The following is a 57671-nucleotide window of genomic DNA, read 5'->3' as shown; positions in this document are numbered from 1 at the left end:
TTACTTTAAGTAAGCTTACTCGTGCTTTAAGCAATGCTCTATGGCTTTACCCATGGTTGACATTATGCAGTACAAATGAGCACCCCTAGTGACAGCAATGTTAACCATTAGATTGTGTCGATGTTTTTATAGTCAAGCAATTGCGTAACCTTGTAGCAATATCACACCTTTAGCAGCCCCATTGGCTAATTAACACCTTAATTTAGTTTAATAATACTAATGCCTGCCCACTTTTACTTTAATAACAACGACCCCTATGAAATCTTATTCATTAAAGCACAAAATACTTATACCTGTACTAATCGCATTATCGATGGTGATAACGCTGCTATCTTGGCTTAGTTACTCCAATCAAAAAACCATGCTTATGCAGACTAATCTTGAGCAAGTTCAGCGCTTAAGTGCTCAGCAAGCCCAAAGGATCAGTGAGTGGTTAGACAGCAGAAAAGATATCGTCAATGCGATGGGCGACAAAGCCAACAGCAACACACTTGATGCTTTGCTTCAGGCGAAGCAATCTGGTCGTTTTGAATCAACCTACTTCGGTAAAGCTTCAGGCGAAATGATAGATTCAGATCAAAGTATTGATTTCAGCGATTACGACCCACGTCAACGCCCTTGGTATCAGCAAGCTAACTCAGAACAACAATTAATAATAACCACGCCTTACCTTGATGCTTTTTATAATACTTTGGTTGTAACCCTTGCCACACCAACGATCAATGGTGTGGTAGCTGGGGATCTATCCATTAATGACTTGGTTAATGATGTCAAGCAAATGAAACTACCTTCGAACGGTTTTGCCATCATGATCCACCGAGACGGTACGGTTATCGCCTATAAAGACTCAAGTAAAACCATGGGCCATATCCGCGCCATTGATAACGACCTTGATTACAGCCTTTTGCAGCAAAATCGTCGCGCAAATGAACTCATGTCGATTCACTTCGCTCCTGAAGACAAAGATAAACTTATCTGGCTAGAAGCAATCCCTAATACTGACTGGGAACTTATCCTCGTACTTGACCAAGCAACCTTGGAAGCGCCACTTAAATCATTACTCCTGACCCAGCTCGGTATTGCTGCCATTATTTTACTGGTAAGCATGGTGTCTATTTCTTTGATGATGAGTCGCTTACTTGCGCCTTTATCAAAAGTGTCACAAGCATTAGCCCACATAGCTCAAGGCAATGGCGACTTAACCCAGCGTATTGAAATTGAGAGTAAAGATGAAGTCGGAACACTGGCTGAAAATTTCAACTTATTTGTACATAGTCAGCATCAGCTGATTACTCAAATCCGTCAGGTAGCTCATGAACTTGACCAAAAAGCGGATCAAAGCTTGGGCAATTCACATGAAGCAGCAAAAGAGCTACAAGTGCAGCAACAAGAAGTCACTATGGTTGCCACTGCCGTAACCCAAATGGCCAGTGCCACCAACGAAATTGCTTCAAATGCGGAAAATACTGCAGCTGCAGCGCAGCAATCAAGCACAAGTAGTTTACAAGGGCAAAGTTTGGTTGATAACACTCGCCAGTCAATCAATTTGCTGGCAGATGAAGTCACTCAAGCCACTGATGTGATTGGCGATTTAAGCCGTCATGCTCATTCAATTTCAAGTATTTTGTCGACGATTCAAGGCATTGCTGAACAAACAAACTTACTGGCATTAAATGCCGCCATTGAAGCTGCCCGTGCAGGCGAACAAGGCCGAGGCTTTGCAGTGGTGGCTGATGAGGTCAGAGTACTATCTCGACGCACCCAAGATTCAACCCAAGAGATACATCAAACTATTGAAACCTTGCAAAAAACCACTTCAAGAGCAGTAAGCTTGATGCAAACCAGTCAATCCTTAGCCGCTAACAGTGTTACCGATGTTAATGAGGCCACTAACGCGATTGGTGAGATCACCCAAGCAGTAGCGTTAATTTCAGACATGGCCAGTCAGATTGCCACTGCTGCTGAAGAGCAAACCCAAGTCACCAATGAAATCACCCAAAATACGGTAGCGATTAAAGACGTCACCGATGAAATTAGCCTTGCTGCTGCAGAAAGCTTACAGCAAGCGCAAGATTTGAAGCTGCAAGCAAAGTCGTTAAATAATTTGGTGGCAACATTCATCCTGTAACAAGCCATTTGAGGATTAACACCAATACCTATAATGCTTGGTTATAGGTATTGGTCGGCGCCAATATTGGAGGCATTGATAAGTGTTACTGACTAGGCATATGCTCCACCAGCAAGTCGATAAAGCGGCGAACTTTTGGGGATAAATGCTTACGGCTGGGATAAACCGCATATATGTCGATTTGAGGTTGAATGTAATCTTCAAACAGTATGCTGAGCTGTTGCTTTTCAAGCGCTGCTGTTAAGTAAAATGAGGGTAAGCGGCAAATACCGTGATGATCGAGCACCATCGCCAGTTCCATATCGGCATTATTACAACCAATCACTTGCGCCACAGTTACCGTTTCTGAGCGACCATCAGCATGTTCAAACAGCCAGCGATCTGGCTGCTTTAAATTGCTATAGCAAATACATTGGTGCTCAGTTAACTCGCAGGGTACTTGCGGGGTTCCGTGTGTGGCAAGGTATTGCGGTGTTGCCACAACATGCGCATGAAATTGACCAATACGTTTACAGATTAAACTCGAATCAGTTAATTGCCCAGTGGCTCGAATCGCTAAATCATAGCCCTCTTGTACTAAGTCCACATGGCGATCGCTAAAATCAATGTCTAGCTTTACCTCGGGATACATGCGCATATACAAAGACAAAATGGGTTGTAAATATTGCAAGCCAAAGGTCACTGGGCAGCTAATCTTTAGAGTGCCGTTGGGGGTCATTAAGCTGCTATCGATCATATTAATTGCCGCTTGGGCATCGGCGACCATTTGCTGACATTGCTGATAAAACAGCTTGCCCTCGGCGGTTAAACTCAGCGAACGCGTGCTGCGATGCAATAATCGAGTATTAAGCCGCTGCTCTAATTTTGTGACAGTTTTACTGACATAAGAAGTGGAATGGCCGGTTTTTTCTGCCGCTAACGAAAAGCTCCCAAGCTCGATCACTTGGGTAAAAATCACCACACCATCAAATAGCTTTGTACCTTGATCCATCACGCTCGGCCATTGTTACTGCATTTGAGCCACTATAACGGCGTAATTCATTCCAATAAAGATTAAAATAGCTTAAAAAACCACTATTACGAGTCATTTGGAAACAATAAATATCCAACAACTAACTTAATCAATCCGCAAAAAAGCCGTACAGTAGCTTCATAAGTTAATAGCAAACACACTTTAGTCATCCATCGCTTTGGTTTTAGGTGTTTACAATATCAGCGATTTAAATAAGGCAATAACATGAAAATATTAGCATTTGCAGCAAGCAGCAGTCGTCATTCAATCAACAAAACATTGGCAAATTATGCCGCTAACTTAGCCGCTAACTTAGTCGATGGCGCGGAAGTAGAATTGTTAGATATTAACGATTATGAAATAGCATTATTTAGCGAAGATAGAGAAAAAGAGTTAGGCAAGCCTGCATTGGCACAAGCCTTTTTTGATAAAATCACCCAGGCAGATGCTTTAGTGATTTCATTTGCAGAGCATAATGGCTCTTACACTGCGGCCTACAAAAACCTGTTTGACTGGACATCACGTATTGATCAAAAACTGTTTCAAAATAAACCAACGGTCTTATTAGCCACTTCACCAGGCCCTGGCGGCGCTAACACGGTATTAACCGCCGCAACCACATCTGCGCCCTACTTTGCCGCTGATGTAAAAGGCACTTTGTCGGTACCCAGCTTTTATCAAAATTTTGATGTAGAAACAGGTACATTAACGAACCCAGAACTTGCCGAAAAACTCACTCAAGCCGTCAGCCAGCTCGCGAGTTAACTCTAATTCAAGATACTCGATAGCGCTGTATTATTGCCACAGCGTTATCTTGCTGATTTTTCTCATTGCTTTGAGTATCTAATTCAATTTCAGAATCAAGCACCCCACCATTGGCGATGATCATTTTTGCCGAGGCAAGATTGTGCTTATAACAATGAATATGCAGCTCATTGATGCCTTTACCCTTTGCCAATGCGATAGTTTGCGCCAGCAATTCAACCCCTAAGCCTTTACCTCGAAAACGCGGTCGAATACCGAGTCCAATATGGCCGCCACAATAACGAATATTATCATTGAGAGTTAAGCGTAAATTGGCGACACCTAAGAGCTCATCACCTTCCACTAACCAATAAGTTTCACAGGCCACATAACCTGCAGGTAAATTCTGCCCGCGGGCAAAGTCACTGATTTTTTCGAGCATTGCGCCAAAATCACTGTGGTCAAAATCAAGCGGAAACGGGTAGCGCTCTTCATCCCCTAGCTCGGTAATATAATCAATATAGCTTTGCTGGTAGTAGCCACTTGGCTTTACGAGTTGCAACAGGCTTCTCCTTGGATGATCTGACTGACACCAACAGCGCCTTATGGCTCTGTTGGTGTCGCCTTACTCGATTTTACTTACGACCCAGAATACGCAAAATTCTAAGGAACAAGTTAATGATATCCATATACAGGGCTGCAGCACTATCAATAGCATTATCTACTGTTTTCGGAATTTGATTGGCACGGCCCCAGTCATAGCCTATGTAGCCACAAAAAATCAGCACCACAATCCAATCTAATATGCCGTGATGAATACCAAACACGTATATTTCAATCAGCTCAACGACAATTACTAACAATAAAGCAATAGTTAGCGCACCAGCGATTTTGCTAAAAAACGCCGGAAATAACGTTCCTAGACACATCATGCCGATAGTCACTAGCCCTGTAATCCGAATGGCTTCTGATACTAATGCGGCATCATATTGGCTCACCACTAAATTAATAATGAAGCCAAATGGCACCACCACAAAGTTGTAGCCAGCAAAACTAACAATGGGTTTATCAGATGAGGAAAATAGATAAACACCCAAAAAGCATGACGCAAAATACCCGATAAAAAACACCCACGAATTAATATCTACAATTGCTTGCGGTGAAATATTTGTCACCATCCACCAATTAACGCCAAAGCCCCAGCAGAGTGTTAAGCCAATAACAAGATTATAAAAAGTGGGACTGATCAGGGTGTCGTCTGTATTGCGACGGTCAAAAACATTACTTTCCACAACAATATCCTTTCGTTGTTAATAGACGTTATTGAGCCATTAATGGCTCAATAACTGACAGCAGATTTACTTAATTAATCGCAAAGTATATGGCACGCGAAAGTTATCACCTTTTGATGTGGCAATCGCGCCCATAATGCAAAAGACCAAATGACAAACGCCCAATACCAAGGTAAATAACACCCCAATTAAAATGAAAGTAAGAATGAACGAAATGAAATAACCAATGGTGGCAGTAATTGACCAGTTCAGCGCCTCTTTAGACTGCTCTCTAAGGTATGCATCATCTTCTTTGACTAGATACAACACCAACGAGGGGATAAACCCAAAAAAGATGGTACCAATCCAGCACAACAGCGCCATATTTTTACTATCTTGTGAAATTTCATTTATCACTACGTCGGTATTTTCGCTCATTATTCATTCCTTTATAGACACCCAATGAACCCACTAAAACTGGGTGCAAGACTTTAGCGGTATTTAGTATTTAGTTCGTAGCAAATAGAAAAAGTAATAAACACTATCCAGCAGATCTGAAAGGATATGATTGATATCCATATCAGGGCTTAAAATAGTTGTCCTTTACTATCTATATTGATACTTAATGCCCAATAACAGCTTGATTAAAGCATCACAGTGGCACTCAAGGTTTAAAATATAACCACGATTGATATTAGCAAGTCAAATTAACCTTTTAAAACAGAACGATATAAACCATATTATCGCTTTATGAGTTAATAATTTCAGCCTAGGTCATCGATACTGGGTAATTGATACTGGGCATTTAATACTACTGGGCATTGGATAACAGCATCATAGTTTGGCTTTTTACTATAAAAAGCTGGCGAAAAAGATAAATATATTTCATTGATGCAAAAGGGAATACCGCCTAAAACGCTTGCTTTGCTCCTCCGCACAAAATAAACAAGATGTGATGTTAAAGTCTGCATAATTCAATTAATGTATCATCACTTATACCAAGTTATTTACCCCACTAAAAATAAAAAAGGTAAACAATAACAACGTGACCAATAATCAAATCAATAATAATAAAATCCACAATAATAACGTCGCAAAATCAGCGGCTTTAATGGGCACGCCAACAGCACAACTATCCGCATTACGGCTCATTTATTGGCTATTAAAAATAGGCTTGATCTTATTTACGACTCAGTTATTTGGCTTAACCGCCCCACCAATGGAACTCAACTTTATTCTTGCTGTTGAAGCTGTCTATGTCGCTATTGGCTTTCGCGTTCGTTACGCCATTAACCAAAACCAATTATTGTTTGCCACCTTATTGCTAGATACCCTATTTTGGATTATATGGCTGTATTGTACTGGTGGCTCAGCTAATGCCTTTATTTCATTGCTTTTATTGCCTATCGCCATCGCTGCTGTCATGTTGCCACAATGGGCCCCTTGGTGTTTGGCGCTTATTTCTACCGCCGCCTACAGTGCGATGATTTTTACTCAACCCGATCACAGCATGCACCATGGTATGGACATGAGTTCCCACTACTTAGGCATGTGGTTTAACTTTGTTATTTCAGCATTAGTACTCACCACCACGGTGGCGTTTATTGCTAAAAAAATTCGCCAAAAAAACGCCCAATTACATTACTTGCGCGAAGCGCAAATGCGCCAAGAAAAGCTATTGGCGCTGGGCACAGTATCAGCACAAATGGCTCACCAATTGGCTACGCCACTGGCCACTTTAAGGCTATTATTAGAAGAGCTTGGCGAAGATAATCAAGCGGGTCACTTACAGCTTGAAATGAATAAGGCGCTGAATCGCTGCGAGAAAAGCCTAACAGATTTAAGGCAGGCCACCGAGTCTATTCGATCGGAAAAAATGCACTCGCAAACCGTGAATAATTTAACCAGTAGCCTGCAAGAGCAAGTTAATTTACTCATGCCTGAAATTCAGCTGTCTTTAACCCTGGCTGACAACGCTGACCGAGTAGAAATTCTCACCGATATGAGTCTATTACCGGCATTATTGGCATTAATTGAAAATGCCGCCAGAGCCAGTCAGGAAAATATTCAAACCCAAAAAGTAGCGATAAAAATCACCTTAGATAAACAAGTTGGGCTAAGCATTGGCATTTACGATTTTGGTGAAGGTATGTCTGAAAGTTTGCTGGAAAAACTTGGCCATAAAATGATTGAAAGCCCCAAAGGCTTAGGGATTGCAGTGTTATTAAGCCATGCCAGTTTTGAGCGCTTAGGCGGCAAACTAACCCTACAACCCAACCCAGAGCAAGGCATGATTGCCACTGTAACCTTACCCATAGAAAAATAGGCTTATTAGGTATGAATAACTTACTCATTATTGAAGATGATAGCGCCTTAGCCGCCGTGCTCGCCAGCCGCTTAAGCCGTCATGGGTTTAACTGCGTGCAATGTAACAGTGCGGAGCAAAGCTTATTAAAAGCCCGCCAGCATGCACCGAGTCATATTTTATTAGACATGAAATTGGCCGATAAGAATGGTTTAGCGTTAATCACCCCGCTGCGCCAATACCTGCCTAACGCATTAATCGTATTACTAACGGGCTACGCCAGTATTGCCACTGCAGTTGAAGCCATCAGATTAGGTGCCGACAATTACTTAGCCAAACCCGTTGATACCCAAACCTTATTAAACGCCCTCAATGTTAGCCCCAATGAGCAAAATGAGCCGTTATTGTCTGAGCAGCCGATTTCGCCCAAGCTACTAGAGTGGGAGCATATTCAACAGGTTCTGACCGCCAATAATGGCAACATTTCTGCCACGGCAAGGCTATTGGGGATGCACAGAAGAACGCTGCAACGTAAATTACTGAAAAAGCCCATTACTGACACGCGATAAAGGCCCTAGTGGCTGCTATATACATTTTTCAGCCCCTAAAACTGTCACCATGGGATTTGACTTCAGTTTACTTAATTAATCGCAGGCTAAGGGCACGCGGAAACTGTCGCCTTTGGAGGTGGCTAAAGCGCCTATGGTACAAAAGACCAAATGACTGATAGCCAATACTAAAGTAAGCATGACTCCCATTAAGCTAAAGAAAAGCATAAACCCAATGCTATAACCAACGACACCAGTGAGAAACCAATTCAACGCCTCTTTTGATTGTGCTTGGATATAGTCATCATCTTGTTTCACAAACAACAATACCAGCGCCGGAATGAAGCCGAAAAACAAGGTGCCAACCCAACATAGTCGCGCCATATTTTTCGCATCTTGGGTAATTTCATTGATGACTAATTCCGTGTCTTGGCTCATGGATAATTCCTTTATACACATTCAATGAGCACTGTGAAGCTGGCTACATGATTGGTGTATGAGTTTAATGGTATTTAAAAAATTAAAAAAAGTGCATGAAAACAGCAATGAAGGTCTGACAGGATGTCATCGATATCCATACCTGGCTTAGAATAGTTATCCTTCACTATTTGTACTTTCACCTGTACCTGTATTTATAATTATTTTTGCGGCCTAATGACAGCTTGCGACAAAGTAGCTAATAAACTCTGTTTAAAATATAAGCAGCGCCACTGACAATAAGTCAAACTAGCAAATTTAACCCAACATAATAAAATAAACGCCCTAAATATAAGCGCTTAATTTATCTTTAAAGCTAATTGTCTCGCCAATTTTGCCCTCTGTTTTGCCTCGGATATAAACAAGATTACCATTAAACTTTTACCGCCAATTGCCGATATGTTTGTATGCGGCGGTCTTTTAACAATAAGGCAAATAACGCCAATCATTTAACACTGGGATTAGCGTCAATTTATTTTAAAGCTATTCCTTTTATATCAGTTACTTACCAAGACTAAGGCTTACGCCGAGGATTTCAAATGAAACAAATTAGTTTTCGCAAAGTCGATGCCGTACTAATTAAGCTGAGCCTAAATGGTAAATTTTGGGTTATTTGTACCCTAGTCACCTTTTTTACCGCAGCTATAGCACTGACAAATTACCTTAATAGCAATAGCCAAATAAGCCAGTCATCACAGCAATTTGCCCAAACAACCATTGATGCTTACGCAAACAGTGCCAAGGCTCAAAACTTATCAGACGATGCACTTGCTGACTTTGCCCGACAAATAAATGCGTCTGTGGGTTATATGAGCGCCGCCAAACGTAGCGGCGATAACATTACCGTCAGTGCTGCGGTTGGCAATCAAGCACTTGTAACCACTATTAATGTCACCCAAATTGAAATGGCAGCAAAATCAGCTACTAAAAACATAATGATGATAGCCTTATTGAGCTTATTGCCCTTATATCTGGTTTGCTATTGGATCTCGACCTCCCTTGGTGGCGGCCTGTGGGATATGTATATTGCCATTAAGCGCCTTGCAGACGGTGATTTAAGCCAGCGACTGAATTTTTTTGGTAGCGATGATTTCAGTGTTATTGCCCGTGAAATTGATCGCAGCGCCGATAATATGAGTGAAATGGTGTCAGCCATTGCAGTTAATGCTGAAACACTAGCTGGTGCTGCGGTTGAGTTTAATCAACAGGCGCAACAAAGTGAGCAGTTAACCCAGTACCAACATGATTTTTTAGATACGGTATCAGTTGCTATGGCGCAAATGACCGCAGCCATTGAGGAAGTATCCCACAATGCCTCGAATACCTCTGAGCAGACTCAGCTCAACTCAGCCCAAGCTAATAACAGCCAGGTGCAAATTACTGAAGCCGTTACCCGTATTAGCACCTTAACAGGCAGAATTTCAGAAGCCTCAAGCTCTGTCGCTGAGTTATCTACCGCCGCCGCTAATATCGGCGCTGTGGTCACCACCATTAACAGCATTTCAGAACAAACCAACCTGTTAGCCCTAAATGCTGCTATTGAAGCGGCTCGCGCCGGTGAGCAAGGTCGAGGCTTTGCCGTGGTTGCTGATGAAGTGCGCACCTTAGCCAGTCGCACCCAGCAAGCCACGGTTGAAATTCAAACCATGATTGAGGGACTGCAGCAAGACACTAATACTCTTTCGCACATCACCACCGATATTGTGGCGCAGGCAGATAAAGGCCGTAATGCCATTGAGTCTGTCGGTAACGATGTGGATCAAATGGTTGGCTCTATTAGCCATGTGTTTGATATGAGTAGCCAAATAGCAACCTCATCAGAGGAGCAAAGTGCGGCAGCGCGAGATATTGCTGGCCAGCTAAGGGATATTCGAGGCCAAGCAGAAACCATCAAGGATAGTGCCCAGCGCTCGGTCAGTATCGCCACTAACTTGAATGATTCTTCTAATGGCTTGGAAGGTATTTTAAAGCTGTATACTTTAGCTAAAAAATAACCTTTAAAGCTGAATAACAACGATATACACAGCTAGCCTAAAGCAAAATCCCCCCTTGCTTTAGGCTATTGATGTTAAGCGGTTTACCTTCTCAACTGCTTATTTTTCAAGCTGTTGTTTTTTTTAAAACTAAGCCAGGTTACTGATCCACACCGTTTGATAGGGTTCAAGTAACATCATAGCGTTAATGTCTGCAATCACCTCACCATCAATAAGATCAAACCAAGTCTCTGTTGCAATTAAATTCAGTTCAGCCAACGGCAGTTCCATCACTTGATCGGTAATATTACTGATACAGAAAATGCTTTGTCGTCTATCACGGCTTTGACGCCAAAAACCAAATAACTGTAACCCAAGATGCAAAGTAAACTGGGTCGCATTAGGGTTAAACGCCCGCTGCCGGGTACGCAGGCTAATCAGCTTAGTTAATGATGCCAGTACCTTGCTGTGGTGAGTATTATCATCTGCCAATAATCGACTTAACTCTTCATAATCCCAGCGGTGACGGTTAATCGCCCGGTTATGGGAAGTGTTTGCCAGCTTTTCATAATCGTTGCCAGTGCCTAATAAGCTATGGATATAAATGCCCGGTATGCCCTCAAGCCCCAACATAATCGCGTGAGCACAGCTAAAGCGTTCGAGGCCAAACTGATCTTTACCCTGCACAGTGCCTTGTAAGGCATCAATTAGAGCAATGTTCATCTCATAGGGCTTTTGCTGACCATCTTCAGAGGTACGGCTTGATATTTTACCGCCAAATAACACCATGGTTTCCACTAGGGTGTTAATTTCATCCTCATCCAATAAGCCTTCAGCAGGTCTTAACCCCACCCCATCATGGGAGGCGATAAAGTTAAAGTAAGTGGTGCCATCCTGTGCAGGCGGCATACTCATCTGCCAACGTTTAAGGTACAAACAACTGCCAGTGATCAAGGTATTAATCAGTAACGGCGGCAACGAAAAGTTATAGATACAATGGGCTTCGTTAGCGTTACCAAAATAGGTTAGGTTTTGGGTATTGGGAATATTGGTTTCGGTTATCACCACGGCATTATGTTGGGCATGCTCAATCAGGGTGCGTAGTAATCTAATCACTTCATGGGTTTGCACTAGGTTAATCGATTTAGTACCGACAATTTTCCATAAAAACGCCACTGCATCTAAGCGGAAAATATTCACGCCTGCATCAAGGTATTGCCTGATAATCCTCACAAACTCTAGTAGCACTTGCGGGTTTCTAAAGTCAAAATCCACTTGGTCATGACTAAAGGTGCACCACACATGCTGCAGGCCTTTAGCGGTATCTGTGGGTCTTAATAACGCTGATGTACGTGGCCGCACAACGGCAGATAAATCATCTTCAGGCTCTGCGGTAAAAAAATAATCATGGCCGACGCCTTCGCCTTTAATGAAGTTTTGAAACCAAGCACTACGGCTAGAGCAGTGATTGATCACTAAATCAGACATTAATCTGCGCTTGTTGGCAATCACTTCAATATCAGACCAATCACCTAAAGCATCATTGACACTTGAGTAATCAATCACTGCAAAGCCATCATCCGAACTATAGGGAAAAAATGGCAAGATATGCACCCCATTGATGCACTCAAGGTAGTTATCCATAAACTCTGCGAGAATGGATAACGGTTTTTGCCCTGCTTGAATAATGCTGTCGCCATAGGTGATCATGATGACATCTTGCTCTGACCAATGATTGGCATAGGGATGCGGCGCATCACTATCGACACTAATATTCATGGTGCTAATCAATTGCTCAGCAAGCTCATCCACTGAAACAGCTAAAGCGATATCTTGATAAATACAACCAAGCTGCTGAATTAGCTTTTGCTTAAGTGCATTAATGTCTGCCATTTTGACCTCTTCAAACCTGCGAGTTTGCCCTTGTCGCTGGTATCCTAAAATCTCACTCATGATTACATAAACTCTGCATTATCAGCCTCAACGGCGTCTTTGAGCTGCTCAAGAACATCAGGCATAGCGCTAATCACTCGGCTCCATGTGGGCATAAAAGGGGTTTCCATTGGGTTATCAAGAAAGCGCTGCCCAGCAGTCACTATGTTTTGGGCAAACATTTCTACGGCTTTTTCTTCAGTGTGGATATCGGTGGTGAGTCCGTTCATTAGCGCATCATTATGGTAAGTTTCAACATAATCGAGAGCGATACGATAGTAGGTGGCTTTTAGCGTTCTAAAGGCTTCGGTACTAAAGGTTTCCCCTTGGGTAGCCAATTTACGATAAAACGCCTTGGTGATATCAATCGACATTTTTGATAAACCCGCTTCAGCATTGTCTAACGATAAATCTTGATGCTTATGATCGTAATTATCAGCTATATCCACCTGACAAATACGGTTGTGGGCATAGTTACGGTGCATCTCACTCAGTACACCAATCTCTAAGCCCCAATCACTGGGAATACGTAAGTCATTTAATACATCGCGTCTAAATGAAAACTCACCCGCTAATGGATAACGAAAGCTGTCCATATATTCTAAATATTCATTATGACCCACCACTCTTTGTAAGGCTTTAATCAATGGCGTGACCAGTAACCGAGACACGCGGCCATTGATTTTGCCATTGGACATACGGGCATAAAAACCTTTACTGAACTCGTAATTAAACTGTGGATTGGCCACCGGATATAACAATCTTGCCAGCAGGGATTTTTCATAGGTGACAATATCGCAATCATGCAGTGCCACTGATTCCGTTTTGCCGGACGCCAAAATATAACCCATGCAGTACCAAACGTTACGGCCTTTACCGAGCTCTTTCGGCGCAAGGCCCAACTCACTTAATTTAGCATCAAGGGCTTGCAGTCTGGGGCCGTCATTCCAAAGTACTCTATGGTGTTGTGGCAGCTGATTAAAAAAACCCAGCGCCTGTTTATATTGCTCTTTATCGGCCCTATCAAGCCCAATCACAATTTCATTTAAGTAAGGCACGTCTTTTAATTTACTAATAATTGCAGGTAAGGCTTCACCCTCTAGCTCTGAATACAGCGAAGGTAAAATCAGCCCTAACGGCCGCGTTTTAGCAAATTTAAGTAAGTCCTGCTCCATCTCTTCATGGGTACGCTGGGTCAGATTATGTAGGGTAGTCACTATGCCATTTTGGTAAAAGTCAGCCATGTTATGCCTCCTCAAGCTTCAATGATGTTGAAGAATTTGGGTTTAAAAACAAAGCTTCTAGGCATTCTGCCCAGCCTTTAGGGCCGTATTGGCTACTTTGAATCGGTGTTGATGTGGTATCGATTTTTGGAAAAGTATGAGTGGGAGATTTAATTTGAATGGCAATATCAGCCGCCTCTAGCATGGCGCTGTCGTTACCACTGTCACCGAGGGCAATGGTTTGCACGCTGGTTTGATAAGCATTGGCATATTGCTGGGCTAACCAGTCCATGGCGCGGCCTTTATCTGTATGGCCGCCAACATGTAAGAAACGCCCGCCTTGGAGCATATTCGCGCCTAGGCTATTCATATGGGCCATAAAGGCTTGCTTTCGAGTGTCATCACCGGTCCACAATAACGGCTCAGAGTAATGCCTTACCAAGGCCAGTGTGGCTTTTTCTGGGGTTAAATCCGTTAGCTCACAAAGCTCTTCGGCTGTCAGAGATGAAAAACCAAGGTAATCTTCTGCAAATGCTTTGGCCTCGGTTTCCAGTAAGGTTAACCAATGGCTTCTTGGCTCACAAAATTCTTTTACCCAATAATACCCTTGGGTAAAGGTGTCTTGAGGCTGAGTGTCAAAGTAACCAATGGGAATGTAGATCACTGCGCCATTTTCTGAAATAAACGGTGAGTTAAAACCAATGGTTTGCTGAAACTTTTCCATTTCGGCAAACGTTTTACTGGTATTAGGGATAATAGGAATTTGCTTTTCATTTAATCCTTCAATTACCGCTATTGCGCTGGAGAAACTGTAATCAAAGTGATCAAGTAAAGTACCGTCCATGTCTGTAAATATTAGCGGTCTTGTGGTCATATTTATTCCCTTCCATTACCTAAACAATTATTCAACTGCCTAAAAATGTTTCAGGTTACATGCCAGCTTTTGGCGCTTTGCACTAAAATGGTTAGAAACTAAACATTAGACACTGAATTTATTGATTAAATAATTTATCCGAAGGGAAAGAACACATTAAAAAAAACACAGAAATGGATCATAAATGCAGGATTTTGAAACAAACTTTGCACCATTACAGTGCAAAGAGAGCGTTAAAGGTTAGCTAATTACACTTGCTAATAGGACTGCATTAGCCAAGCTGTTTTTGGTAAGGGTTATGCGCACTCAGCAGCAAGGTGCACTTTATTTTTACCTGCATATTTAGCTCGGTACAGTGCTTCATCTGCTATTTTTGCTAAATAAAATAATGACTTAGTGCTATCAATATTATTTACCACTCCCATGCTCACCGTTAAATCAAGACTAATATCGTCAAAGTGAAACGCTCGAGATGCTATGCCGTGACGCAAACGCTCTGATATCGCAAAGGCTTGATCCATATTAGTATTGGGTAACACTATCAAAAACTCTTCACCGCCGATCCTACCTATCAAGTCACTGTTTTTTAATAAGGCTTTTACTCTTTTTGACAGCGATTTTAGCGCAAGATCGCCCACATGATGCCCATAAGTGTCATTAATGGTTTTGAAGTTATCAATATCAAACAGGATCACTGCCAAAGGTTGCTGCTTTTTTGCCGCTTTTTCAACGAGGCTCTGACCTTGGGTAAAGGTTTGGCCACGATTATAAAGCCCGGTAAGAAAGTCAATTTCTGCACGAAATTTTAACGATCGCCGCGAGAGCAATAGGAAAATAATCAAGGTTAATAACACCACAGCAGAAACAAAAAGTAGCATCAGATTAAGCTGATAAATACGCTCTTTATCTTCAACTGCTACCAAGTTTAATTCATTAATAGCAAGCCTATTCGCCAGTAATTGATTTTCAAAATTGACCAATTGGTCATTATGACCAAGCGCAGAAATGATAACTTGGTTGCTAATGACGCTTTGGTGCGCCTCCCTTTCTAAATCAATGACATCAAGCAGCGTATTAACGGCCTCAATGGGCTTAGCCTCATCCATCGCAATTATGGCATCGGCCTGTAAAATCATGCTTTGCTGGTTTTGACTAAAGTGTTTATCTTGTTTGAATGCGCGCGCCATTTCAGCCGCTTTTACTGCATCACCAATTCTTAAATAAGCTAACGCCAGATATAAGTAATTGCTGGTTTTAAAATAACTTTCTTTGGAAGTGTGGTGTAATGCAACCGCTTTTTCTAAATGCTCAATAGCAAGGGGAAAATCATTCATTCTTAGCGCCACGCGGCCGCTATTTAGATGCGCGAAAAATAATAAATCTTTGTAATCTTTAGCTTCATTGGCCAAAGTGAACTGCACCGTCAGGCTTTTCTGAGCTTTATCCCAATCCCCTAGCTTTAATGCCTCGCTAAGCATATTGTGTTGCATATTGAACATGTCTTCTTTGTCATTAATACGCTGCCAAGTCAGGTAGGCTTTTTCAAAGTTTTCATACCCTTGTAGATGTAATCCCACACGCCGATAAAGATTACCTGTCGCATTATAAATCAAAGCTTTACGGTTTAAGTTTAGCGCACTACTTTTATCAACGACTGTCAGCGCTTCGCTTAATAAATCAATGCCCTGTTGAACCGTAGTAGGCTCTGTATAACAAAAAGCATTTTGAGTTAATGTCTTAGCGAGTAATTCTGAGTTGTTATGCTGACGAGCATAATGGAGCGCGAGTGTTCTATCTTCACAGTAAACCGCAGGATCGTTAGTTTGGAGATATTTAGCAAAGGAGCGCTCTAAGTAGCTATCAATTAAGATATCAGTCACCGCCAAAGAGCTAACCAGCGCGATACCTTTATCATAACTGGCTATAGCTAATTCCAACTGGCGAGTTTTTTCGTACTGCTGGCCATAAACAAAATAATACTTTGCTTGAGATTCAGCATCAAAGTTGCTGCCTGTAAGATCAAATTGGTCTAATAACGCAATCGATTCTGCAGCAGAAAGCCCTTTAATTGATTGTTCTAATTTGAGGAAAGCATCATTGGCAACAGCACTCAAGCTTGCTAAAAAAAGCATACTGCACAGCCATGGGATAAATCTTCTCATCTACAAACAATCCATTTTTCGTTAGCTAAATAGCACTTTTGTAGTATATCGACTTAGGCGTAATATGGAATGGCTTCGCAACAAAACTCACAACTACCTACAAATTGACACAAATAGACTGACAGAACTGATACACAAGTAACTTAAACCTGATAAGCCCTAAAAAAATGCACTAGGCATAACAGCAAGAGTTAACGATGAATAGAGTCTGGGTTTACTTAGCATTGGCTAATGCTTGAGATGAATTATCTGAGTTTGCGAGAATCGTTTTGTGAGGCCGATAACAGCCATCACAAATTATTTTTTGCCATAAAAATAGTCAAAAATAACGATTTTAATGCTGTAAATTGGCGTTATTTAACAGAGCTTGGTTCGCACGATGAAGAGTAGCTGTCGAGTTCAATTAACCCTTTGAGGATAATGCCGTGATAGCGGGCTTTAATCAGTTGATAATCCATATCTGCAGCAAAATAGTAGGTGACATCTTCATCGCCAGTTTGCTCCACGGGGATCAAGGTTACCTCCCCCCAAGGTGCAAGTGTAACCGTTTGCTTTTGCTGCACATAAAACTGGTAGGGCTCGATGCCATCAGAGGCTTGCCTTACTAAGGCGAATTGCTGCCGACCTTGTAATAAATGCTCCCGAATTTGAATCGCCAAGGTATCCACATCGCGCAAAGGGAGTTCTTTTGACACATAGGTATCCACATCGCCATCAATATCGACCCGCGACTGTCGCCCTGCGTCATCAAAAGTGACTTGCATATCCCGTGAGCGAAATCCTGACACTTGTTGATGAAACTCATCCGTTAACCATTCATTAGTTGCATCAGACCAAGACAGTTCTGCCCGCTGCTGATATTGGGTGCCAATGCCTAAAATACTGGCTTCACTGTTTGACGTTACTACCGCTGATTTGCCTTGCCAATGCTCAGTTCTGGTCATTTCGCCAGTGTGTATCCCATTAAGATAAATGCTGTAATGAGCATTACGGCTGCATTGCTGGTCTGTTTCATTAGCAAGAGATTCACTAGCAAGGGCATCTTTGACGATGGCTTCATTGGCCAATGCATCACTAGCAGCTGCCGCATACAGTATGGCGAGCATCACCAATGACATAGCCACTGACTTAGATGACAGCGCCAATGACATGGCCAATGAGTTAGCCAAAGTTCGCCATCTTGTGGTGCTTATATGCAATTCAGAAATTGTGTTATTCATGCTCGCCTGTTATTGATACGTCAAACAGTAAATTAAAAAACTTCATTCACATTAAGATAGAAGTTAGTTTCATTTTCACCCACACCCACATCAAAACGCAGATTAATATTGTCTTTTATATTGAAGCGAAAACCGGTGCCATAGGATGTCATTAACTCATCAGATAATTGGCTCACTTTAGGCGCAACGCTGCCCACCGCGCCCCAAAAAACCATGCCATAACGCTGAAAAATCGGTAATCGATACTCAACTTGGCCCATCATCATTTGCTCGTCACGGTAACGCCCTTTGATATAACCGCGCATGGCGTTAGAGCCACCTAGATCTGGCAGTAAATTCCAAGGTACATCGCCATCAGTAAAGTGCCCTTGCAGTTGCCAAGCGATTAATCCTGGCGCAGACATAGAGCTTAAATCAATGTAATTGGCTAACTCGACATTGTAAGTTGAAAATGACGATGATTGATCGTTTTGATACAGGCCGGCATCCACTTGAAACAACCAACCTTTAGTGGCATTTAAACGGTAATCCCGCGAGTCGTAAATACTGGTGACGACCACGCCTGAACTAAAATTATTCGGCAATGTTTCAGTCGCATCTACGGCCATTTCAGGCTCAACTAAGGCTAAGTTTTCAGCACTGGCATAAATAAAATCTGCGCCAACACCAATAAAATAGTTGCTGGCAACTTCGGTCATCCACCGTGGCTTAAAACTATAAAGCTGCTCTTCAAACTCATGGTGATTTGCATCGATATTACCTTGCTCGATACCTTGGCCATAATAAACCGCCGCTTCGTTATGCAATTCTAATTGCAGCAATAAACGTTGCTTTCCTTGATTGAAAAACGTCATGTTTTCCACTTCAACGCCGTAAGAATTATTCATCGATACAAATGAGTTCAGTACTAACGATGACGGCTGCTCCTCTGCCGCTGCGCCATCAGTTTTATATAACCCCACCATTAACAAACCTAAGCCAAACTTTTTCTCGGGGGTGTAATAAGCGGTGGGTAAATAGCTCATATCGATGGCTTTAGTGTCATCAAACTCACCATCGGCGCCAAAGACTGACAAAATATCATCAACCCATGTCGGCTGCATATCTTCTGGCGTTTCAAATAAAGGTTCTACTGCGACGCTTGCGTTAGAAAACGCCATAAATACTAGGAATAAAATCCGTTTCATAACAACTCTAATTAATGATGGGAATAGGGAGTTAATAAACACCTTGTATGCAGCCAATTGACTTGCCGAGTGCATTTTAACAGAGTTTGAGCAATAAAAAATGCCGCTATCGTTGCAATAATAGCGACATTTATTATCAATGATGGGTTTTATCTCAAACCCATTAACTCAGAGAGTTACTTACCCCAAGGGTTAGTTGGGTCTTGTGATGGCGCAGGTCTTTTGGCGCCCGACTTATCTGAGCTACGATTTTGCGCATAAGCATCTTGTTGTCTTGGCTTATCGCTACCATAACGAGGACGCTGATTTTTAGCCTTCATCGCTTCGTAATTCTCAGTCGCTTTAGCGCGCTGTTCATCTAACAACTCAACCGTTAACTCTTGTGGCTTACGTGGCACGATACCATCAGCAAACCCGCGAGCTCTTGGCTTTAGTTCAAACTGTTCAGCAGTACCTTTTGGCATTTGCTTAAAACGATAAAGATAGAAAGACTCAACTCGCTCTCTAGCCCATTCGGTTTTTTTAAGAAACTTGATACTCGCTTCCATACTTGGATTAAGGTTAAAGCACTCCAACCTCAGTGCCGCATAAAGTACTTTCCAATCATAAAAATCAACCAGCTCAGTCATCATGATGTCTAAACTCAGGCCGTGAAGTGGGTTATTCTGTTGCTTTTCAATCATGTGAGACTCTAATAAAGGATAGTATTTAAAGGGAATGAAGCGGGTTTTGAACTGCTGTGCACATTATAGCGTTTTTAACTGCCTATATTGAGATATTTTTAATATTCAAGTGCGACAAAACCCCGCGTACAGCAAAAGCATGCCATATATCATCTATTCAGTTAATGAGTAACACACTGTATAAAAGCAAATTTTAAAGTCTGTAAAATTAATGCTAATATCCTCAGCTTATTTTTCAACCTCTATTTTAAATATTACTCTCGAAGAGTTATCGGCTTTTACAACTTAAAATCGATGACCATGCTATGTAAAGTATGAGAGTGAGATGCATTTTTAGTTATCAAGGAAGATAATGTGAAGAAAATTTTTATTTTATGCGTTCTATTCGCCATATATCAAAATTGGCCATTATTTCCTAAGAAGTACGACCAAACTAACGAGGTGGTGTTATATGCCACTGACTGGTGTGGATATTGTGAAAAAGCGCGAGTATTCTTTGATAAAAATAATATTGCCTATACTGAATTTGATATTGAAAAGTCAGCTGAAGGTCGGCGTCGTTATGAAAATCTAGGTGGGGATAGCATTCCATTACTGGATATTAATGGCACCATTATCAGAGGTTATAATGAAAGAAAAATGGCTCAGCAACTATATGAGAAGCGATAATTTCAATCGTAAACCCCATACTTAATCTAAGTATGGGATTTGATAAAATAGCTGTGTTGGTATCGACTACTAACTAAAAAATCAAACTATAGCTAAAAAATGTGAAGCCCTACTTCATTGCCGCTTTCACATACACATCAAAGCGGTTTTTCTTAGTCGCAATAACCATACTCGGTTTTACTCCATCAAGATCTTCAGCGTAATCAGGGCGTTTTACTGCCACTCGCTTAGTGGCTAATGCCATTGCTGGCGCCAATAGGCCATCGGCATCAAGGTCTGCGCCCACTAATGTTTGGAATACGCGCATTTCTTTTTTAACCAAGGCTGACTTTTCGCGGTGAGGATACATGGGGTCTAAATACACCACATCAATTTCTGTCGCGGTCGTTTTAGCTGCATCAGCTAAGGCACTAAGGCTCGATCCATGAAATAAATTCATGCGCTCACGCATCCACTCACCAATTTCAGCGTCTTCATAAGCACGGCGCAGTCCATCTTCCAGTAATGCAGCCACTACAGGATGGCGCTCAACCATAATCACTTTGCAACCTAGGCTAGCCAACACAAAAGCATCGCGGCCTAAACCTGCGGTGCCATCAACCACTGTTGGGGTTACTCCTTGTTTAAGGCCTACCGCTTTGGCGATTGATTGGCCGCGGCCGCCACCAAATTTACGACGGTGAGCAACAGCACCTGAAACAAAATCGACACTTATACCATCTAATTTAGGTTCATCACGTTTGTGCAGGCTTAAGGTGTTGTGCTCAAAACGCAATTCAAACTGCGCCTCTTTGCTCCACTCAAAACCCCAACGCTCACTGATATCAACCAGTGACGGATATTGCTGATTAAAAAAAATCGGTATTTGCAAAAGTATTTCCAGATATTTAGTAGACTCAAGGCTATTATGCCAAAAGCCCGCCAGAGTGAATACCTATACCTGCTTAGACTTAGCCCCTATAATGTAGCTATCTTGCAGCTTAGACTGCTTATTAATTTTCGGACACTCTCATGTTAAGTTACCGCCACGGTTTTCATGCTGGCAATTATGCCGATGTACTTAAGCACACTATGTTGCTGCAAGTACTTAAATTGATGCACAAAAAAGATAAGCCTATGGCCTATATCGATAGCCATGCGGGTGCAGGCGGTTACTCACTAACAGATGAGTTTTCAAAGAAAACTGGCGAATATTTAGATGGCGTAGCTAAGCTTTGGGGTAAAGATGATTTACCAGAATCATTGCAGCTGTATATTGACGATGTAAAACACTTCAACCAAGGTGAGGAAGAACTGTCTTTTTACCCGGGTTCACCTGCTTTTGTTGATATGAACATGCGTGAAAAAGATCGCATGGTTTTACATGAGTTACACGGTACTGATTTTGCTTCACTTGATGAACAGTTTGCTGATGACAGACATGTTCGTGTCGTTAAAGGTGACGGCTTAAAAGGTTTGATAGCTGCAGTGCCTCCCCTTGAGCGCCGCGCGGTTGCCTTGATTGATCCAAGTTATGAAATGAAAACCGATTATCAAGATGTTGCCCATGCCATTATCAAAGCACACAAACGCTTTGCTACTGGTGTTTATATGCTGTGGTATCCGGTGGTTGATAGAGCTCAAACTGAGTCCATGTTAAAAATACTGGCTGATAGTGGTATAAAAAATCAGCTGCGGATTGAACAATCAATTACCCCTGACAACAATGTATTTGGTATGACTGCAGCAGGCTTATGGGTGATAAACCCACCATGGAAGCTAGATACTACCGCGAAAGAGACATTAGATTACCTAGAGCGCTGTCTTGGCCAAAGCGGTGGTAAAACCGTGGTTAAGTTAGAAGTGCCTGAATAATTTAAACTAACTGAGCTTAAGCCGCTCTTTTAATGGTTTAAGCTCAATAAAAAAGCCCATGTCATATTTGCATGGGCATTACTCAAGTTTATCAGCTTGTATAAGGTTTCAATTCGCATTCATCATCACTTGAACGAAAAATAGAACCAAAAATTGCAGAGATAACCCCCTCTTGAACATCCTTATTTTTACTCAAAGATGCTGTAGCCCCAGGCCTAGCTTCCCGCTCTTCACGTTCTTTAGCACTATCATGCGCTCCCTGAATAAAATCACAGGTTGCATTTTGTGCCGTCATTGATGAGCACCCGCTAATACCAACTAAAATAACCGATACTAAACTAGCTATGAATATCCTTTTCATATTTATCCTCAATAAATCATAAAGTTAAAAAGCACCAGCTGCTCCAGGGAATACCACTGGACTGGTATTACCGTTGTCGCCGACACTGGCAACACCGTAGACATAATTATCTATGACCATGTTTTTCATAATAAATTCATTCACGTTACCAACATAACGACTATGACTCCATTCAGATTCTGTGGTTGAGCGCCAATAGACCCGATAACCTAATATATTCTTATTCGGTTGTGGCTGCCATTGCAGTTTGGTATCGGGTTGCATAATACCTTCGATGTTCACCCCTTTTGGCGGCTCTGGTGCCCACGCCATTGAAGCCAAACTAATGGCATTAAGTGCGGTGAGTTTGGCATTAAAGTCAAAATCCACCCCAGCAAGCACATCACCATATTCAATACCATTTTCAGTGCGAATATCTTGATGCTGACGATCATAATGCTCATTAGCTTCCATCACTCTAACGGCAGGCATACCTGCTTTATTAAACGGTAAATGATGGCCGCCACGGCCAAAGCGATCGAGACGATATACCAACATCACATCAAGGTTAGTCATGTATTGATCAACTAAGGATTTAATTTTTCGTGCAAGATTACGTGAAGCGGAATCATTTTCGCCGCCGCTAAAATAGCGCTGTTTAGCTTCTTCTGTGGTTTCTGCAATTCTGACCCCTTCAGAAAATACTCTTACAGTAGAATTGTTGATAACCCCGTTAATGCCAGCAATATTACCAATCATGTCATTGTTCAACACCGCTTGGATTTGCCAGTCATGCTTTTTAGCATAATTAATCAGCACATCACCGCCATATAAACCTTGCTCTTCACCTGAAAGCGCCGCATAAACAATTGTGCCATTGAATTGATATTTCGACAGCACTCGCGCGGCTTCTAAAGCGCCAGCAACCCCAGAGGCATTATCATTGGCCCCCGGAGATACCGAGGTAAAATCCATCGGGTCGGTTACCCGAGAGTCAATATCACCAATCATCATTACCACGCGGTTAGGATCTGTTGTGCCTCGCTGAATCGCAAATACATTTACCACTTCAGTGGGTTCAGGAATGCGTTTACCACTAACCGTTTCGCCCACCATGACAACTTCTAAACAGCCACCACAATCAGCAGATATCCGTTCAAATTCAGCTTTAATCCAGCGCCTTGCTGCGCCAATACCTTGGGTATCAGATTGTGTTTCAGATAAGGTATGACGAGTGCCAAAGCTCACCAGCGTTTCTACATCTGTGCGTAAACGCTTAGCCTGCGGTGCTGTGGCAATATCATATAAACGCAGATCTTCTTCTGATGGCGCGAGATGACTTTGCTGGGCTGCAATCGCATTAAACCCAACAATATTAACGCTTAATAGCGATAGTACGCCAATAACTTGATAGCACTTTTTTATGGTTATTGTGTGTGTATCCCTGTTCATATCATCCTCTTAAATCTTTAGATTATTAGCTCGCTAATGCTGCTTGATAGCGTTTTAGCAAGATTTTTACCCGCTCAACATAGGCTTGAGTCTCTGGGTATGGCGGGATTCCTTGGTACTTAGTCACGGTTGTTGGGCCAGCATTATAGGCGGCGCAGGCAAGCTCAATATCATTATCAAATCGTTCAAGTAAGTACGCTAAATATTGGCTACCACCCAGAATATTCTGCCGCACGTTATAAGCATCGGTCACGCCCAACTCTTTGGCTGTGGCAGGCATTAATTGCATTAATCCAATTGCCCCCACCTTTGAGTGCGCTTTGGCATTAAATGCTGATTCCGCATGGATCACCGCCCGAATTAACGCAGGATCTAACTGAAATTGTTTGGCAGCATCCTCGACTAACTGTTTATGCTTAGAGACAAATATGGGAATACGCTGCCAATCAAGCTGCGAGTCTACTTGGCAGGCAAAGCAGTCATACAATAAAACGTCAAAGTCCTCAGTGGTGGGCACGACATTTGAAAAAGTGGTCACGCCATTTTGTTGATACTGATAGATTTTACGTTTTGGTTTTTTAGTCTGACTACCTGCGGTCAAGGTACTTTTTGCGGTTAATGCGCTTGAAACCATTGTTGGTGCTGCATTATCCGCTGACGGCTGGCGCGAAAAATACTTCTTCTTTGCAGGAGGCTGATAACGCTCTACAACAGCCGCAGATTTTATCGCAGTTTGTTCAACAATCACTTTGGGCTTTAACACCATAGCAGGTTTTGCTGGCTGCTTAAGCGCCACGACCGGAGGGTGTAATACCTGTTGTTTCTTTGGTTTAACTTGAGAGCGGGGTTTAACTTGAGAGCCAGATTCAGCATCACCCGTGTCACTTGCTAAAGGTAATACCACAATAGGCGCATGCAAGACTTGTTGACGCTTGGGCGCTTGGGCTAGGGGCGTCGGCATAGTCGCCACTTTAATCACTTTAGGCTGCACGTTAGTGCTGGTTGCAGGCTGCTTTTGAGGTTTTATGCGCTCACTTTGCGACGCAGTAATTTTATCCGCTTGCGGCGATTTTTCAGTTAATCCTAACGACGCTGCTGTGGGATTAAGTTTCTGATTCGGTTTGCTTTGCTCAATCTGCGTTTGTGCTTTGGCAATTATTTGCGGTTTAACTGGCGCAGTCATTGTCAGTTGAATTTTAGCTTTCTGCTGTGCCTGTATTTCAAACCCAGCTCCGGTATTGGCTTGGGTAACAGTTACGGAAGCGCTGAATAAGATCAGTAAACTTACACCGCAACCGCTTATTAAGGCGTTTGCGCAACTCTGCCTGAGTAATCGCTTTATGTATGTGTTGACCGTAAAAGCCAAGTTTGAAGCTAAAATATGTAAAGGTATTTTTATCATTATTATTATCACGTTTATATTGAGCACTGACTAGCTTGCCTCATCATAGCGAAGAATCAACACCCTGTTCACTAAACATACACTCAATGCAGATGTTGTTTTTTGCACGATTTTTTACAACTCATATAGAAACCCGACAAATACCATGGTTAAAACCATTAAAAAGCTTAACTTAACAGCAAGCTTTGACGCTACCATTCAAAAAGGTAAAAAATATAGAACAAAATGATTAAAAATATTTTTTAATTCTTTCAAAACAGCATTTTAAGCAAAAACAAGAATGAGTGTTTTTTATACCAACTTACAACATCAGTACAACTAAATAGCGCTATTTTTCGATAATGAGTTGTTATTGAGTTAGACTCAATGAAAATTTGATGTTAACTGATATTTATCAGCTTTTTCCGCCTAGATTTAAGCTTATTTTAAAATAGGTCATATAGTCTGTAGATTGGCAAAATCTCAAACTCTAATAATTAAGCCTATTTAAGGGATATTCATGAACCTTGATCCATCTAAAGCTGTGCCTAATAAGGGTACGTCTCAGGACCTCGCCTCAAGTGGCACCTTTGTCCGTTTTCTTAACATTGTCGAAAGATTAGGCAATTTATTACCTCACCCAATTACCTTATTTGCCATGTTCTGCTTAGCTGTCATTGCCATTAGTGGTATTGCGGGTTATTTCGAAATGACAGTTGCAGACCCTCGCCCTATGGGCAGCTCAGGTCGCAGTGAGGATGGCTTAATCCATGTGGTCAGCTTGATGAATGCTGAAGGTTTGCGGATGATCGTATCCAACTTAGTGACTAACTTTACCGGCTTCACCCCATTGGGCACTGTATTAGTGGCCTTACTGGGTGTCGGTATTGCTGAGCGCTCAGGGTTATTATCTGCCGCTATGCGTTTATTGGTCATGGGCACTTCAAAGCGCCTTGTTACACTAACGATTGTGTTTGCGGGTATTGTGTCCAATACCGCATCAGAGCTAGGTTATGTGGTGCTGATCCCAATGGCGGCAATGATATTTCACTCCCTTGGGCGTCATCCTTTAGCCGGATTAGCAGCCGCTTTTGCTGGGGTATCCGGTGGCTACAGCGCTAACTTACTATTAGGCACGGTCGACCCTTTACTATCAGGTATCACTGAAGCTGCGGCGCAAATGATTGACCCAGATTATATTGTTGGCCCAGAGGTCAACTGGTACTTCATGTTTGTGTCGACCTTTTTAATCACTATATTAGGCGCACTGGTTACCGAAAAAATCGTTGAACCCAAACTAGGAAAATACGATGTATCTGAAGCGGCTGATGACTTATCTGAACAGAAAATGGATATTGTCACTACAGAAGAAAAACATGCCTTAAAGGTGGCGGGTTTCTCTGTATTGGTCTTATCAAGCTTATTGGCATTGACCATTATTCCTGAAGGCGCCCCACTACGAAATCCTGAAACCGGCTCAGTTTCAGGCTCACCATTTTTAAAAGGCATTGTGGCGTTTATCTTTATCGGCTTTGCTATCCCGGGCTTGGTGTACGGTAAAGTGGTCGGCAGCATGAAAAAAGACACCGACATCATTAATGCCATGTCTCACAGTATGAGTACCATGGGTATGTATATTGTGTTGGTATTTTTTGCCTCGCAGTTTGTGGCTTTCTTTAAATGGACCAATTTAGGCGCGGTATTAGCGGTAACTGGCGCGGATGCCTTGAGCAGTATTGGTTTAACTGGGCCATTAGTATTTGTACTGTTTATTATGTTGTGTGGTTTTATCAACTTAATGCTCGGTAGTGCTTCGGCGCAATGGGCAGTTACTGCGCCGATATTTGTACCTATGTTAATGCTAGTAGGCTATGCCCCTGAAACCATTCAGGCAGCGTATCGAATAGGTGATTCGGTCACTAACTTGATAACGCCAATGATGAGCTATTTCGGACTAATTCTGGCGGTTGCAAGCCGTTATAAGAAGAACTTAGGTATCGGTACCTTAATTGCCACCATGCTGCCTTACTCAATCGTGTTCTTTATCGGTTGGACGCTGTTCTTCTTCCTATGGGTATTTGTTTTAGGCTTCCCTGTAGGTCCTGGCGCAGCAACTTATTACACGCCATAACGAATGCCGTTGTCATACCATAATGACTGAAACTGATTAGCTTATTAGCCCTGTATTTACAGGGCTTTTTATTGCGTTTTTGACAGTGACTCTTTCATGGAGGGGTATTCATTGATAGGTATTTATTGATAGGAGTATTTCATTGATGGCACTATTTCATTAATAACAGGAATTGGGTTAGTTGCATTTGCTAGCTATAACCGAGGTTCTGCAACCAAAGCATCGAACTCAACTTAACTGACTCGAGTTATTGCAATACAAGGTGCTCCCACTGATCCGGTCGTTCTTGTCATAGCGCCGTTAACCTGCGCCCATGCCATTAAGCATATCTCACTATGTTAGGTCACAGTAACGGCGCACTTCTCCCTGAGTCAGCTCATCAACTTAAGCGATAGCATGGCTGATTAAAGGCAATAAGCCTTAAATAACGAGCAACAAAAAGCCCAGCATCTGCTGGGCTTTTTAAGGATAACTACAGTGATTAGCGCTTATTCAGCTGAATCACTTTTCGTTTCAGGTGGTACATAACCTTTACGCTCTTTCTTATTGAAGATTTTCTCAACCACCACGAAGAACAGTGGGATTAAGAAGATACCAATAAAGGTAGAACTCATCATGCCACCAAGTACGCCTGTACCTAGTGCATTCTTACTACCAGAACCAACACCGGTACTAATTGCTAGCGGTACAACACCTAAACCAAAGGCTAGAGATGTCATCAAGATTGGACGTAAACGTACTCGCACTGCGTGCAAAGTCGCTTCAACCAACCCAGCCCCCTTGTCGTAGAAGTCTTTGGCGAATTCTACAATCAAGATGGCATTCTTGGTTGCCAGCCCTACCGTCGTCAGTAGACCTACTTGGAAAAATACATCGTTAGGTAAACCACGACCATTCATCGCCAGCAGTGCCCCGATAACCCCTAATGGCACAACTAGGATTACCGCAAATGGTACCGTCCAACTTTCATAAAGTGCTGCTAGTACAAGGAATACCACTAAAATAGATAGTGCGTATAACGCTGGTGCCTGGTTACCTGATAATCTCTCTTCATAAGATAAGCCATTCCACTCGATACCAAACCCTGGTGGTAAATCTTGCACCATTCTCTCGAAATCAAGCATTGCATCACCAGAGCTATATCCGGGCATAGTTGCACCTTGAATATTGACCGCTGGTAAACCGTTAAAGCGTTGTAATTGTGGCGAACCAAATTCCCATGAACCAGTAGTAAAGGCCGAGAAAGGTACCATTTCACCTTTTGAGTTACGCACAAACCAGGTTTCTAAATCACTTGGTTGCATACGGTATTCAGCATCACCTTGTACGTATACTTTCTTAACGCGACCACGGTCGATAAAGTCATTCACATACGAACCACCATAAGCGGTTGCTAGTACACTGTTTACATCATCGATATCCACACCTAAGGCGCGAATTTTAGCTTGATCAACATGGATTTGGTACATAGGTGCATCTTCTTGCCCATTAGGACGTACGCCCACAAGGTTCGGATTCTGCGCTGCCATACCTAATAACTGATTACGGGCTGCAATTAACGCCTCATGACCTTGACCACTACGATCTTGCAGGTACATATCAAAACCATTGGCCGTGCCTAATTCAATTACCGCTGGCGGTACAAAGGCAAACACTAAGGCGTCTTTCATCTGCATGAAACGACCCATTGCACGGTTAGACAAGGATTGAACATCTTGCCCTTCACCACCACGTTCAGCCCAGTCTTCAAGACCGACGAAAGCAATACCCATGTTTTGACCAGAGCCAGCGAAACTGAAACCTGCAACACTAAATACAGATTTAACGATATCGCCTTCTTCTTCCAAGTAATAGTCACTCACATCCTCAAGCACTTTCATGGTGCTTTCTTGAGTCGAGTTAGTTGGCAAAATTGCTTGGGTAAACAAGATGCCTTGGTCTTCATCTGGCAAGAATGCTGTTGGCATGCGCATGAAAATCCAACCAGTCGCGATAACCAGTACAAGATAGACACCCATCATGCGCACAGTACGCTTAAGGATTTTTGCTACACCCGCTTCATAGCGCGAGGTTAACTTATCAAAGTTACGGTTAAACCAGCCAAAGAACCCAGTATTAATATGGGTATGGCCTTTTGGAATTGGTTTAAGCATGGTGGCACATAATGCCGGGGTTAAAATCATCGCGATTAAAACAGACAGCGCCATTGCAGACACAATCGTAATCGAGAACTGACGATAAATAACACCAGTTGAACCTGACATAAATGCCATAGGTACGAATACTGCTGACAGGGTTAAACCAATACCCACAAGTGCGCCAGTAATTTGATCCATCGATTTGCGGGTGGCTTCAAGTGGGCTTAAGCCCTCTTCAGACATAACACGCTCGACGTTTTCCACCACAACAATCGCATCATCTACTAACAGACCAATAGCCAGTACCATAGCGAACATGGTTAAGGTGTTAATAGAGAAACCAGTCGCTGATAAAATGGCGAATGTACCAAGTAATACCACGGGTACCGCAATCGTTGGAATTAGTGTTGCTCTGAAGTTCTGCAAGAACAGATACATGATCAGGAACACTAAAATCACTGCTTCGATAAGGGTATGCACAACACCTTCAATTGATTTCTCAACAAATGGCGTAGTGTCATATGGGTAATAAATCTCTAAGCTGTCAGGGAAATAAGTTTGCAAGTCAGCAAGCATTTCACGAACATTTTTTGCGGTATCAAGCGCGTTAGCACCTGTGGCTAACTGCACACCAATACCAGCAGCGGGTTTACCGTTAAAGAATGATTCCACTGAGTAGCTTTCAGAACCCAGTGCAACGCGAGCTACGTCGCTCAGGTAAACGTTAGCACCAGAGGTGTCAGATTTGAGAATAATCCCTTTAAATTGCTCAGGAGTTTGCAAACGGCTTTGGGCAGTAATGGTCGCATTTAATTCTTGGCCAGCAATTGATGGCGCACCACCTAATTGACCCGCTGAAATCTGCGCATTTTGCTCACGAATCGCGGCCATAACATCAATACTAGTTAAGTTGTATTGCGTCAGCTTTAACGGATCAAGCCAAATACGCATTGCATATTGGGCTCCGAATAATTGCAATTCACCTACACCAGCAACACGGCTTAACGGATCTTGAATATTGGCAGCAACATAATCGGCAATATCGGTTTTATCCAGCGAACCATCTTCAGATACAAACGCTGCAACCATCAAGAAACCAGCACTTGATTTAACCACGTTAACACCCTGAGATTGCACCTCTTGCGGTAACAAGGTCATCGCAGCTTGCAGCTTATTTTGCACTTGTACTTGAGCAATATCCGGATCGGCTTCAGCATTAAAGGTTAAGGTGATTTTTGCATTACCAAAACTATCACTGCTTGAGGCAATATAACGCAGATGGTCAATACCCGTCATACGTTGTTCAATAACCTGAGTTACTGTATCTTCCATGGTCTTTGCAGACGCGCCAGGATAAAACGCGGTTATTTCAACTGTTGGCGGTGCAATACTCGGGTACTGCGCCACAGGAAGATCTTTAATTGCTAAGACCCCTGCCAACATGATTAGAATTGAGATCACCCATGCAAAAATAGGGCGATCGATAAAGAAACGAGCCATAACGTTACCCTATTTAGTTGGAGTGTTTTCGGTTAAAACTTGTGGAGCAACTTCAGCGCCAGGACGAACTTTTTGCAGACCTTCGACAATCAATTTGTCGCCAGCCTTTAAGCCTTCAGTAATACGCCATTGGTGGTTAATCACCTCTGCTGTTTTCACCACGCGCGCTTCAGCTTGATTATCAGCATTAACAATCATAGCTACCGCTTCACCTTTTGTGTTACGGGTAATGGCTTTTTGCGGCACTAAAATGGCTGATGGATCTTGTCCGGCATTTAAAATCGCGCGCACATACATACCAGGCAATAACACCCCATCAGGGTTAGGGAATTCAGCACGGATAATCACCGAACCTGTTGCTTCATTGACGCTCACTTCAGAGAACTGCAATGTACCTACGTTCTCGTAAGTGCTACCGTCTTCAAGAATAAGGGTCACTTCAGCATTTTCGCTTTGCTGTAACTTGCCTTGTCTAAGTTTTGACTTAAGACGTAATAGTTGCGCACTTGATTGAGCAATATCGATATTGATTGGATCAAGTTGCTGAATTTTCGCCAGTGTATTTGATTGATTAGCAGTAACTAGTGCACCAGGAGTGACACTTGATGTGCCAATACGACCAGAGATTGGTGCACGTACTTCTGTGTATTCAAGGTTGATTTTAGCAGTATTAATTGCTGCCTCAGCAACAGTCACCTTAGCGATTGCTTCTTTGTAGGCTGCATCAGCTTCATCAAAGTCTTGGGCACTAATAGCATTGGTTTTAACCAAGGCTGCATAACGGTCTGCTGTAGCTTTCGCAGAAGCCAAGGCTGCATTCGCGCTGGCTAAATCTGCTTCTGCGCTAACTAAAGCAGCTTTGTAAGTTGCAGAGTCAATTTGATACAGTGACTGACCCGCTTCGACATCTTTACCTTCAACAAAACCACGGTTGGTGATGATGCCTGATACCTGTGGGCGTACTTCCGCTTCTAAAAAAGCACGACTACGACCTGGTAATTCAACATAAATGGCTTGAGATTGTTCAGTCACACTCATCACCCCTACTGGTGCGGGTGGTGCTTTTTGTTGGCCTTGGCCTTGTTCGGCTTGACCACAAGCGGTAATCCATAAAGCCGCAGTGATAACTGAGGCTATTTTCAGTGCTTTGCGCATGACTGCTCCTACTCCTAATGACATCATCAGTAAATTTCACCTTGTTTGAAGGGTAAATATTTGCTGGATATATATTTCAACGTTTTTCAACGTTTTAAGCTTGAAATTTTAATGGACGTTGTTATCCCATACACTTGCGAGCTCAACAACCATTACAACCAATTAAAAAATTATAAATTGTAAACAAATAATAAACTTAGATACTTTGTATACGCTTTGTTGACTTAGCTGTAGCAACAACAAAAAATACACACGAAAGTGTTACAAAAAGGTTAACTGACTCACTTTTAAAAGTGCGTAAATATACACCATTCTCATTAAAAAAGGTGTGCGCCTAGTATTAAATTCTAAAAAAATATCCTCATACGATATTAATTATTGCGCTTGCATTGCGACAGTAGGCTCTGTCAGCATATCACGCCACCAGTAGGCTGCCTGAGTAGGGAAATCAACTGAAACCGCCTCACCAAATATCGGTGTTAGCACTGGTATATTCGCTTGCTCGGCTAAGGTCGTAATACGCTCTAATGGCTCAAACCAGTCATGTAATGATAAATCGAAAGTACCATTATGGATTGGTAACATGGCGCTTTGCTGAAAATCTGCGCCGTTTAAATCAATATGCGCCTGTAAGCTCTGTTCAGGCATCATATGAATGTCACTCCATAATTCATTATAGGCGCCAGTTTCAATCATGGTGATATCAAATGGCCCATAACGCTCACCAATGTCTTTAAAACCTGAGAAGTAACCGCCATCACCACTAAAGAATAGTTTGTTTTTCTCGCCTTGGATCACCCAACTTGCCCATAACGTAGTATCACGATCGAATAGCCCACGCCCAGAAAAGTGCTGTGCAGGGGTAGCGACTAACGTCAGCCCCGCCAAATTCAGTTCTTGCCACCAAGCCAATTGCGACACTTTACTTGCGCTAATCCCCCAATCAATAAGGTGATCGCCCACTTTTGATGGCGTCACGAAATGCTCAACTTTCTTATTTAAGGCCATAACGGCCGCTTTATCAAGATGATCATAATGATCATGACTAATAATGACCGTCTTAATAGCAGGTAATTGTTCAATACTTATTGGCGATTGATGAAATCGTTTTGGCCCAGCCCATTGAACTGGAGATGCACGTTCGCTAAAGACAGGATCTAACAAGATATATTCACCGTCCAAGCGGATGAGTAATGTTGAATGACCTAATCTAAATATTTGATCTTCAGTACTGAAGCTTAAGCTCAATGTCGTCAGTGGCAAAACAGGCACCGGCTTTACAGGTGTTGGGTGTGCTCTTTTGACGGTAAAATAACTTTTTACTATTTGCCAAATATCACTTAAACCTGATTGATAGTTAATCTCGGTATTTTGAAATTTCTCGTGAGTTTCTTGCGCATTTTTATCATAGCTGCACCATGCTTTTAAGCTAAACGACACCATCAACACTCCAACAATAAATAACCAATATTTCATATTAACGCCAAAAAAAAGTAAACTACACGGTGCAGTTTATGGATTTATTGTTGAAAAGTAAACTACTCAGTGTAATATACTTGCACGACTCCCAGCGAAGATTTGTAAACAAGTATGACAATAACCAAGAAAACCCTCAGCCAACAAAAGCATGAAGCCATCGTTGACGCAGCCAAGCGGATGTTCAAAAAACTGGGGGTTGCGGCGACCAGCATGGATAAACTGGCAGAAGAGGCGCAAGTGTCTAAGCGCACTGTTTACAACCACTTCGCCACTAAAGAAGCCTTAGTCATGCACCTAGTTAGTGAGTTATGGTTTGAAGCCATGGCCAGCAATCAAGAGCAATATCAACCTCAACAGGCACTGCTTTCGCAATTGTCAGCCATCATTTTGACCGAAATTCAATTCATCAACTCTCAAGAGCATATTGATATGGCCCGCGTCGCTATTGGGCATTTGTTTTACAATAGTGAAGAGATGTGCCGTGAAATAGAAAAAATGAAACTGCATGAAACGGCATTATTACGCTGGATAAAAGCCGCTGCAATTGATGGAAGGATTGAGGTTGAAGATGCTACTTTTGCCAATGAGCAACTATTGCATTTGATCAAAGGCCAGTGTTTTTGGCCGCACATTTTAACCTGTTGCGCACTGTTAAATGATCAACAAAGACAGCATTTAGCCGATGAAACGGCAACAATGTTTTTAGCCCGTTATGAGCTTAAAGCCTAAACTGTAATCAAGGGTGCGGGCTTAACGTTAAGCAGGCTTAAGCCTTAAACAGCGCTAAGCCATTAACACCACCAGCAAATAACAGGTGGTTTTATAGTCGATTATCGCCAACACTTAGTGAAATAATGCGGCTAATTTCAGCCAAGGTTAACCCTGACTCTTGTTGCCAGTGGTTAAAAGCCGCTTGGGATTGGCGCAATGCCGTTTGCGAGGTAAATCCGGCATCAACCACCTTAGTGGCTTTGAGATATGACTGCACATCAGTGGTTAATAAAAACGTATCCTTACCCACATTACGTAAAAAATACGGCCCAGTATTGCCACCTAAACGACTGCCTTTCTTTTTTAATACTTGCCAAAGTCCTGTGATATCTTCCGATGGCCAATTAGCAATAAACTCAGCAAAGCTGCCATGCTCAGCCGCAATTTGCTGCACCATATAGGCATTATCAACAATAGATTGGGTTTTCTTTTGATGGCGAATAAGCGTTGCGTCAGTGGCGCGCTGCTGAATTTGATCCGGTGACAGCATTAATACTTTAAACGGTTCAAAATCAAAGAAGGCTTTTTCATACGCAGGCCATTTATTCTCAACCACCCGCCACACAAAGCCACTTTGAAACACTTGCTTGCTCATGGCAGACAAAAGTTGTGCATCAGAAAATTGACCAATCTCATCCGCTTCAAGGGTCAGAGGCAATAAATGAGCTAACGCCTTACTGCCACCTTTACGCTCACTGGCGCGGTCAAAAATATCGCTGAATTTTTCTAATTTGGCCACAAGCTAACCCCGTTAAATAAATGACTAGCGCTTATTATGCTACCTGACTCAGCTTAGGGGCAATATTCTGATCTTTTTTTACTTGCAGAAATTGTTTCCACTTAACCACTTCAGCAGCCATTACTGGCATAGCGCCGTCGTAGCCCGCTTCGGCAATTAAGTGACTGATAGGCACTTGCTTACCTTTGCAGACAAACACACCACGCACATGGGCAATACAATGAACCCCACGATTAGATACAAAGCGCTGCTCAATATAGAAATATTTCTCATCCCAACCAACTATCTTGGTTTCAATGTCAAATTTCTCCAGCGGCTTAATATCTTTAATAAAGGTAAACTCAGATGCGTTTACAATGGGCAGCCATTTAAGTTTTAAAAATCGCTTCATTAAACCCATTTCAGCAATCATATACGTACGAGCTAAATCTAAAAAGGCAGGATAGCGAGAATTAGTAAGATGCATATTGATATCGCAATCGAGCGGTAATGCGCGATATGAAATACGACTGGTACCTAAAAAATCGATGTGATTACAGTGACGAATACGCCAGACAAACAACCAAAACAGACGAAAATATAAATTCATGGGGTTACAACTCCTTTGTCAGCGCCAAAGGCTATCAGAGGTCATACCAGCGAGCAAGTTTGTTCACAAATTTATCCATTCATCATCTAAAACGCCCCACTCTTGATGACATTTTATATCTAAGACTGTGAGCATAAGCCCTTTTTTTATAGTCATTTTTGCCATAAAATGGCCGCGCTTAACTTTATTAAGCATCACAATTTAAATTCTCAGGGCGGGGCGCAATTCCCCACCGGCGGTAAATCGAGGCGACTAAATGCGCCAAGATGAGCCCGCGAGCGCTCGATATTTTTCGAGGTCAGCAGATCTGGTGACTTAGGCCATGTTTTCACATGAAGTACGCCTAACAGTCCAGAGCCGACGGTTATAGTCCGGATGAAAGAGAATAGAAAACACCACTACTTAGGTATGCTGGTGCATTTCGTTTGGCGTAAAGCCACTCTTCAAAGCCCTGATTCTGGTATTTTTTTAGGAGTAAACCATGAATCAGCTAACACTACTTTCGCCATTTGGTGATCCAATCGAACGTGTTGAAAAAGCCTTAGCCGCCTTACGATTAGGTAACGGTGTGTTATTACTCGATGATGAAGATCGTGAAAACGAAGGTGACATCATTTATTCAGCCGAGCACTTAACCGCAAAACAAATGGCATTAATGATCCGCGAATGCAGCGGCATTGTGTGTTTATGTTTAACGGACGAGCAAGCCAACAAACTTGAACTGCCGCCAATGGTGCAAGACAATAACAGTGCTAACCAAACTGCTTTTACGGTTTCAATTGAAGCTAAAGAAGGAGTGACTACAGGCGTTTCAGCTCAAGATCGAGTAACGACAGTAAAAACGGCTACAGCAGTAAATGCGAAAGCCAGCGACCTCGCTCGTCCGGGACATGTATTTCCACTGCGCGCGCGTGCAGGTGGCGTTATGGCTCGCCGTGGTCACACTGAAGGCACGGTTGATTTAATGCAAATGGCCGGTTTATCTCCTGCAGGTGTTTTGTGTGAAGTAACGAACGAAGACGGCACTATGGCCAAAGCGCCTGAAATTGTCGCCTTTGGTTTAAAGCACAATATGCCAGTATTGACCATTGAAGATATGGTGATGTATCGCTTGCAGCATGATTTGAAATTAGCCTAAGGCTTGTTTATAAAGAGCATCTATTTCAAAGCTCTGTTATAAATAAAATGGTAAAAAGAGACGAATATACGTCTCTTTTTAATTTTCAGCTTTATAAGTTATTCACAAACGCTTTATAGCGGCTCATCGCGTGAGCGTTAACTAGCATTCCTTGGTGACCAGTATTTGGCACCATGATTAACGCTTTAACCTCTGACTGACTCGCATCAAATAATTTTTCAGACAACTCTGCTGGTACTTGATCATCATTCTCCGCGCCAATGACCAGTAATGGGCCTTGGTAGTATTGCGCTACCACTTGCTCATTATCTGCTTTACGGAAATCTTCAGGCATTTCGATACGGGTAAATAATAGATACCAAGGTGTTTTCTCATCAATCCAATCATCAACATTGGTGGCAGAGCCTTGTAATACTAATGCGTCGACACTATTGGTTTTTACTAATTGCGCAGCAATGAAACTGCCTAGAGAATAGCCATGCACAATGACTTTATTTGTTGGGTAATGCTGGTGTAAATAGTCAAGTTGCAACTGTGCATCGGCGATTAAATTTTCAATTCGAGGCTGACCTTCACTGGCCCCTAATCCACGACGATCAACAATGAAAATGTCGGTATTGAGTTCTGATAGTCTGGTTAATATTGATAAACTGTCAGGCTCAATTTTCATGCCGTTACCTTGAAAAAACATCAAGGTCGTATCACTTGTAGGGTTATCGATGTAAAAGCCTTTCAACCTGACTTGTTCGCTGGCATCAATACTCACTGGCGTAATGATATTGTTAGGCATGACTTGTTGTAATTGATCAACAAAATCAGTTTGATAGGCGGCTGGTTGCTCATTACTAACAATAAACGTATCTTCACTGATCCTTATGGTACAAGCGGTTGTCATCAATATCATGCAGCCAACTACGGCCCCAGAGAATATATTTTTAATCAAACTTTTCATCTCATCTTCCTTTATAAAAAACGGTCTAGGTTTCATCCTGATACAGTAAAATATCACCCGGTGAACACGCTAAATGCTGGCAAATCGCATCTAACGTCGAAAACCGGATAGCTTTAGCGCGGCCACTTCTCAGCACCGATAGATTTTGTGGCGTAATCCCAACGAGTTCAGCCAGTTCAGTTGACTTCATTTTCCGTTTTGCCAACATCACATCGAGTTCAATAATTATGGCCATTAAATTGTCAGATCTGCCTCTTGTTGTAATTCAGTCGCATGCTTCATCACCCATGCGATGCAATAAAAAACTAGCCCGAACAAGGCAAACTTAAGTTCATAACTACCAAGGCTAAAGTAAATCGGCACTGCACTACTGAGACCGCTAAAGTGCAGTACAGAAGCCACAATCATCGGGTAAAACAGGCTCAATACAATCCACCAAACAAATACCAGCGCGATATGACGTAAGCAACGGAAGTTGTTTTTTGTGAACACTAAGCCTTGCTGATAAAGGTCAAATAACTGATATAGAAAAGTATAAATAAGTAAGTAGGGTAAAATTTCGACGCTACCTAATATCACTCCAGCATGAAAACCTTCAGCATAAAGTGTCTCGGCTAGGATTTTCCACGGCGCACCAAAGTCGACAGCCAGGTAACTGTTAAACCAGCCCCACCAGTCGATCGTCATTACGTATTCGCCTTCTCGAAACTCACCAAATACCATAGTGGCGCCATAACTACTGATTTGTAGCAAGGCTAAAAATATAATAAGTAATTTAATCCATTTACTAAGTAAAACTATTCTATCCATGATTAATTTAGGGTCGGCTAAAGTTAATTAAACGTTAACAGAATTAATAATTAACAGCAACTAATTACCGTTAAACGATAATTACCTCTGTTGATTAGATAATGATAAAAATTGATTTATAAGCTGCAGTCATAAAAAAACCGACAGTAATATGTCGGCCAATTAGATGAACTCTAAATCATGCTTACAAGTCGATAAATAACTGGTTTAAAAGCTGTTTAATTTTCGGATCATTATCTTCAAACTTAATACCTACATTGACTTTGCCATTTTCAAAACGGCTATTACATACTTTGGCTGGTATGGTGATATTCGTGTCATTGGCGTTGCGAATATTAACGAAAATGTCTTTCTCGTTAACTTTTAGGTTTTCATTGTCGGTCTTAAACAAGAAGCCACATCCCTTGGCAGAAATATCAGCAATAATCCCTTTGAGTTCAGAGCCGAGCTTACCTTCACTGTCTTCTCTTGCCTGTATTGAAGACGGTAAATGGGTCACAAAGCGTTGATGGGTGCGTAATTGACGATTCTCAATTTCTTTGGGATAGGTGAGAAATATGAATTTTTCAGGAAATTTAGTGATGTTTCTAATGGTGGTTTTAAATGCAAAACACTCACCTTGCTGGCCTTCCAACAAATAACGCACGACCACACCATTACCATGAGCAAAAACATCTTGATGGTTATTCATCTGAAGCGGAGCTGGATGTTTGAGAATAATATACTTACCAATCTCGTAGCCCACTAACGTGGCTTTAGTTCTAAATTTAACCGGGGAGTTTATTTGTAGATCAACCAAATTACCTGGCATTAAACTAAAAAATATTTGTTCAACTTGTGCGGTCAAAATACGATTCCATTCTAATTTTTATCAGCAACATTCTAGTGCATTCACAACAATAAATTAAGCATATTTAGTGACTTAAAATGAAACTGTGTGATCTTTAAATAATAAAAAGGTGCCCTAAGACACCCTTGAAATAGTCATAACTCTCGCAAGCTTAACTCACTAGGCGTTTATACCTGAATGACGCAATAGTGCATCGGTATTAGGTTCACGACCCATAAAGCGTACAAATAAGGTCATTGGCTCTTCACTGCCACCCATTTCTAAGATGTTATTTAAGAAGCTTTTACCGGTTTCAGGGTTAAAAATACCTTCGTCTTCAAAACGAGAAAACGCATCTGCCGATAATACTTCAGCCCATTTATAGCTGTAGTAACCCGCAGCATAGCCACCAGCAAAAATGTGCGCGAAGCCATGCTGAAAACGATTAAATGCCGGTGGCACATTCACCGCTACTTGGCTACGAACTTCATCTAAAATGCCTTGAATATCTGCGCCTTTAGCTACATCAAACTCATGGTGCATTCTAAAATCAAACAATGAGAACTCAAGTTGGCGTAACATCATCATCCCAGATTGAAAGTTCTTTGCCGCCAGCATTTTATCCAATAAAGCTTTTGGTAATGGCTCGCCGGTTTCAAAATGACCTGAAATTTTCGCTAATGCCTCTTCTTGCCAGCACCAGTTTTCCATAAACTGACTTGGCAGCTCTACCGCATCCCAAGGCACACCATCGATACCCGATACGCCGCCCACTTCAATTTGAGTCAGCATATGGTGAATACCATGACCAAATTCATGGAATAAGGTGGTCACTTCATCATGGGTGAATAAAGCAGGTTTACCGTCCACTGGGCCATTAAAGTTACAGGTTAAATAGGCCACAGGCTTTTGCAAACCTGTGGATGTAACGCGGCGACCACGACAGTCATCCATCCAAGCGCCGCCGCGTTTGCCGCTGCGAGCGTATAAATCTAGGTAGAAACTACCACGATGGACTTTATCAGCATCATAAATGTGGAAGAAACGCACATCATCATGCCACTTATCAAACTCATGTTGCTCTTCAATGGTTAAGCCAAACAGGCGTGACACTGTGTAGAACAAGCCTGATAGCACTGTGTTTTCAGGAAAATATGGACGTAGTAGTTCTTGAGAAACTTCGTACTTGTGGTGCTGTAATTTTTCTGCGTAGAAACTTAAATCCCACGATGCCATTTCAGTCACATCATAATGCTCTTTAGCGAAAGCTTTTAACTCAGCAAGTTCAGCTTTGGCTTGATCTTTTGAGCGTAGGGCTAATTCATTTAAAAATGACAATACTTGACTAGGATCATTGGCCATTTTAGTTGCTAAAGATTTATCAGCATAGCTGTCAAAACCCAATAGCTGGGCTAACTCATGACGCAACGCCAAGATTTCGTCCATATTGGCACTGTTATCAAATTCGCCTGCATTGGGCCCTTGATCCGATGCGCGAGTCACAAATGCGCGATAGCATTCTTCACGTAATTGACGATTTTCGCTGTAGGTCATTACCGGTAAATATGAAGGGAAGTCTAGCGTAAATAACCAGCCTTGTAGCTCTTTGGCCTCTGCCATTGCTTTAGCTGCCGCAATAGCTGAATCAGGTAAACCCGCTAATTCAGTGTCATCGGTAATCAGCTTAGTCCATGCTTGGGTTGCATCAAGCAGTTGATTTGAAAAATTACTGGTAAGCTCTGATAGGCGTTTTACTATTTCGCCATAGCGCAGTTTTTGCTCATCATTTAAGCCAATACCCGATAACTCAAAGTCACGTAAACTATGGGTCAATAAGGTTTGCTGCGGGGTAGTAAGCTTTGCAAAACCGTCAGATTGTTGCAATGATTTATAAGCTTGGTATAACCCTTGGTGCTGACCCACAAAAGTGCCATATTCAGATAATAACGGTAAGCATGCATCGTGCGCTTCGCGCCATTCATCAGTGCTAACCACTGAGTTCATGTGTGATACTGGCGACCAAATTTTGCTTAATTGATCGTCCACTTCTTCAAGGGGGGCAATTAAGTTTTCCCAAGTGTAAACAGAGTTATTGCTTAGCACTTGTTCAATTTTACTTCGACAAGTTGCAATAGCCTGCTCAACTGCTGGCTGGATATGCTCCGCTTTGATTTTCGAAAACTGCGGCAGTTCAGTGTCACTTAGCAATGGGTTGCTCATCTTTGATTCCTCGGGAAGTCGATTCAATATCACCTTCATTGTTAATAGGGGTTAAAGTGGCGAATTTCAAGGGTAAGCAATCATCATAAGCAGGATAAAAGCATCATAGTGACCAACCATTGTTAACCCCTAAGTGCATTAACTAAATGCCAGCAGCGCAATTATCACTCACTAACTGAAAGCCAACACAATAACTGTGAATAAGATCTCAACCTCAGTCAGCCACTTTTTATAAACAAATATTCGACAAGCTGATCACAAATCGTACTCATTATCATTTTTATTTGAGAAAGTTAATGTATTCTCATTAAAAATTAATTCCTTTTGAGTCTGATACTAAATATGAAACCAACATTGTCATTGTTAGCTGTATCCCTATTGAGTATTTCCCCTTTTATGTCAGCAGCGAATGCCAGTGATGTTGCTGTCGCAGTTGATTTAGGTTGGGACTCAAAATACATCTCAGAAGGGCGTAATAACCTTGAAGATGGCGGCATCTATTGGGCTAGCGCAGCCATAGAAACGGGCAATCTAACCACTTATGCAGTTGTTGGCCGTGGTGACAGTGTTCATTACACTGAATGGAACTTTGGTGTTGAATATAGTTTGCAGCTCCATGATGACTTAGAAACCTTAATCGGCTACCAACGGCTTGAGTTTTATGGTGATGAGCGCGCAAACGATAATGAATTATTTGCTGAAATTGCCTATATCGGCGTGCCTTGGCTAATTCCTTCACTGGCTTATACCTTTGCCACCGAGGCCAGTGGTTATTTTGTTGAACTGAGTTTACATAGCCCCTGGCAAATCAGTGAACGTTTCTCGGTTACGCCCTATGTGACTCAAGGATTTGATTTTCGCTATGCCAGCCAAGACTACGATGGTGCCAATCATTTTCAGTTCGGAGTTGAAGCGGGTTATGAAATCAGCTCAGAAATTGCTATTAGCGCCCATGTTAGTCACTCGATTGCAATGGAAGATATTAAGCAGCAAGCCCGCAATGAAGGCGTCACGGGCAGTTTAGATCAAACTTATGCAGGGGTTAATTTAAGCTTTAGTTTCTAAACCTTTAGTTTCTAAAGCTTTATAAAAATAGCGTAAAAAACGCCCATAGATTTATGGCGAAAGTCTACCGCATATTCTAAGCTAAGCGGGTGAACCATGACTCACTTGAAGCAAAGGAATGCTTATGACCATATTGAAAGGGATTTTCCCGCTTATTTTTGTATTTATAATTAGCCAAATAGCGCCATTATTTATGACCATTGACTCACCTCAGGCCAACGAATTTGAGCAATTAGTCAGTAAACCGGCCAGCGAGAACAAGCAACCCAACCAAGCATCACTATCAATGAAGTCATTGCCGATGAATGTGGTACTTGATCATCAAGGTCAAGCAATCGAGCGACCCGCCACACAATCAGCGCTGGACTATTCTGCTGATGAGATGCTGCTAGAACCGTCGTCTACTCAGCAAGCAGTAAAGCGTGATACAAGCACCGCAAACAATAAAAAAGCCACCAGCAAAAATAAACCGCTCAAACTAGCAAAAAAGACCGCTAACGACCCCAGTTGTCGCTGGCTAGGTAATCGGATTAAACAACTGAGGGTGCAATTAAAAAGGCACTACTCAGAACATGTTGAAACTGAGCTATCTCATCGACAAACTGAGTGGGATTGCTTGCAATGCTCAACCTCAGGCCCAAGCCAAGAGCAATACTCCCAATGTCAGTATCGGCGCTAAACAAACCATAAAAACTTTTTAGCCACCGTAAAACCAATTCCCGACTTAAGCGGCCTAGGAGACTAGCTTGTGGCTGAATTCCGCCCTACAATGGCTGCAAATGAAATATTCTTATCCTAAGAAACCACTTGTTCGAGGTAAAAACCTCCAAATAACAAGCTGTAAAAATACAATTAGAGAGGGTTAACATGGCTCAACATTTTGACTATATCTGCCTAGGCGCAGGTAGTGGCGGTATCGCTTCAGCAAACCGTGCCGCACAGCGCGGCGCCAAGGTATTAGTAATTGAAGCCAAGCATGTTGGCGGTACCTGTGTAAATGTGGGTTGTGTACCTAAAAAAGTCATGTGGTACGGTGCTCATGTCGCTGAAGCCATGAACCTATATGCAAAAGATTATGGTTTTGATGTTACGGTAAATAAGTTTGACTGGAATACCTTAGTTGATAATCGCGAAGCATATATTAGCCGTATTCACGATGCCTATGGGCGCGGCTTTGCTAACAATAAAGTCACCTTAGTAAATGGTTACGGTCGCTTCATTAACAGTAACACTATTGAAGTGAACGGCGAGCAATACACCGCTGACCATATTACTATTGCCACTGGCGGCGCGCCGACTATTCCTAACATTCCTGGTGCTGAATACGGTATTGACTCTGACGGTTTCTTTGCTTTACGTGAACAACCTAAACGCGTTGCTGTTGTTGGTGCTGGTTACATTGCGGTAGAAGTTGCCGGTGTATTACACGCCCTTGGCAGCGAAACCCATTTATTAGTGCGCAAACACGCCCCGCTACGTAATTTCGACCCTATTTTAATTGAAACCTTAGTTGAAGCAATGGCAACTGATGGCCCTAAACTTCACACTCATAGTATTCCAAAATCAGTGACTAAAAATACTGATGGCAGCTTAACGTTAGAGCTTGAAAACGGTGAGTCACTCACGATTGATTGCTTAATTTGGGCCATTGGTCGCAGCCCATCAACTGGCAACATTGGTCTAGAAAATACTGATGTCACCCTAAATCCTAAAGGTTACGTGGTTACCGATGCACAGCAGAATACCACCGCAAAAGGTATTTATTGTGTTGGTGACATCATGGAAGGCGGTGTTGAACTGACGCCAGTTGCAGTTAAAGCTGGGCGCTTATTATCAGAGCGTCTATTTAACGGCATGACAGATGCCAAAATGGATTACTCGGTTATTCCTACCGTGGTATTCAGCCACCCGCCAATTGGCACTATGGGCTTAACTGAACCAGAAGCTATTGAGCAATATGGTGAAGCCAACGTTAAGGTATACAGCTCAGGCTTTACCTCTATGTACACAGCGGTAACGGCACATCGTCAAGCCTGTAAAATGAAGCTGATTTGCGCTGGCGACACGGAAGTGGTTGTGGGGATTCACGGTATCGGTTTTGGTATGGATGAAATCTTACAAGGTTTCGGCGTAGCCATGAAAATGGGCGCAACTAAAGCTGACTTTGACGCCGTGGTAGCGATTCACCCAACTGGTGCTGAAGAGTTTGTTACCATGAGATAAGTCATCGTTAAATAATGATTTAAAGCAAAGCGAGAAGTCATTTCTCGCTTTTTTATCGCTTTTTTTAACTACAAAATCAAAATCGCTTATTTTTGACAGCTTAATGTGCAGTATGCACTTTGGTTTTCAGCCAGCTTTTAAAATCTTTTTCTGTGGGGATACGTTTTGCTGAGTGACCTAGCAATTGCGTTAACGCATAACTAAATTGATGATATAACTTAGGATCGTCATGCTGCTTATGGCCATCATCGATATTAATTACTGCGCCGCGTAAGTAATTCATCACCAACTCAACCCGGTCAAAGCCTGCCACTTCACCTATTTCACGTATGGTATTTTCATTCCAGCGATAAGACTCAGCGGTCAATTTCTCATAACGTTGACGATAATAATCGCTGCAATTATTCAGTAGAGTTTCATTGGGCAGAACCCGCTCAATGACAAAATGTTGCTCAGATAAAATACTAAACAAACGCTGGCAGTGATGGAAAATAAAACGTTGATAGGGATCGGGGTACATTGCTGTATCTGACTCAATTTGCGCTAACCACTGCTCGAACTGGGCACAGCCAACTGCCACTATCAAATCAGCCTCAGTGGTGAAGTGATTGTAGATTGTCCCTTTGGATATTTGACTTGCTTTCACCAAGTGAGAACGGCATAAATCAAAGATTTTATGTCCTTTTAAGCACCTTTGAGAAACCTCAACTAAATAGTCTCCCCGCTGATCCCAACTGCTCATCCTGACCTCGGTATACTTTATGTAAATTTATTGTTTCAACTTCACATTCAAACAATAACAAGCTTTAAGGAAACCCTATACTGAGTAATACTAATACCACTATGAACAATTGTAATAGCCAATGTTAAAAGTTGAATTGTTAGAAAGTTTTATTGCGGTTGCCGAGTGTGGCAATTTATCTAAAGCTGCAGAAAAAATTTGCCGCACCCAATCAGCTTTAAGCCTACAAATCAAAAAGCTTGAAGAAAGTGTCGGTCAAACTTTGCTACTTAGAGATAACAAAGGGGTGTCACTGACTGAATCCGGTGAAACCCTACTTAATTACGCCTATAAGATGATCCAACTCAATTCACAAATATTGGATGAACTTAAAGATAATTCCAACAAACAAACTATTCGCTTTGGCGTCCCAACTGATTACATTAAACGTTATTTAAATAGTTGTTTATTAGAATTTATTCGTGAATTTACCCGCATTGAATTAGTGATCGATACCGATGTTAGCGGCAACTTATATAAGCGGCTGCAACAGGGTGAATTTGATGTGATTGTGGCCACCCACTGGCAGGCTCCCGTTAATGGTGAGTTGTTATTTGAACGCCAATTTCATTGGGTCGCAGCTAAAAATGGCAATGCCCATTTGCACAGTACCATTCCAATGGCGCTGTATCCTGAAAACTGCCCAATTCGAGCGCAAGTTTTTGCTAATCATCAATTATCGATGCGACCAATCAATGTATTGCTGTCTTCACCCTCACCTAATGCGCTGTGCATGGCGGTGGAAAATGACTTAGCCATTGCCCCTATTGCTGAATTTCGCATTAACGATAAGATGCAAATATTGGATCCTATTGAGCATGGTTTGCCGCCATTGCCGGTATTTAATGAGTCGGTGTACGTTAATCCAGAAACTCAAAGCCCTGTCACGGAGCAATTAGTCAACTTGATCAAAGCCAATGTGGTATCACTGGCATCTGCAAAGGTTTAACCCTCTCTTAAAACGTCTTTTTAAACACCTGCTACCGAAATAAAAACATAAAAAAGGAGCGATAAACGCTCCTTTTGTTTGGGGATAACACTAAGCTGTAAGCTTATTCTTTATGCTTGCCGTACTCAAAGGTGTGACAATTACTGCACAGTGGCTTTTTCGCTTTATGCTCGCTGTGACACTCTTGGCAAGGTAGCTCTTTACCATAGTGCAGATTGTTATGCGGGTTTTGCCACTTATCTTCTTCACTGCGAGCAGTTTGTTCAGCTAAATCATCTACATTGTGGCACGCTAAACACGATTCATCAGATGGATATTGCTTCATGCCTTGGTCATGGCACGCTTTACAATCTTTACCGATAACGTCTTTATGGTAGTCACGTATTTCTACTGCTTGAGCTGATAAGCTGGCGAAACTAAGCATAGCCAGTGCAAGCATAATCTTTAATGTTTTCATCAATAATTCCTCTTGTTTACTTGCTATGTTAAGCATTCATCATGCTACGAGCGGCAGTCATACCCATCACCATACATTCAGGTATCGAACAACTTCCTAAACGGCTGACCCCATGGATCCCACCACACACTTCACCTGCAGCAAATAAACCTGTTATCGCTTGTCCTGTGAAACTGTCTTTCACTTCAGCTTTAGTAGTAATTTGCACTCCACCTTGGCAGTAATGCACTTTTGGCCATAAACGCACCACGGTAAATGGTGCTTCAATGTACTTACCAGCAGCCTTGGTCATGTTCTTACCAAACTGCTTATCCTCACCAGATTTAACATATTGATTATATTCTTTAATCTGCGCTTTGAGTGCTTTAAGTGGCACATTGAAATGGGTCGCTAATTCATCAACCGACTCAAACTTCCAACCGACGTTATACTTAATCACCTTCTTGGTATTTGGATGCTTTTTAGAATCCTTATAGCTGGTGATCAGCAATGGAGGATATGGATTACCTTGCTCGTCACGACAACTTAACTCAGCATCGGCGCGTGTTTTACGGTCCGCAATTTCATTCATGAAACGCTTACCGGTTAAGCGGTTTACCGCCATTGAATGTGGGAAATTATAAATTGAGTAGTTAGACACATAGCCAAAACCCCCTTCATCAGGAGATGCCCATGGGCCAGATTGAATATGAGCTAAATGAACTGGCACCGCGCCTAAGCGGAACATTTCGTACATGCCTTCACCTGTTGCGCCGGGTGCGTTGGTACAACCCACTTCAGCAGTAAGTGTTGGATCTTGCGCCATACGTAAATTAACATTTTGAGCAAAACCACCAGTGGCCATGATCACCCCACGTTTCGCTCTCACATTAATCACTTTGCCTGGTTGGTCTTCTTCAAAGTGATAGTTTTGACGCATTTTAACGCCTAATACTTCACCTTTTTCACCGACTAAGAAGCCTTCAAACTTCGAACGGTTATGGGTGTTAACACCTAACTCGCGGCATTTTTTAAGTAATGGCTGAGTGATCCCCGCGCCGCAACTTACGGTTGTTTGATAAGTACGAGCTACTGAGTGACCACCAAGTTGTTGTAAATACGGATGATATTCAGAACCTGCATCTAAGGTCATTTGCAGTGCTTCAACAGCATGCTCTGCTACATGACGTAACAAGGCTTCATCTGCAATACCACGACCTGCTTTCATTTGATCGGCCACCATGCGCTCAACTGAATCGTCAACGCCTTCTTGTTGCTGCATTGGCGTTCCCGGCGCAGCAAACAGACCGCCATTAATGGCGGAGTTACCACCAAAGTAGGACATCTTTTCAAAAATATGCACATCTTTGGCGCCAAGCTTTTTCGCTTCGATTGCTGCTGCTAATCCGGCAAAGCCCGAACCAATAATCACAATTTCAAATTCTTCATCCCACTTAACACCTGCAGCTTTTTCTGATACTGCCATCGCAGGAGCAACCATTGCCGCGCCAGCTGCTACGCCTAAACCCGTGATAAATTTACGGCGTCCCAATAAGTCTATTTTAGTCATCGGTCATCACCCTTTTGTTTTGATTGACTCCTTTATCATAGAGCTGGAATCAATTCCAAAACGGGAACTAATATTAAAATTAACTGAATAGGGTTAGTTTTAAGTCACTAATCAATTGTAGGTAGGATTTTCAATAAAAATGTAACAGGTGAAGTGTTTTGGAATGGTTTCCAAATTGAGTGAATAACCGACATATTAATGCTCAAAAACCCTAATGCGCTTTGCTCAGATAATCACACAAATTAAGCCGTTAACCTGCTAGACCAAATGTGACCGAATAGTCGTTTTCACTGTAGATAGTGTTTTGTTCAACATAGCTATGTAATGATGTAAATCTGAATATGCTTATTTTCAAAAGATAAATACCTCAGCACCACAAAGGATAACCAATGACAGAGCCCGCCGAATTAACTTACATGAGTGTGAAGCAAGTATCAGCGTACCTTTCTCTCAGTGAAAAAAAAGTCTATTCAATGGCCAATGACTGCATTTTACCGGCAAGTAAAATTACCGGAAAATGGTTATTCCCTAAGATACTCATCGACAGATGGATAATGGAATCTTGTCACAGTGGCATATTGTCAGACCGTATGCACATTACTGGCAGTGATGACCCATTATTGTCAATGCTAGTTGCAAAAGTGATGTCGCAGTGAACTGGTCAGTTATAGCTCGACGGGTTCTAGCTTAGGCTTAGATATATTATCCCGTGGTTATGCGGATGTGTGTGCTTTGCACTGGGGTAGGCTTGAAGACAGCAATGAAAGCCATCTTGAATTATTAAAAAAATATCCAAACCACCAGCAATGGCTAATGTTGCATGGCTTTAACCGTAAACAAGGTTTAATGATGCGCCCAGAAACGCACCTTAAATACGAAACGCTAACTGAAGCCTCTGCGAGTACCTCTTTACCATCCTGGCGCTGGATAGCCCGTCAGGCAGGATCTGGCAGTCAGCAACACCTTGAGCAATGGCTAGCAACAAAAGACATCGATTTTGAAGAGGTTAATTCGACCATCGTAGCCCAAAGCGAACGTGAATTGGCAGGTTATATTGCCCGTCATAATGGTGATATCGGCTTTGGTTGTCAGTCTGTAGCCTTTGAAAGCGGACTAAGCTTTGTCCCCATTCTTACTGAGTCTTTTGACTTTGTCATGCCGCAAAGCATCTACTTTAGACGCCAATTACAACAACTTTTATGTATGTTTCAAGAGCCAAAATCAATTCAACTCGCCGCTACGCTTGGCGGCTATGATCTCACTGATTGCGGTAAGTTGCTTATGTAGACGATGGTAATCGTTACATTATGCTGTAGTAGAAATTCAATATTGGTAATACTAAATGAGCTACGTTGCTGAAGTAGAAGCTAGCAATGCGCGCTTGTTATATGATTTGTCATGAGCGACCCCGAATATATCAGTAAACAGGTATTTTCAAATACTCTGATAAATGCTGTTAGCTGTCATCCATTGGACGTTTACTTTGCCATTATGGGGCTGCATCAAAGTAACTATAGCCGATTAAAAATTAGTAAACGGCCCTGAATCGCTTTATCATCACGTTCGAAGACCGTCCTAAAAAACTACATTTAAAACTGCAATTACACAGAGTTATTTACAAGCTCAGTTTAGCGGGAACCATTATTGATCACATTAGCGGCTTCATTACCCGCTAAACGACCAAACACAACCGTGTCTGCTATCGCATTACCACCAAGGCGATTTTTACCATGGACGCCACCAGTCACTTCACCTGATGCGTAAAGGCCATTTACCTTTTTACCGTTATTAAGATAAACCTCTGCCTTTTCATTGATAGCAATACCTCCCATTGTGTGATGAATCGCGGGTGCAACATCAACAACATATATGGGAAACTTAACATCCGTTTTCATAAATTTCTTTTCGAATGCGAGATCCTTACCATTCTTTTGAAATTCGTTATATTTATCGAGGGTGTCCTTAGTCTTCTTCGCTGGCATTCCTGTCAATGCCTCGAGTTCATCGTAGCTATTGACGATATCAACTAACCCTAGAATTTCTAAGCCTTTTAGCTGGCTGAGTTCATTAAGCACATCTTGATCGTAAAGCATCCAAGAGTGACTATTTGATTGATCTATTATCGCTGCAGAAACAACATCTCGCGTCCCAAGCTCATCAACAAATCGCTCACCTTCATCATTCAGTAAAATTGCACCAGCACCGCGTATCGTACCCGTGATGAGAATTTTACCTTTAGCAGCAGTAGGGAACAGCTGGATCTCTTTCACATCCTTAACTTTTCCATCAATCTCTTTCACTAGCGTAATACCATCACCCTGGTTGCCCTTATTATTTGTGGTAGCCACACCTTTTAAATCTGGGCGAAAGCTTGACACCATATCGTTATTTGCAGCAAAACCACCTGAGGCAATGACCACACTCGAAGCGCCTACCATGTAATATCCTTGATAGCGACCTTTAACGACAACACCCTTAATTTGATCATTATCATCGACCACAAGTTTGACGACGGGAGCATTAACTCTGGTTTCAATATTGTGCTTCTCGGTCGCTGCAATAAGGGTTTTCATTATATGTGGACCCGCTTTTGCGCCACCTGTTGGACGGTGAACCCGCTCAAAACTATGCCCGCCAGGTCGACCAACAGAATTAAGATCAGCTCCCAAAGACTTCAACCATTCAACTCCATCCGCGCCATTATCACTTAATGTTCTAGCCAACTTAGGATCATTATGTTGATAGCCTCCTTTCATTGTATCTTGATACCAAACCTCTTTTGAGTCGGCTATATTTAGTGATTTTTGCGTTGTAGATTCTGCAGAAGCCATGCCCCCAGCCGCCAACATAGAGTTACCTCCAGGTAAAGGCTCTTTTTCTAAAATCAATATGTTATCGACTCCTGCTTCTGCAGCAGATACAGCTGCAGTAGTGCCTGAGGCGCCAGAGCCTATAACCACAATATTAACGGTTTCTATAGGGCCCGCTGCAATCGCTTTATCCACCTGTTTTTGGTCAACCGTTAGTGCTGTAGGGCGCCATTGATTATCACCAAAAGGCATTTTTAAATCGAAGTCATGGCACGAGTTACACATCAATGACGACTCTTTGTGACCTGAGTGACAAGTCGTACAATTAAGAGTGCCTAAATCAATGTGCGAATTGTGTGGGTCTACGCCGTGACTCTCTTTCAATGCAAGCTCTTCATAACCACCATGGCAATCAATACACGCAGCATTTTCCAACGTTAACGCATCATCAATCTTCATATCTTCACGGTGACATGTTTGACAGCTAGTAAAATCTTTATGCTTGGTCACTAACCCTTGTGCGCTAGCGGTACCGGCACTTAAAAATAAGGTGCTCGCTAGAATTATATTGAGCTTTGTCAGTTTCATGTAGGTTTCCTATCATTTGGGTAAATATCGTCATAATAGGCGCTTAAATGCATAGGGAATAGAGAGGAGCACTGCAAAATATTGCTTCTGTGTGGCTAGCGTTATAAATAGTTGGTATAAATGTAAGCTGTTAATTTAAAACTAAAATTGTTTTTTTGCAATTCAACTCCTCAATAGTGAGGCGTCGGGTGGATTGCTATCATCGCTTTCAACGTTTTGGAATAAATATGCTGACAGTCGTCCCTATATTGAGCTGGGATTCAATCTCCATGTACCCCTGATGCTCTATTATTATTCGTTTACAAATGGCCAAACCCAGCCCCATTCCTCCCTCCGTTCTTCGCGTCGTAAAAAAGCCTTCATCGGCTTGAGATAAAGTATGTTCAGACATGCCATGCCCGTTGTCACGTACACTGATAACATTATGTGTAGACGACTGGGTTACAGCCAAATAAATAACGCCACCAGAGGTTGGGCAAGCATGAATGGCGTTTTCAATAATATTAACTAACACTTGCTCTAGTCGTGCTTTATTACCGTAAATATTGATTGCACGCTTAAGGGAGTTATCGTAGAGCTCAACATTATATTTTTTACTTAAAGGTGAGCATAAAAGCAGGGTTGCCTGACAAAGTTCACCGGCACTCATATCATGAAACTCAGTTGCGGGCGTTGGCCGTGCATAGTCTTTCAGCTCTTTAACAATATTACTTATTTTTTTACTCGACTGGGTTATTTGACACTGCTGTTGTGTCATCTCAATGCTAATTTTATTGAGATCAATATTATGCAACAACAAGTCCATTTCTAATCCGGGAGTTTGCACGGTAAAATTAAGTAACCGCTGTGCATTTTTGCCTAACTCTTCACCTGAACGAATAATAATTCCGTTTGGGTTATTGATTTCATGGGCTATACCTGCAGAAAGGGTACCTAGCGTGGCAAGTTTTGCTTTTTCTTGTGCTATTGCAGATTGAATTTTTAACTCTCTAGTACGGCAATTTACAACATGTCGTAACGACACCACCCATACCATTGCAGCGATAAATATCAGTATGCCAAAAGTGGTGATATTGATAAACCACGTTTTCATTGTTGCGTAATTTCTAATTTTATCAGTCGTACCAAACCAACTTTCACGAAGTTTAAAAAGCTGACCATTATTGCTCAAATGAATAAGAGAATCATGGATCTGCTTTTGAATTTCCACAGCGTCATTCCGACTAGCAAAGGCATAGGTTCTTGGGAACAAGGGCAATACACTTACTTTTAGATTGGTGATGCGATTGCTCCCTAATGTATCATGGCCAACCTTGGCATTAATGATTGCCGCATCAGCCTTTCCTTCACTCACCAAGTTTAAAGCCTGCTTTTCAGATGATGCATAAATTAATTCAATGTTCAGATCTGCAGTAATCAATGCCAACTCCGTATAGGACCATTGATTTATAGCGACCGTTAAGCCGTGTAAATCGTTTAAGTCATAAATATCAGCACTCGAAAGTCGAGTGTAGATATGGCTATATGCAAGTGAAAAGGGTTCCGCTTTAATCGCCTTAGTGACGATTGAATTTTTTGAACCATCTGATGCAATACCAATGGTAATAACATCGATTTCACCAGCATTAAAGGCATGAACGATGCTCTCCCAATCAGAACTAACAATCGTTAGTTTAACCCCGTGAATACTTGCAACCTCCTGCATCAACTCAACATTAAAACCTCTTGGTTGACCTTTGTTGTCCACCCACTCATAAGGAGCAAAGTCTTTATCTATTCCATAGATAATCTCGGCATTGACGATTGATGGCAGTAATAACAGCAACAGCATAACTAGTTTCATCGTTTAGCTAACCGTCGGCATAAAGCCGCCGGGGAGAGCCCGAGTAATATAGCTGCATTTTTTTGAGAGTGGTTGCTGCGAGCCAATGCTTCTTGCACCAGCTCTTGGTTTACTTCTGCAATCGTAGGTAAAGGATCTGGAAAAACGATTTTATGACTGATAACAACTGGCTGTTTTACGTTCGCTGACATGCAGCGCCGCTTTGCTGTATGTAATGAAAGTTGTTGATCTACATCTAACGAATCTGAAACCAAGCTTGCCAATTCGGTAATATTACCCGGAAAATCGTAGCTCTTAATAAAGTCGATAAAGGTGTTTACCGCGTCAACGTTACAAGTCACATCAAATGAATCCGGTAGGAAATAAGGAACTAAAAGCCCTAAATCTTCAATCCTTTCACGTAACGGGGGTAACTCGATATGGTGATTGCACAACTTATAATACAGATCGGCTCTGAAACTGCCCTCTTCGACCATCTTTTTAAGATCTACTGAACAAGTACAAATAATCCGAGCGCTAATAGGAAGTTGACAATGAGTTCCCAATGGTGAAAAACTATAACGATTAAGCAGTTCAAACAGGACACTTTGTGCGTATAAACTTAGGTTTTCGACCTGTGAGATCACTAAGTAGCCACTGTTAATCTTATGCAAAATGCCTAACTGTGGCTCTAAATGCCCCTGATAACCTCTACTACAGCCTAATAACTGGATTAACCAATGTTCACTGTCTGGGTGACACTGCAATTGTTCTAACTCTGCCTCTTTTGCAATACATTTTGCCAACGTTTTTTTGCCTGTTCCTGTTTCACCGCTAATAAGAATAGGTAAATTACTTGACTCTATTGTTTTGGCATAGCCAATGACTTGCTGCACTTTTAATGAGCGCGATATGATTGTTGAATAACCAATATCAAAATTTGGTTTATGATTGAAATAGAGCTTTACCATTGAGCGGTAACTTTTTTCTAGATTTCTTTTCTCAATAATTGTTTGTAATCTTTTCTCTAGTAAAGGACCTTCAGTCCCTTTGACGAGAAAATCAGCCGCACCTGCTTGCATACACTCAACAGCCGTATCTAAATTATCCATACCCGTTAACACTATTAATGTAATATCAGGGTATAGAGAATGAACTTCCTTTATTATATGTAGACCACTTATGGTCGGCATTATCAAATCAAGTAAAATTATGTCAATGTCTATTTCATTAAGTATCGCAGAACATTGTGTAGGGTCGGATAATTTAATTATATTAATATCGAGAGGTAAATTGTCGACAAGTTGAGCTATATTATCCACCCATACTTTTTCATCATCTAGTATTAAAGCATTTAATTTCGTCATATCACAGTATTACTGCTGAATTTATTAACAAGAGTACTGAGTTGTTCAGAACAAATACGTTAGGGAGGTCACACTACTTTCTAATAGCTATTATTCATCGGCTTTATGTGATCGATTACACACAATGAAGCGAAGTTGATTGCGTTACCACAATCAACTTAATATAGGTAGTTTTAGAAATAGTAAGCCATATTGACGTTAACTCTACTGTTCCATTTGTCATCAAGATCAACTAAACCAATCCCTTGGTCACCTAACCATAATGCATTCTTAGCGAAATAATGGTCGACATAAAATCGAAACTTATCCACAGCAATACTCACGCCAGTGGAGTTCAACTGTGTATCGTGCTGAGCAATGTCAGCAGTATCCGGCGTCACCATGCTATAGTCATTGTAGACAGTAAAATGCCCCCAATCACGGGTAAATCTCTTCGCGATATTGACAGTGTATATTTGACCTTTACTGGCAACTTCAAAACTACTATTGAGCATTTTCATGCCATAGTAATTAGTATCGTTTTGACCATCATTGTATTGTTCAAAGTGATAATCGACCATCTGCAACTGTATGTTTAGTCCTTTATAATTTGCATCAACATGAGCAGCGTAAGCCTTTGAAGTACCATTGTCATCAGCTTGTGCGTTATAGAGTTGTCCGTGCTGCAATGACGCACCAAGCTCTACATTTAAGTCGCCTAGCTCCATAAGGTAACTTTGCCTTATGTTGATGGTATTGGCATCTTCGTTATTATAATCAGTCCCATTTATCGTGCCGCTATAAGCTGCTGCCGAGAACCCACGCTTATCCGAAGCACCATATGCTGCACTCTTAAAGAAAGCGTACTCCGAGGTCCAACCCCCTTTAGCATAAGTGGCTTTTGCCCCAACCTCATAAGCATCTTCAAAACCTAAATAGTAATTAAGGCTGTACCACCAATTATGAGAGGCATAATTACGGTTGCCAAACGGCTTACCCACCAAACCGACATCAAATTGCCAATTTTCAACACCTTTATAATAAACATAACCGAGCTTTAAATAGTCATAACTATTCATAAATCGATAAGTTATATTTGACCCCCAAGCATCCCACTCTCCTTTAGCCACAAGCTCAAAACTATTAAAGGCAAGGTCGCCACCTTTTGATTGTGAACTGGTGGAATAATCTTGATATGAATAGTTATATTTGATGGAGCCACCAATGTCGATGGTATCATCCTGTGCCTGGACATAAGTAGAAGCTAAAAACACCACAGTTATCAAACTGAGGCTTTTTGTATTTAATTTCAAACGTTTCCCCCTTGGGCTGGGTTTGCGCCCAGCTCCACATGTGTTGTTATTTATTACTTGTCTTCATATAACCAGTTAGCAGCATCTTCTCCTTTAGCTGCTGGAATTTTTTGTGGAGGAGTGAGGCAATGTTTTTGGGGGTCTTCATCGGTCCAACACTCTTCAGGCATGAATGGTAAGCCACCCACATGGATAGAATCTAGAGAGGCATCATCCTCTTTCCACCAGAACCAGACAACTTCCATTGGTACGTCACCAGTATTTTTGATCGCATGCACATCGAATGGTCTTGTTAAAACAAAAGTGCCAGGGGTAGCTGTAACCACTTGATCATAATTATAAAACTCGCCTTCACCACTAACAACAACGTATGTTTCCCAGCTAGGATGCTGACCAACAGCGTAGACAGCACCTGGTTCAAAGGTAAAAGTACCAGCCATGATATTCTTAACATCTAGTGGGGCGCCTGGACCTAGAGGGTAGGTATAAGTGTAATTTGGATTAGCTTCAATTTTACTGGAATCAACTCCATGATCATCAGCCCATTGCTTATATGCTTTAAATCGAGCCGTCTTCATTTGAGGAAGGTCATCATAGGCATTAATATGCCATTGCAATCCATCACGAAAACCATTTACTGGATATTTAGTGCCGTACTCGTTATAACCACCTTTTTTCATTTCTGCACCAGATATGTATTTACCTTCCCACTCCCATTGTCCTTTCTCTGGGATATTGTGTGCCATTGCAGAACTTGAAAAAAGTGTAAATAAAGCTAAAGCTGTATATTTTATTGTCATTCTTATTTCTCTATAGGTAAATGTATAGACAAACAATATCAATAACTAATTACTAAATAAGTGACTTGGCTCAATTGAAAAT

At 41.9% G+C, this 57671-nt stretch carries 47 protein-coding genes, 2 pseudogenes and 1 riboswitch; of the genes and pseudogenes, 15 read left to right on the top strand and 34 right to left on the bottom strand.

The genetic code is table 11. The features are described from left to right. Positions 1-256: 256 nt before the first annotated feature. On the top strand, positions 257-2128 hold the full coding sequence (locus BCU91_RS04685; RefSeq protein ID WP_102439407.1) for a methyl-accepting chemotaxis protein: 1872 nt from the start codon (positions 257-259) through the stop codon (positions 2126-2128). 85 nt (positions 2129-2213) lie between these two features. Here the strand turns inward: BCU91_RS04685 and BCU91_RS04680 are convergent, their stop codons facing one another. Beyond that, entirely contained in the window at positions 2214-3119 is a 906-nt protein-coding gene (locus BCU91_RS04680; protein ID WP_102530984.1) for a LysR family transcriptional regulator, read from the bottom strand. 246 nt (positions 3120-3365) lie between these two features. Between BCU91_RS04680 and BCU91_RS04675 the strand changes: the two genes are divergently transcribed. After that, positions 3366-3905 (top strand): NAD(P)H-dependent oxidoreductase, encoded by a 540-nt coding sequence (locus tag BCU91_RS04675; protein ID WP_102530983.1) that lies wholly within the window; start codon positions 3366-3368, stop codon positions 3903-3905. 7 nt (positions 3906-3912) lie between these two features. Here the strand turns inward: BCU91_RS04675 and BCU91_RS04670 are convergent, their stop codons facing one another. The 3 genes from BCU91_RS04670 to BCU91_RS04660 all read right to left on the bottom strand — a co-directional run bounded on the left by BCU91_RS04670 (position 3913) and on the right by BCU91_RS04660 (position 5593). Further along, the gene (locus tag BCU91_RS04670) at positions 3913-4446 is read right to left on the bottom strand and encodes a GNAT family N-acetyltransferase (protein ID WP_102530982.1); all 534 of its coding nucleotides are present in this window, start codon (positions 4444-4446) and stop codon (positions 3913-3915) included. A 73-nt stretch (positions 4447-4519) separates the two neighbouring features. Beyond that, positions 4520-5182, bottom strand: coding sequence for a Bax inhibitor-1 family protein (locus tag BCU91_RS04665; RefSeq protein ID WP_102520295.1), 663 nt, complete (start codon positions 5180-5182; stop codon positions 4520-4522). A gap of 60 nt (positions 5183-5242) precedes the next feature. Continuing rightward, positions 5243-5593: a DUF4870 domain-containing protein gene (locus BCU91_RS04660; RefSeq protein ID WP_102439402.1), complete on the bottom strand. Its 351-nt coding sequence runs from the start codon at positions 5591-5593 to the stop codon at positions 5243-5245. 607 nt (positions 5594-6200) lie between these two features. Here BCU91_RS04660 and BCU91_RS04655 point away from each other — a divergent pair. Together BCU91_RS04655 and BCU91_RS04650 are read left to right on the top strand one after the other, a co-directional pair. Then, the gene (locus tag BCU91_RS04655) at positions 6201-7481 is read left to right on the top strand and encodes an ATP-binding protein (RefSeq protein WP_347230777.1); all 1281 of its coding nucleotides are present in this window, start codon (positions 6201-6203) and stop codon (positions 7479-7481) included. A gap of 11 nt (positions 7482-7492) precedes the next feature. Beyond that, positions 7493-8029 carry a response regulator gene (locus BCU91_RS04650; RefSeq protein WP_102439401.1) on the top strand — a complete coding sequence of 179 codons (537 nt, stop codon included), beginning with the start codon at positions 7493-7495 and terminating at the stop codon, positions 8027-8029. 75 nt (positions 8030-8104) lie between these two features. On the opposite strand, the gene BCU91_RS04645 is transcribed toward BCU91_RS04650, so the two are convergent. Next, positions 8105-8446, bottom strand: a complete 342-nt coding sequence (locus BCU91_RS04645) for a DUF4870 domain-containing protein (protein WP_102530981.1) — start codon at positions 8444-8446, stop codon at positions 8105-8107. A 578-nt stretch (positions 8447-9024) separates the two neighbouring features. Between BCU91_RS04645 and BCU91_RS04640 the strand changes: the two genes are divergently transcribed. Beyond that, the gene (locus tag BCU91_RS04640; protein ID WP_102530980.1) at positions 9025-10479 is read left to right on the top strand and encodes a methyl-accepting chemotaxis protein; all 1455 of its coding nucleotides are present in this window, start codon (positions 9025-9027) and stop codon (positions 10477-10479) included. A 129-nt stretch (positions 10480-10608) separates the two neighbouring features. Here the strand turns inward: BCU91_RS04640 and BCU91_RS04635 are convergent, their stop codons facing one another. The 7 genes from BCU91_RS04635 to BCU91_RS04605 form a co-directional block, all read right to left on the bottom strand. Beyond that, a complete protein-coding gene (locus tag BCU91_RS04635) occupies positions 10609-12351 on the bottom strand; it encodes a sugar phosphorylase (protein WP_102530992.1) in 1743 nt (580 codons plus the stop codon). A 62-nt stretch (positions 12352-12413) separates the two neighbouring features. Further along, on the bottom strand, positions 12414-13634 hold the full coding sequence (locus BCU91_RS04630) for a glycosyl transferase (RefSeq protein ID WP_102530979.1): 1221 nt from the start codon (positions 13632-13634) through the stop codon (positions 12414-12416). Between the two features lies 1 nt (position 13635). Next, positions 13636-14487, bottom strand: a complete 852-nt coding sequence (locus BCU91_RS04625; protein WP_102530978.1) for an HAD-IIB family hydrolase — start codon at positions 14485-14487, stop codon at positions 13636-13638. 296 nt (positions 14488-14783) lie between these two features. After that, complete coding sequence (locus BCU91_RS04620) at positions 14784-16619, bottom strand: GGDEF domain-containing protein (protein ID WP_102530977.1); 1836 nt, start codon at positions 16617-16619, stop codon at positions 14784-14786. 383 nt (positions 16620-17002) lie between these two features. After that, entirely contained in the window at positions 17003-17869 is an 867-nt protein-coding gene (locus tag BCU91_RS04615; RefSeq protein ID WP_347230776.1) for a hypothetical protein, read from the bottom strand. A 32-nt stretch (positions 17870-17901) separates the two neighbouring features. Continuing rightward, positions 17902-19056: a BamA/TamA family outer membrane protein gene (locus tag BCU91_RS04610; protein ID WP_102520291.1), complete on the bottom strand. Its 1155-nt coding sequence runs from the start codon at positions 19054-19056 to the stop codon at positions 17902-17904. 176 nt (positions 19057-19232) lie between these two features. Beyond that, entirely contained in the window at positions 19233-19739 is a 507-nt protein-coding gene (locus BCU91_RS04605; protein WP_102439395.1) for a VF530 family DNA-binding protein, read from the bottom strand. 354 nt (positions 19740-20093) lie between these two features. Here BCU91_RS04605 and BCU91_RS04600 point away from each other — a divergent pair, with 354 nt between their 5' ends. After that, entirely contained in the window at positions 20094-20408 is a 315-nt protein-coding gene (locus BCU91_RS04600) for a glutaredoxin family protein (RefSeq protein WP_198590430.1), read from the top strand. Positions 20409-20517: 109 nt separating this feature from the next. Here the strand turns inward: BCU91_RS04600 and BCU91_RS04595 are convergent, their stop codons facing one another. Continuing rightward, positions 20518-21285: a class I SAM-dependent methyltransferase gene (locus tag BCU91_RS04595; RefSeq protein ID WP_198590432.1), complete on the bottom strand. Its 768-nt coding sequence runs from the start codon at positions 21283-21285 to the stop codon at positions 20518-20520. Between the two features lie 134 nt (positions 21286-21419). Here BCU91_RS04595 and rlmJ point away from each other — a divergent pair, with 134 nt between their 5' ends. After that, entirely contained in the window at positions 21420-22262 is an 843-nt protein-coding gene (gene rlmJ / locus BCU91_RS04590; protein WP_102530974.1) for a 23S rRNA (adenine(2030)-N(6))-methyltransferase RlmJ, read from the top strand. A 91-nt stretch (positions 22263-22353) separates the two neighbouring features. Here the strand turns inward: rlmJ and BCU91_RS04585 are convergent, their stop codons facing one another. From BCU91_RS04585 to BCU91_RS04575, 3 genes and pseudogenes are all read right to left on the bottom strand, one after another. After that, positions 22354-22623, bottom strand: a complete 270-nt coding sequence (locus BCU91_RS04585; protein WP_102439388.1) for a hypothetical protein — start codon at positions 22621-22623, stop codon at positions 22354-22356. A gap of 24 nt (positions 22624-22647) precedes the next feature. After that, on the bottom strand, positions 22648-24054 hold the full coding sequence (locus BCU91_RS04580) for a M28 family metallopeptidase (RefSeq protein ID WP_102530973.1): 1407 nt from the start codon (positions 24052-24054) through the stop codon (positions 22648-22650). Between the two features lie 25 nt (positions 24055-24079). After that, positions 24080-24625 (bottom strand): annotated as a pseudogene (locus tag BCU91_RS04575) (lytic transglycosylase domain-containing protein); the annotation flags it as partial. Positions 24626-25955: 1330 nt separating this feature from the next. On the opposite strand from BCU91_RS04575, the gene BCU91_RS04570 reads away from it, so the two are divergent. Next, positions 25956-27566: an AbgT family transporter gene (locus tag BCU91_RS04570; RefSeq protein WP_102530972.1), complete on the top strand. Its 1611-nt coding sequence runs from the start codon at positions 25956-25958 to the stop codon at positions 27564-27566. A gap of 488 nt (positions 27567-28054) precedes the next feature. Here the strand turns inward: BCU91_RS04570 and BCU91_RS04565 are convergent, their stop codons facing one another. From BCU91_RS04565 to BCU91_RS04555, 3 genes are all read right to left on the bottom strand, one after another. After that, positions 28055-31204, bottom strand: a complete 3150-nt coding sequence (locus tag BCU91_RS04565) for an efflux RND transporter permease subunit (protein ID WP_102439385.1) — start codon at positions 31202-31204, stop codon at positions 28055-28057. Between the two features lie 9 nt (positions 31205-31213). After that, on the bottom strand, positions 31214-32359 hold the full coding sequence (locus tag BCU91_RS04560) for an efflux RND transporter periplasmic adaptor subunit (protein ID WP_102439384.1): 1146 nt from the start codon (positions 32357-32359) through the stop codon (positions 31214-31216). A gap of 375 nt (positions 32360-32734) precedes the next feature. Beyond that, complete coding sequence (locus tag BCU91_RS04555; protein ID WP_102475964.1) at positions 32735-33835, bottom strand: MBL fold metallo-hydrolase; 1101 nt, start codon at positions 33833-33835, stop codon at positions 32735-32737. 114 nt (positions 33836-33949) lie between these two features. Between BCU91_RS04555 and BCU91_RS04550 the strand changes: the two genes are divergently transcribed. Then, entirely contained in the window at positions 33950-34567 is a 618-nt protein-coding gene (locus BCU91_RS04550; RefSeq protein WP_102475965.1) for a TetR/AcrR family transcriptional regulator, read from the top strand. Positions 34568-34658: 91 nt separating this feature from the next. Here the strand turns inward: BCU91_RS04550 and BCU91_RS04545 are convergent, their stop codons facing one another. Next, a complete protein-coding gene (locus tag BCU91_RS04545; RefSeq protein WP_102530971.1) occupies positions 34659-35348 on the bottom strand; it encodes a DNA-3-methyladenine glycosylase I in 690 nt (229 codons plus the stop codon). 34 nt (positions 35349-35382) lie between these two features. Next, complete coding sequence (locus BCU91_RS04540; RefSeq protein ID WP_102530970.1) at positions 35383-35937, bottom strand: thioesterase family protein; 555 nt, start codon at positions 35935-35937, stop codon at positions 35383-35385. A 201-nt stretch (positions 35938-36138) separates the two neighbouring features. After that, positions 36139-36328: riboswitch (FMN riboswitch) on the top strand. Between the two features lie 90 nt (positions 36329-36418). On the opposite strand from BCU91_RS04540, the gene ribB reads away from it, so the two are divergent. After that, a complete protein-coding gene (ribB, locus tag BCU91_RS04535; RefSeq protein ID WP_102439380.1) occupies positions 36419-37075 on the top strand; it encodes a 3,4-dihydroxy-2-butanone-4-phosphate synthase in 657 nt (218 codons plus the stop codon). Positions 37076-37166: 91 nt separating this feature from the next. Here the strand turns inward: ribB and BCU91_RS04530 are convergent, their stop codons facing one another. From BCU91_RS04530 to prlC, 5 genes are all read right to left on the bottom strand, one after another. Next, positions 37167-38027: an alpha/beta fold hydrolase gene (locus tag BCU91_RS04530; RefSeq protein WP_102530969.1), complete on the bottom strand. Its 861-nt coding sequence runs from the start codon at positions 38025-38027 to the stop codon at positions 37167-37169. A gap of 25 nt (positions 38028-38052) precedes the next feature. After that, a complete protein-coding gene (locus BCU91_RS04525) occupies positions 38053-38262 on the bottom strand; it encodes a helix-turn-helix transcriptional regulator (RefSeq protein ID WP_102439378.1) in 210 nt (69 codons plus the stop codon). Next, positions 38262-38837: a DUF2975 domain-containing protein gene (locus BCU91_RS04520; protein ID WP_102475968.1), complete on the bottom strand. Its 576-nt coding sequence runs from the start codon at positions 38835-38837 to the stop codon at positions 38262-38264. Before BCU91_RS04520 ends, BCU91_RS04525 begins: the two co-directional genes overlap by 1 nt. A gap of 184 nt (positions 38838-39021) precedes the next feature. Continuing rightward, entirely contained in the window at positions 39022-39684 is a 663-nt protein-coding gene (locus tag BCU91_RS04515) for a flagellar brake protein (RefSeq protein WP_241904035.1), read from the bottom strand. 162 nt (positions 39685-39846) lie between these two features. Further along, complete coding sequence (gene prlC, locus BCU91_RS04510) at positions 39847-41886, bottom strand: oligopeptidase A (RefSeq protein ID WP_102530968.1); 2040 nt, start codon at positions 41884-41886, stop codon at positions 39847-39849. 342 nt (positions 41887-42228) lie between these two features. On the opposite strand from prlC, the gene BCU91_RS04505 reads away from it, so the two are divergent. The 3 genes from BCU91_RS04505 to gorA all read left to right on the top strand — a co-directional run bounded on the left by BCU91_RS04505 (position 42229) and on the right by gorA (position 45174). Then, positions 42229-42951 carry a hypothetical protein gene (locus BCU91_RS04505; protein ID WP_102530967.1) on the top strand — a complete coding sequence of 241 codons (723 nt, stop codon included), beginning with the start codon at positions 42229-42231 and terminating at the stop codon, positions 42949-42951. Between the two features lie 124 nt (positions 42952-43075). Then, entirely contained in the window at positions 43076-43630 is a 555-nt protein-coding gene (locus tag BCU91_RS04500; RefSeq protein WP_102530966.1) for a hypothetical protein, read from the top strand. A 188-nt stretch (positions 43631-43818) separates the two neighbouring features. Continuing rightward, positions 43819-45174, top strand: coding sequence for a glutathione-disulfide reductase (gene gorA, locus BCU91_RS04495; protein WP_102439373.1), 1356 nt, complete (start codon positions 43819-43821; stop codon positions 45172-45174). 100 nt (positions 45175-45274) lie between these two features. On the opposite strand, the gene BCU91_RS04490 is transcribed toward gorA, so the two are convergent. Then, positions 45275-45916: a TetR/AcrR family transcriptional regulator gene (locus tag BCU91_RS04490; protein WP_102439372.1), complete on the bottom strand. Its 642-nt coding sequence runs from the start codon at positions 45914-45916 to the stop codon at positions 45275-45277. Positions 45917-46037: 121 nt separating this feature from the next. On the opposite strand from BCU91_RS04490, the gene BCU91_RS04485 reads away from it, so the two are divergent. Beyond that, positions 46038-46904, top strand: a complete 867-nt coding sequence (locus BCU91_RS04485; RefSeq protein WP_102439371.1) for a LysR family transcriptional regulator — start codon at positions 46038-46040, stop codon at positions 46902-46904. A gap of 103 nt (positions 46905-47007) precedes the next feature. Here BCU91_RS04485 and BCU91_RS04480 read toward each other — a convergent pair whose 3' ends face one another. Further along, on the bottom strand, positions 47008-47361 hold the full coding sequence (locus tag BCU91_RS04480; RefSeq protein WP_102530965.1) for a cytochrome c3 family protein: 354 nt from the start codon (positions 47359-47361) through the stop codon (positions 47008-47010). 28 nt (positions 47362-47389) lie between these two features. Continuing rightward, positions 47390-48910, bottom strand: coding sequence for a flavocytochrome c (locus BCU91_RS04475; RefSeq protein ID WP_102439370.1), 1521 nt, complete (start codon positions 48908-48910; stop codon positions 47390-47392). A 389-nt stretch (positions 48911-49299) separates the two neighbouring features. Here BCU91_RS04475 and BCU91_RS04470 point away from each other — a divergent pair. After that, positions 49300-50197: pseudogene (locus BCU91_RS04470) on the top strand (helix-turn-helix transcriptional regulator). Between the two features lie 341 nt (positions 50198-50538). Here BCU91_RS04470 and BCU91_RS04465 read toward each other — a convergent pair. The 5 genes from BCU91_RS04465 to BCU91_RS04445 all read right to left on the bottom strand — a co-directional run bounded on the left by BCU91_RS04465 (position 50539) and on the right by BCU91_RS04445 (position 57589). Beyond that, positions 50539-52308, bottom strand: a complete 1770-nt coding sequence (locus tag BCU91_RS04465) for a flavocytochrome c (protein WP_102530964.1) — start codon at positions 52306-52308, stop codon at positions 50539-50541. 208 nt (positions 52309-52516) lie between these two features. Further along, positions 52517-54151 (bottom strand): transporter substrate-binding domain-containing protein, encoded by a 1635-nt coding sequence (locus tag BCU91_RS04460; protein WP_102530963.1) that lies wholly within the window; start codon positions 54149-54151, stop codon positions 52517-52519. After that, positions 54148-55497: a response regulator gene (locus tag BCU91_RS04455; RefSeq protein WP_102530962.1), complete on the bottom strand. Its 1350-nt coding sequence runs from the start codon at positions 55495-55497 to the stop codon at positions 54148-54150. The genes BCU91_RS04460 and BCU91_RS04455 overlap by 4 nt, the downstream gene beginning before the upstream one ends. Positions 55498-55670: 173 nt before the next feature. Beyond that, positions 55671-56789 carry a hypothetical protein gene (locus BCU91_RS04450; protein WP_241904034.1) on the bottom strand — a complete coding sequence of 373 codons (1119 nt, stop codon included), beginning with the start codon at positions 56787-56789 and terminating at the stop codon, positions 55671-55673. Between the two features lie 53 nt (positions 56790-56842). Further along, the gene (locus BCU91_RS04445; protein WP_102530961.1) at positions 56843-57589 is read right to left on the bottom strand and encodes a cupin domain-containing protein; all 747 of its coding nucleotides are present in this window, start codon (positions 57587-57589) and stop codon (positions 56843-56845) included. Positions 57590-57671: the final 82 nt, after the last annotated feature.

The sequence above is a fragment of the Shewanella sp. 10N.286.52.B9 genome, assembly GCF_002873635.1.
Classification (GTDB): Bacteria; Pseudomonadota; Gammaproteobacteria; order Enterobacterales; family Shewanellaceae; genus Shewanella.
Note: the sequence above shows the minus strand (reverse complement) of the source record. Positions and strands in the feature narration are given on the sequence as shown.

Coding starts and splice junctions, on each gene's coding strand:
- BCU91_RS04685 (WP_102439407.1), top strand. CDS start 257: ATGAAATCTTATTCATTAAAGCACAAAATACTTATACCTGTACTAATC.
- BCU91_RS04680 (WP_102530984.1), bottom strand. CDS start 3,119: ATGGATCAAGGTACAAAGCTATTTGATGGTGTGGTGATTTTTACCCAA.
- BCU91_RS04675 (WP_102530983.1), top strand. CDS start 3,366: ATGAAAATATTAGCATTTGCAGCAAGCAGCAGTCGTCATTCAATCAAC.
- BCU91_RS04660 (WP_102439402.1), bottom strand. CDS start 5,593: ATGAGCGAAAATACCGACGTAGTGATAAATGAAATTTCACAAGATAGT.
- BCU91_RS04650 (WP_102439401.1), top strand. CDS start 7,493: ATGAATAACTTACTCATTATTGAAGATGATAGCGCCTTAGCCGCCGTG.
- BCU91_RS04645 (WP_102530981.1), bottom strand. CDS start 8,446: ATGAGCCAAGACACGGAATTAGTCATCAATGAAATTACCCAAGATGCG.
- BCU91_RS04640 (WP_102530980.1), top strand. CDS start 9,025: ATGAAACAAATTAGTTTTCGCAAAGTCGATGCCGTACTAATTAAGCTG.
- BCU91_RS04635 (WP_102530992.1), bottom strand. CDS start 12,351: ATGGCAGACATTAATGCACTTAAGCAAAAGCTAATTCAGCAGCTTGGT.
- BCU91_RS04630 (WP_102530979.1), bottom strand. CDS start 13,634: ATGGCTGACTTTTACCAAAATGGCATAGTGACTACCCTACATAATCTG.
- BCU91_RS04625 (WP_102530978.1), bottom strand. CDS start 14,487: ATGACCACAAGACCGCTAATATTTACAGACATGGACGGTACTTTACTT.
- BCU91_RS04620 (WP_102530977.1), bottom strand. CDS start 16,619: ATGCTTTTTTTAGCAAGCTTGAGTGCTGTTGCCAATGATGCTTTCCTC.
- BCU91_RS04615 (WP_347230776.1), bottom strand. CDS start 17,869: ATGAATAACACAATTTCTGAATTGCATATAAGCACCACAAGATGGCGA.
- BCU91_RS04610 (WP_102520291.1), bottom strand. CDS start 19,056: ATGAAACGGATTTTATTCCTAGTATTTATGGCGTTTTCTAACGCAAGC.
- BCU91_RS04605 (WP_102439395.1), bottom strand. CDS start 19,739: ATGATTGAAAAGCAACAGAATAACCCACTTCACGGCCTGAGTTTAGAC.
- rlmJ (WP_102530974.1), top strand. CDS start 21,420: ATGTTAAGTTACCGCCACGGTTTTCATGCTGGCAATTATGCCGATGTA.
- BCU91_RS04585 (WP_102439388.1), bottom strand. CDS start 22,623: ATGAAAAGGATATTCATAGCTAGTTTAGTATCGGTTATTTTAGTTGGT.
- BCU91_RS04580 (WP_102530973.1), bottom strand. CDS start 24,054: ATGAACAGGGATACACACACAATAACCATAAAAAAGTGCTATCAAGTT.
- BCU91_RS04570 (WP_102530972.1), top strand. CDS start 25,956: ATGAACCTTGATCCATCTAAAGCTGTGCCTAATAAGGGTACGTCTCAG.
- BCU91_RS04565 (WP_102439385.1), bottom strand. CDS start 31,204: ATGGCTCGTTTCTTTATCGATCGCCCTATTTTTGCATGGGTGATCTCA.
- BCU91_RS04560 (WP_102439384.1), bottom strand. CDS start 32,359: ATGCGCAAAGCACTGAAAATAGCCTCAGTTATCACTGCGGCTTTATGG.
- BCU91_RS04555 (WP_102475964.1), bottom strand. CDS start 33,835: ATGAAATATTGGTTATTTATTGTTGGAGTGTTGATGGTGTCGTTTAGC.
- BCU91_RS04550 (WP_102475965.1), top strand. CDS start 33,950: ATGACAATAACCAAGAAAACCCTCAGCCAACAAAAGCATGAAGCCATC.
- BCU91_RS04540 (WP_102530970.1), bottom strand. CDS start 35,937: ATGAATTTATATTTTCGTCTGTTTTGGTTGTTTGTCTGGCGTATTCGT.
- ribB (WP_102439380.1), top strand. CDS start 36,419: ATGAATCAGCTAACACTACTTTCGCCATTTGGTGATCCAATCGAACGT.
- BCU91_RS04530 (WP_102530969.1), bottom strand. CDS start 38,027: ATGAAAAGTTTGATTAAAAATATATTCTCTGGGGCCGTAGTTGGCTGC.
- BCU91_RS04525 (WP_102439378.1), bottom strand. CDS start 38,262: ATGGCCATAATTATTGAACTCGATGTGATGTTGGCAAAACGGAAAATG.
- BCU91_RS04520 (WP_102475968.1), bottom strand. CDS start 38,837: ATGGATAGAATAGTTTTACTTAGTAAATGGATTAAATTACTTATTATA.
- prlC (WP_102530968.1), bottom strand. CDS start 41,886: ATGAGCAACCCATTGCTAAGTGACACTGAACTGCCGCAGTTTTCGAAA.
- BCU91_RS04505 (WP_102530967.1), top strand. CDS start 42,229: ATGAAACCAACATTGTCATTGTTAGCTGTATCCCTATTGAGTATTTCC.
- BCU91_RS04500 (WP_102530966.1), top strand. CDS start 43,076: ATGACCATATTGAAAGGGATTTTCCCGCTTATTTTTGTATTTATAATT.
- gorA (WP_102439373.1), top strand. CDS start 43,819: ATGGCTCAACATTTTGACTATATCTGCCTAGGCGCAGGTAGTGGCGGT.
- BCU91_RS04490 (WP_102439372.1), bottom strand. CDS start 45,916: ATGAGCAGTTGGGATCAGCGGGGAGACTATTTAGTTGAGGTTTCTCAA.
- BCU91_RS04485 (WP_102439371.1), top strand. CDS start 46,038: ATGTTAAAAGTTGAATTGTTAGAAAGTTTTATTGCGGTTGCCGAGTGT.
- BCU91_RS04480 (WP_102530965.1), bottom strand. CDS start 47,361: ATGAAAACATTAAAGATTATGCTTGCACTGGCTATGCTTAGTTTCGCC.
- BCU91_RS04475 (WP_102439370.1), bottom strand. CDS start 48,910: ATGACTAAAATAGACTTATTGGGACGCCGTAAATTTATCACGGGTTTA.
- BCU91_RS04465 (WP_102530964.1), bottom strand. CDS start 52,308: ATGAAACTGACAAAGCTCAATATAATTCTAGCGAGCACCTTATTTTTA.
- BCU91_RS04460 (WP_102530963.1), bottom strand. CDS start 54,151: ATGAAACTAGTTATGCTGTTGCTGTTATTACTGCCATCAATCGTCAAT.
- BCU91_RS04455 (WP_102530962.1), bottom strand. CDS start 55,497: ATGACGAAATTAAATGCTTTAATACTAGATGATGAAAAAGTATGGGTG.
- BCU91_RS04445 (WP_102530961.1), bottom strand. CDS start 57,589: ATGACAATAAAATATACAGCTTTAGCTTTATTTACACTTTTTTCAAGT.